The organism is Corynebacterium sp. HMSC071B10 (genome assembly GCF_001814825.1).
In the GTDB taxonomy this organism is placed as follows: Bacteria; Actinomycetota; Actinomycetes; order Mycobacteriales; family Mycobacteriaceae; genus Corynebacterium.
The window spans coordinates 63,637-112,879 of the sequence record NZ_KV818024.1; the positions used below are offsets into that span (position 1 = coordinate 63,637).

Below are 49,243 nucleotides of genomic sequence, written 5' to 3' on the forward strand. Positions count from 1 at the left end.
CAAATGTGAGAAGTATTCCACTTTCGGCCCAAAAGGGAACCGACACCCCAATTCATACGTCTAATAGGGATACCCCTTTCCGCCTGTGGCATCGCGCAAAAGGCGCTGTGCTAGCGTCGCCATTGTGACACGGGGTGCACCCAACGTGGTGCTGAGATGAGACCCGTCGAACCTGCTCTAGCTCGAACTAGCGAAGGGATGTCCCAATGACTACACTTGCCCTGCCCCGCATTCTGACCATCGCCGGCACCGACCCGACCGGCGGCGCGGGTGTCCAGGCCGATATCAAATCGATCCAGGCCGCCGGCGGTTTTTCCTACAGCGTGGTGACCTCGCTCGTCGCCCAGAACACCACCGGCGTGCAGGAGATTTTCACCCCGCCGATCGACTTTCTGCGCGCGCAGCTGCGCTCGATCACCGACGACGTAGCGATCGACGCGATCAAGATCGGCATGCTCGGCACCACCGAAATCATCGAGGTGGTGCGCGAGTTCCTCACCACACACGCGCGCGACTGCAAGGTGGTGTTGGATCCGGTGATGGTGGCGTCGTCAAGCGATAGGCTCCTCACGCGCGAGGCGGAAGAGGCGCTGCGCGAGCTCGCCTCGCTTGCCGACGTCATCACGCCCAACCTCCCCGAACTCGCCGTGCTCGCAGGCCAAGATCCGGCAGAAAACTGGGACGCCGCGATCGCGCAGGCGCAGGGGCTGGCGCGCGAGCTGGGCACGACTGTGATTGTCAAGGGCGGGCACCTTGCCGGCCCGCGCGCGGACAACGCCGTGGTCACGGCCGAGCGCGTGCACCGCGTGCCCGTGACCCGCGTGGAGACGACAAACACGCACGGCACCGGCTGCTCGTTCTCGTCGGCGCTGGCCACGCGCCTGGGCGCCGGCTTCGATACGCCCGCGGCGACCGAGTGGGCCTCGCGCTGGCTGCACGAGGCGATCGCGCACGCCGACGCGCTCGGCGTCGGGCGCGGGCACGGCCCCGTCGACCATGGGCACCTCAATCGCCGCATGCAGCGCGCCGCCGATTGCAACCCGGAGCACTTCCTGCTTATCGACGCCCCACCAACCCCACCCCTCGCTGCGCCGGCCGGCCCGCACACCCAGGCGCTGTGGGACGCCTCGGCGCCGTACCTCACCGCGATCATGGAGCTGCCGTTTATCCGCGCGCTCGGCGACGGCACGCTCGACCGCGCCGACTTCATGTTCTACCTCGAGCAGGACGCCTACTACCTGACCAAGTACGCGCGCTCGCTGCACGCGCTCGGCGGCGCGTGGGCTACGGATGCCGACGCCGCCATCGTCGACGAGCAGGAAATGCAGCGCACCTGGCTCGCTGAGCTGGACCGCGAGACGCTGCCGTCGCCGGTCACGCGCGCCTACACCGACTTCCTGCTCGCTTCGACTCTGGGCGAGCCGGCTGCGATCGGGCAGGCGGCGGTGCTGCCCTGCTACTGGCTCTACTACGAGGTCGGCGCGCGCCTGGCTGAGCGCAATCACGATGCGCACCCCTACCGCGACTGGCTGGCCACCTACGCCGGCGACGGTTTCTACGAGGCGGTGCGCGGCGCGATCGAGCGCTGCGAGGCCACGCTCGCGGACAACCCCGACTTGCTGGAGGCGGCGGTGCGCGCCTGCGCGGTCGCCTCTCGCTACGAGCTCGACTTCTTCGACCAGGCCGACCGCGCGTGGGTGGTGCGCGATGTCTAAGTCGCTCGACCTGCGCTGCTACTTCGTCACGGGCCAGCCGGTCGCCGACGTGGCGCGCGTCGCCGCTTGCGCCGCCGCGGGCGGGGCTGGCGTGGTGCAGGTGCGCAGCAAGCCGATCGCCGAGTCCGCGCTCGAGAGGCTCGCCTGCGAGGTCGCCGATGCGGTCGCCGCGGCGAACCCGCGCACGCGCGTGCTTATCGACGACAACGTCCCCCTCGCCGCCCGCCTCATGCAAACCCACCACATCCACGGCGCGCACATCGGCCAGGACGACATGGACCCGCGCGCCGCGCGCGAGCTGCTCGGCCCGGACGCGATCCTCGGACTGACCACCGGCACGCTCGCACTCGTCGAGGCGGCGAACGCGTACGCGGATGTGATCGACTACGTCGGCGCGGGCCCCTTCCGCCCGACCCCCACGAAGAACTCCGGCCGCGCGCCCCTCGGCCTTGACGGCTACCCGCCGCTGGTCGCGGCCTCGAAGGTGCCGGTCGTGGCGATCGGCGACGTGCGCGCCTCCGACGCCGCCGCACTCGCCGCCACGGGCGTGGCCGGCGTGGCGATCGTGCGCGGGTTCATGCGGGCCGAGGACCCGCGCGCAATGGCGGCAGGCATTGTCGCAGACTTCGAGGCCGCAGCGTGAGTACCTACGAACACCTCATCGTCGGCGCCGGCATCATCGGCCTGACCACCGCCTTCGAGCTCACCCGCCGCGGCGTCGACCCGCGCCAGATCGCGCTGGTGGACCCGGCCCCGGCCAGCGGCGCGACAAATGTCGCCGGCGGCATGCTCGCCCCGGCCGCGGAAGTCCAGTACCGCCAGGAGCCGCTCTACCCGCTCATGCTGGAGTCGGCGGCGCTGTACCCGTCGCTGATCGCGGACCTGCCGGGTGACGAGACCGGGTACCGCACCGAGTCGACCTTCGTCGTCGCCGCCGACCGCGCCGACGCCACCCACCTCCGCGAACTCACCGAGCACCAGCATGCCCACGGCATGACCGTCGACCGCCTCACGCTGCGCCAGGCCCGCACACAGGAGCCGGGCTTAAGCCCGCAGCTCGCCGGCGTGGTGGAGATCCCGGGCGACCACCAGGTCAACCCGCGCATGTTCGCCGCCGCCCTGCTGCGCGAGCTGCAATCGCGCGGCGTGACCCTCGTGCGCGAAAAGGCACACGCCCTGCGTTGGGAGGGTGACAGGTGCGTCGGCGTCGACAATCTGCGCGGCGACACCGTCTACGCCTGCAACGGGCTCGGCGCCAGCGCGCTCGGCCTGCCGCTGAACCTGCGCCCGGTGCGCGGCGACATGCTGCGCCTTGCCGGCCGCATGCCGGTCGGCCGCGTGGTGCGCGCCTTCGTCGAGGATCGCCCCGTCTACATCATCCCGCGCACCGACGGCACCATCGCCGTGGGCGCGACCAGCCGCGAGGACGCGCGCGAGCGGCCCGCGGTCGACGGCGTCTACACGCTGCTTCGCGACGCCATCCGCGTCGTCCCCGCACTCGAGGACTGCGAGCTTGTGGAGGCGCTCGTCGGCAATCGCCCCGGCACCCCCGACGACCTTCCCTACCTGGGCTTGCGCGGCGAGAACCTGGTGATCTCGACCGGCTACTTCCGCCACGGGATCCTGCTGGCCGCGCTCGGCGCGCGCGTTGGCGCTGACCTCGGGCTCGGTCGCGAAACGGCCGTCGATATCTCCGCGTGCGACCCCGCCCGCCACGAATCCTAAGGAGCATCATGTGCATCATCATCAACGGTAAGCCCCGCACCTTCGACACCGCGCCGACCGTGCAGGCGCTGGTCGACGAGGTCGTCGGCCACTCGAAGGGCGTCGCCGTCGCCGTCAATGGCAAGGTCGTGCCCGCAAGCCGCTGGGGCAGCTCGCTTACCGACGCCGACACCGTCGACATCCTCACCGCCGTCCAAGGAGGCTAGCCGTGCTGAAGATCGCCGACAAGGAATTCGACTCGCACCTGATCATGGGCACCGGCGGCGCGACCAGCCAGCAGCTGCTCGAGGACGCCCTGGTGGCCAGCGGCACGCAGCTGACCACCGTCGCGATGCGCCGCCACGCCGCCCGCGCGGACAGCGGCGAGAGCGTCTTCGAGATGCTCACCCGCTTGGGCATCGATCCGCTGCCGAACACCGCGGGCTGCCGCACCGCCCGCGACGCGGTGCTGACCGCGCAGCTGGCGCGCGAGGCGCTCGGCACGAACTGGGTCAAAGTCGAGGTCATCGCGGACGACCACACGCTGCTGCCGGATGTCGTCGAGCTCGTCGACGCCTGCGAGCTGCTCGTCGCCGAAGGCTTCGTCGTGCTTGCCTACACCTCGGACGACCCGGTCGTCGCGGCGCGGCTCGAGCAGGTCGGGGTGCACGCGGTGATGCCGCTCGGCTCGCCGATCGGCACCGGCCTTGGCATTTTGAACCCGCACAACATCGAGCTGATCTGCGCGCGTGCGCAGGTGCCAGTGCTTCTCGACGCCGGCGTCGGCACCGCCTCCGACGCCACCGCCGCCATGGAACTCGGCTGTGATGGCGTGCTGCTCGCCAGCGCGGTCAACCGCTGCCAGGACCCGGTCGCGATGGCGCGCGCGATGCGGCACGCGGTCGAGGCGGGTCGGCTGGCTCGGGGCGCGGGGCGGATTCCGCGGCGGACGCATGCGGAGGGGGCGTTGGCGTCGTCAAGCTTTGATGGCTTGGCGAGCTGGGCGGATGAGGTCCTATGAGCCTGCCCCATGCTGAGCTGCGGCGCACCGCGCGCCAAACACTGTTGCCGGGCTTCGGGGTGGAAGGCCAGGAGGCGCTGAACCGGGCGCGGGTGCTGGTCGTCGGCGCCGGCGGGCTCGGGTGCCCCGTGATGCAGGCGCTCGTGGCGACGGGTGTTGGCACGATCACGGTGATTGACGACGACGTGGTCGACGACACCAACATCCACCGCCAGATCCTGTTCAGCGCCGCCGACGAGGGCCGGCCGAAGGTGGAGGTGGCGGCCGAGCAGCTGCGGCGCCACCGCGCGGATGCCACGATCGTGCCGCTGCGTGCGCGCCTCGACGCTTCCAACGCGCCTGGGCTCTTCCGCGAACACGACCTGGTCATCGACGGCTCGGATACTTTCACCACGAAGTTCCTCTCCGCCGACGCCGCCGAGCTCACCGGCACGCCGTTGGTGTGGGGCTCGGTGCTGCGCTTCCACGGCGAACTCGCGCTGTGGCACTCGGGGCCGGACACGCGCGGGGTCGGGCTGCGCGACCTCTACCCCACCCACCCGGCGCCGGAGGACACGCCGGACTGCGCCACCGCGGGCGTGCTCGGGGTGACCACCTCGGTCGTCGGCGGGCTGATGGCCACGGAGGCGGTGAAGTACCTGGCGGGCATGGACGCCGAGGTGGGCGTGCTCCACGTCTACGAGGCGCTCGCCGGGACGCTCAGGCGCTTCGAGGTCGCCGCGGACCCGGAGCGGGAGCTGGTCACCGAACTCGTCGCAGAGTCCGCATCGTGCGCGCTGCCGCAGGATGGCGACAAGGCGCGACTACTCGCACGAGTCGCGGACGGCGACGCCACCGCGCTCGACGTGCGCGAGCTCGGCGAGAAAGCGATCAAGGACCTGCCGCACGCGTCCGTCCACCTGCCGGCATCGGTTTGGCGCGAGGACCCGGACACCGCGACCTCGCTCCTCGACGAGCTGCGAGGCGAGGTCGTGGTCTACTGTGCTTCTGGCAAGCGCTCGGCCGATTTCGTGGCGCGCTTCGGCGAAGCCGCCGCCGAACGCGGGATCACGCTGCACAGCCTCCCAGGCGGGCTCTAACGGCGCTGCGCGTCGGCGATCTCGGAGGTGTTCTGCGCCGTCTTGATCGCCGAGACCATGAACTCGAGCGTGACGCGCGCGCCGATCAGCCAGAACAGTGCCGCCGCCGTCCCGACAATGAGGAAGCCGATGAGTGCGAGCAGGCCGGAGCCGAAACCATTGGCAAATGCTGCCAGCGTCATGAGCAGGCCAAAGACCCAGAACAGGCCGATGAGCACAGCGGAGATCAGGTAGATCACCCGCGCGAACTTCAGGGTGATGTACTGGGAGAACGAGAAGTCGAAGAGTGCGGAGAAGAAGCCGTCGGCAGTCTGCTTGCTTTGCGCGGCATTGAAGTTCGAAGTCATGTGCGTTCCTTTACAGTCGTACTACTGGTGCACTACGAACTTATACCCGGTTTGGCACTCCCCCGCGTCTTTTCTTTACTCAGTCAGCACGCTTTCGCCTTTGGCTTCTAAGCGTTCTTCCATCTCGTGCATCTCAGCGGTTTGGACGTCGACCATCTGCTGTGCCAGGTCCACGAGAGGCTGGTAGCCGCCGTTATCGATTTGGTCTTGAGTCATGGCAACGGCACCTGCGTGGTGAAAATGCATCAGCTGGAGGAACCGGGTGTCTGCATCCTCTCCAGAAAGCGTTTTCAGCTGGTCCATCTGCCCCGGAGTGAGCATGCCATTGGCAATGTGCGGGGCGTGGTGTGCCATTAAGTCGCCTTGGTCCCATTGTTCCGCCCAGCCGACCATGGTGTCGATTTCTTCTTGTTGCCCGACCTTAATCCGCTCGGCCAAGTCCGCTGTCGCTTCGCTGATGCCGTCGGCGGCCAGGATGATCTCGCTCATGTCCACGGCTTGCTGGTGATGCGGTGTCATCATCGCAATAAAATGCAAATCTACCCCGTTGACTTCTGCGGGTTGGCTGGCCCCGGCAGTCACCGCGGTACCGTCCTTGTCGGTCTGCGGCGCATTTGTGGCGCATGAGGCCACGCTGGCCCCCAGTAGTGCAACGGTGATCAAGCCGGCGATGCGGCGCTGTAAGTGTGCCATGAATGGAGCCCTCCTAGGCCTGAAGTACATGGTGCCAAAAGTAGCACCATCGGATTTACTCTAGCGCATTTTGTGCATAAGTCGCCGCCACACAACCCGCGCCGCGGAGTGCGGCAGCGCGATAAGCTCGCGCGCGTAGTTCTTCGGCCGGGAGCGGCGCGGGGTACGCGCGGGCACCATCTCCACCGGAATGCCTAGGTGCCAGGCCCACACGCGCGTGCGGCGGACGTGGAAGTTACTGGTCACCACGATCATGCGCGGCGCATGCGGGAAGAGCGCACGGGTGCGCTCGAGGTTTTCGTTCGTCGAGGTGGCGTACGGCTCCTCTACGATCAGCTCGCGGGGCACGCCGCGGCCGGCGAGCCAGCCCGCCATCACTGCCGCCTCCCCGCGGCCGGTGACCACGATTCTGCGGCGCACGCCGCGGCGCGCGTCGGTGCGCCAGTGGATGAGCGCGGCACAGAGCCGGGCGTGCAGCATGCGCGACGGGTGGCCGTCGATAATCCGCGCGCCCAGCACCACGATGGGGCTGCTACTCACCCATCAACCGGCTGCGCAGCGCCTCGTCCTTCTTCTCGACGGCCGCCGCCATGTCCTCCTGGTAGCGCACCATCTTCTCCTGCAGCTGCGGATCAGCCGCGCCCAGGATGCGGGCGGCAAGCAGGCCGGCGTTCTTCGCGCCGCCGATGGAGACGGTGGCAACGGGCACGCCGCCCGGCATCTGCACGATCGACAGCAAAGAATCCATGCCGTCGAGCGTGTCGAGCGCGCGCGGGATACCGATGACCGGCAGCGGGGTCGCGGCCGCCACCATGCCGGGCAGGTGCGCGGCACCGCCAGCACACGCGATGATCACGCGCAGGCCCCGCTCGTGCGCCTGCTTCGCGTACGCGAGCATCTTGTCCGGGGTGCGGTGCGCGGACACGACGCCGACCTCGAAGGGAATGCCGAACTCGGCGAGGACTTCGGCGGCGGGTTTGACGGTGTCCCAGTCAGAATCGGAGCCCATAATCAGGCCGACGAGGGGTGCAGACATGAGTGCAAAAGCCTTTCTAGATCCAGCGGGCCGTAATCAGATACTTCGCGGCGTGCTCCGCGATCTTGCGGGTGGTGACCACGTCGTAGCCCGTCACGTTCACGTGACCGATCTTGCGGCCCGGGCGCCAGCCCTTGCCGTAGAGGTGGATCTTGGCCTCCGGGTAGCGCAGCATCACTTCCTTGACGCGGTTTTCCATCGACATCTCCGGGTCCTCCTCGCCGCCGAGGACGTTCACCATCACGGTGACCGGGGCGACCGTCTCGGTCTCGCCGAGCGGCCAGTCCAGTACGGCGCGCAGGTGCTGCTCGAACTGCGAGGTCAGCGAGCCATCCTGGGTCCAGTGCCCAGTGTTGTGCGGGCGCATCGCCAGCTCGTTGATGGACACGGCCGTGCCGGTTTCCGTCTTGTACTCGAACAGCTCCACCGCCATCACGCCGGTGACGTCCAGCTTGCGCGCAATCAGGCGCGCCAGCTTCTTGCACTCGCGCGCCAGCCGCGACGGCAGGTCCGGCGCAGGCGCGATCGCGACGCGGCAAATACCGTTGTCCTGGCGCGACTCCACCACCGGCCACACGCGCATCTCGCCGGAGCGGGAGCGCGCCACCATGATGGACAGCTCGCGCACGAAGTCGACCTTCTCTTCCGCGTAGAGCTCCATGCCGCGGCCCAGCAGGTCCTCGACAAGGTCGAGCAGCTCGCTCTGGGAGTCGGGGAACCAGACACCCTTGCCGTCGTAGCCGCCGCGCGTGGTTTTCAGGCAGACGCGGTGCTCGTGCTGCTCCCAAAACGTCCGCGCCGCATCCACGGAGTCGATCGCGGCGTATGCCGGCACGGGCAGGCCCAGCTCTTCGAGCTTGCGGCGCTGCGCCAACTTGTCCTGGGCGTACAGGAGTGCGCTGGGGCGGGGTTCGACGACCACGTGCTCGTCGAGAAGCTGCTCCAAGTGCGCATTCGGCACGTGCTCATGGTCGAAGGTCACTGCCGACGCCCCGCGCACCACCTCCCGCAGATCCTCCAGCTCGCGGTAATCGCCGAGGCGCACGTCGCCGTAGACCTGGGCGGCGGATGCGTCCTCGCTCCCGGCAAGCAGGCGCAGGCGCAGGCCGAGCTCGATCGCCTCGGTGTGCATCATGCGGGCGAGTTGGCCGTCGCCGACGACCACGACAATTGGCATTCCTTGTGCGTCATTCACACATCACACCTTACCCTGGTGCTATGTCCACGAACTCTCAGGCGGTTTCGCGCCACACGATTTTCCAGAACTCGCTCATGACCGCACTCCTCGACGGCATCTACGACGGCGAGCTGACCATCGGCGACATCCTGGCAAAAGGCAACTTCGGGCTCGGCACCTTCGACGGCCTCGACGGCGAGATGATCATTCTCGACGGCACCTGCTACCAGCTCACCAGCGACGGCAAAGCCCGCGTCGCAGACCTGGACCAGCGCACGCCGTTTACGGTGGTGACGAACTTCGTGCCTCGCATCACCGTCGACGCGCCGCAGGGCATGCGCCGCAGCGAGCTGTCCTCCTTCATCGACTCGCTCGAACCCAGCCGCAACTTCTTCTACGCCGTGCGCATCACCGGCACCTTCGACGAGGTGGTCACCCGCACCGTGAGCAAGCAGGAAAAGCCCTACCGCCCCATGACCGAAGCGATTAACGACGACGCCGAGCACCACTTCGAAAACGTCACCGGCATCATCGGCGGCTTCCGCACCCCGGCCTACGCAAAGGGCATCAGCGTGCCCGGCTGCCACGTGCACTTCATCGACGAGGCGCGCACCTCCGGCGGCCACGTCCTCGACTACACGGTGCGCGACGCCCGCATCGAGCTGTGCCCCGGCACCGACATGGACCTGCACCTGCCGGTCACCGCGGAGTTCCAGCAGGGCGATCTCACGCCGGAGGACCTGGACAGCCAGCTGCACGACACGGAGATCAAGGGCGCGCAGATTAATGGGTAGCGCTTCTTCACCGCTGGTGCCGGAGCCGATTGACTACGTCTTCTGGGGTTTGACGGCGCTGGCGTTTGTCCTGGCAGTCGTGGCGCTCGTGCTCATTGCACGCGACGAGCACACAATCAAATCGGGTATGGTGTCGCTTCTCGTAGTGCTACTGCTCCCGTTGTTAGGGCCGATCATGTACTTCGTGTACCGGAAGCGTTAGCGCAGCTCGCCGGCAAGCGCCTTCTGCAGCGCCTTATCGACGGCGCGCGCCTTGCCCACATCCTCAAAGACCAGCGGACGGTCGTAGCCGTAGACCGCCACCGAGATCCCACCTTTGACGCGGCGGGCGGAGTGGATCTGCTCTAAGGGGATGGAGTCGACCGCGCCGCGGCGCCCGCGGGCAAGGATGCGGCGGTCGGTGAGTATGAAGCGCCGGCGTCGAGAAGCTACCAGCGGTCCGACGAAGCGCCACAGCGCGAGCAGCGCCCACAAAAGCACGACGAGGTTGCGCAGCGCCGGGTCGATGCCTGGGGTGACGTCCATCCAGCCGATCGCGATCCAGGCCACGCCCGTGATCACGATCAGCTCCATCAAAGGGAAGGTAAGGGTGGAAAGGGGTGCGCAGACGTCGACAAGCACTTGCTCGCCGTCGTGAGTTTGAAACCGCACCTTTTTTGACACGCGACCAGGCTACTGTTTCGGGCGCAGGTGATGCACATCGCCGACGGAGTAAGCGGTGCCGTCGATGATGACTTCGCCGTGCTCGTTGATGCCGTCGACGACGCCGTGGACGTCGCGGTCGTGCAGCTCCATGCGCACGGTCTGGCCGATGGTGGAGCAGACATTGCGGTAGTCGCTCAGCAGCTGCGGGTCGCCGTCCTGCCACTGCTTCAAGCGGCGGCCCATGGCGCGGAGGATCTCGATGGTGAACTCGTCGAAGTCGACGTCGATGCCCTCGAGGTTGAGCGCGGTCGCGGTGTCGACGGGCAGCTGCTCGGGGCGGAAGTTGACGTTGATGCCAATGCCCACGACCACGTTCGGCAGCGCCAGGTTGGACAGGATGCCCGCGATCTTCTTGCCGCCGACCTGCACGTCGTTCGGCCACTTCAGGCGCGCCTGCGGGATGACGTCGGTGACCGCCACGCCCGGCGCGATGGACAGCAGGCCGTAGTGGTTGGGGTCTGCGCCTGCATCGATGACCATGCTCATGGCCAGCTGCGCGCCTTTTGGTGTGACCCACGTGCGGTTTAAGCGCCCCTTGGACGCGGTCTGCTCGTTGGCGATGAGCACCATGCCCGCTTTGCCCTCTTTGACCATGTCGGCGTTGGTGGAGCCGGTGGTCTCGACGTAGCGCACCTGTGGCCAATAGGAGGCAACGGCGTCTTGAATGCGGGCGAGGTCTGTGATTGTCATGCCGCCAAGTTTAAGCGGTGGCTACCAGGCAGGTGGCAGTGGCGTAGTCGCCGTCGTGGCTCAGCGAGAGTGACGCGACCGCCGGTGCCCCCGCAGCAGCGAGCTGTGAACTCACCGCGAGGGTGGGGCGCGCGTAGGCGTCGATAAGCACTTCGAGCTCGCGGAAGTCGATGGTCTCGAGCGCGGGCGGGCGGCCGAAGCGCGCGCTGCCCCACGCTTTGACGTACGCCTCTTTCGCGGCCCAGCGCGCGGCAAGAGAGGCGTCGCGGTCAGGCTTGGCCGCGCAGTCGCGCAGCTCGCGGTCGGTGAAGGCGCGGGCGAAGGTGGTACCGGGTGTGGCGAGCTGCGCGCGGAAGGTGGGGATGTGGACGAGATCGGTGCCGATGTGCACGCGTGGCCTCCCTTCGTAACGCAAACGTGATCAAACTCACAGCGGAGCGTTCTCCCACCTTAACGGGCGGGCGCGCGCCCCAAAACCTACCGAAGCGTAGGTTATTCATGTTTTGTATAGCTAATTATTAACACAAAAGCTTATGCTACCCCGCATGACAGTTTCAGCGAAGATGTCACACACGACACAAACCCCCGCAGAAAAGCTCGACGACCTGCGCGCCCGCCGCGCCGAAGCGCTCGCCCCCATGGGCGAGCAAGCACACGACAAGGTGCGCGACGCCGGAAGACTCACCGCCCGTGAGCGGCTCGACTACATCCTGGACGAGGGATCCTTCGTGGAAACCGACATGCTCGCCCGCCACCGCACCCACGATTTCGGCATGTACGCCAAGCGCCCGGTCACCGACGGCATCGTCACCGGCTGGGGCACCATCGACGGCCGCGAGGTCTGCATCTTCTCCCAGGACGGCACCGTCTTCGGCGGCGCGCTCGGCGAGGTCTACGGCGAGAAGATGATCAAGATCCAGAAGCTGGCCATTGCCACCGGCCGCCCGCTGATCGGCCTCTACGAGGGGGCGGGCGCGCGCATCCAGGACGGCGCGGTCTCGCTCGACTGGATCGCCCAGACCTTCTACCAGAACGTGCAGGCCAGCGGCGTGGTGCCGCAGATCTCCGTGATCCTGGGCGCCTGCGCCGGCGGCAACGCGTACTCGCCCGCGCTCACCGACTTCGTGGTGATGGTGGACAAGACCTCCAAGATGTTTGTCACCGGCCCGGACGTGATCAAGACCGTCACCGGCGAGGAGATCAGCCAGGAGGAGCTCGGCGGCGCGTGGACGCACATGGCCACCGCGGGCAACTGCCACTACGTCGCCGAAAACGACCAGGAGGCGCTTGACTGGGTCATGGACCTGGTGAGCTACCTGCCGGCGAATAGTCGGGAGAAGGTGGACACGAAGGCGTCGATAAGCAGCGAGCCCAAAGAGGCGCTGGATCAGCTCATCCCCGACTCCCCCAACACCCCATACGACGTGCGCGAGGTCATCGCCGAGCTTGCCGACGACGGCGAGTACCTCGAGATCATGGAGCAGCGCGCCGAGAACGTCGTCACCGCGTTCGGGCACATTGACGACCAGGTCGTCGGCTTTGTGGCGAACCAGCCGCAGGTCTTCGCCGGCTGCCTAGACATCGATTCTTCCGAGAAGGCCGCCCGCTTCGTGCGCACCTGCGACGCCTTCAACATCCCGATCGTCATGCTGGTGGACGTGCCCGGGTTTTTGCCCGGCGCGGGCCAGGAGTACGGCGGCATCCTGCGCCGCGGCGCGAAGCTGCTCTACGCCTACGGCGAGGCGACCGTGCCGAAGATCACCGTGACCATGCGCAAGGCCTACGGCGGCGCCTACTGCGTCATGGGCTCGAAGGGCCTGGGCGCGGACGTGAACCTCGCGTGGCCGACCGCGCAGATCGCGGTGATGGGCGCGGCCGGCGCCGTCGGCTTTATCAACCGCAAGGAGATCAAGGCCGCCCGCGAGTCCGGGATGGATGAGCAGGCGCTTAACGAGCTGATCGCCAGCTTCGAGCGCGAGTACGAGGACACCATCTTGAACCCGTACAACGCCGCCGAGCGCGGGCTCATCGACGCGGTGATCCTGCCTTCGGAGACCCGCGACGCGATCGCCGCCAACCTGCGCCTCTACCGCGACAAGACCGTCGCCCGCCCCGCCCGCAAGCACGGCAACATGCCGCTGTAAACCTCTCACCAGCCTAAAAGGACGATTCATGACGATTAATCCCATTGCCGCGCTCAATTCCGCCCGCCCCGCACTGATCTTCCAGGGCCAGGGAAGCCCCTGGCAGCGCGCTCTGCACGATGCCGCCTCGCCCACCGCGCGCGTGACACTGCGCTCGCTTCTCGACGCCGCGCTCACCCTCACCGGCCCCGTCGCCCGCCCGCTGGCGTCTGCAGTACCGGGCACGGTCGACCGTCTCGGCGCGCTCTTCGGCTCCGAGGACTCCGAGGACGGAGACGTCGCGTCGCTGCCCATGGACGCGCACCCGGCGGTCTCGGTGCCCGGCATCGTGCTCGCCCAGCTTGCGGCCGTGCAGCACCTGCGCGACCTCGGCCTGGAGGTCGAAAACGTCGATCTCGCCGGCCACTCGCAGGGCGCGCTCGGCGTGGCTGCGGTGAAGCACCCGGAGCACGCGCTCGCCTTCGCTCTCATCCTCGGCGCTGCCGCCTCGACTGCCTACGGCGCGCGCGATACGGCCCCGCGGATGCTCAGCGTGCGCGGCATCCCGGTGCCCGCGCTTTCCGACCTGCTCGACGAGAAGTACCTGTCCGTGGTCAACGGCCCGCGCCACGCAGTGCTCGCCGGCGAACCCGCCGAGCTGGCACAGGTCCGCGAGGCCATAGAACACCACGCCGAGGCGTTTAACGCCAAGCTGGAGGCAGCAGAGTTCGGTGGTTCTGAGCTGAACCCCATTTTCGACGAGCTGCCGGTGGCCTACCCCTTCCACCACGCAAGCGACGCCAACACCCGCGCCGTCGACTTGGCCGCCGAGTGGGCCGAGAAGTGCGGCCTGGATCTGGGCGAGGACTCCCCACGCGCGCTCGCGCAGGCGATCCTCGTCGACCGCCACGATTGGCCCGCCTCCGTGCGCGGCCTGCTCGAGGGCGGGACCACGCATGTCGTTTCGCTCGACTCCGCACTCAGCGGGATTACGTCAAAGCTCGTCGCCGGCTCCGGCGTGCCCGTGATCACCGCCGATAACGCGCGTGCCCGCGACGCGCTTGCCACCCCGGGCACTGAGATCCCCGAGGCGGTCTCCTACGAGAAGTTCGCCCCGCGCCTGGTGCGCCTGCCGGACGGCAAAGTCTACACCCAGACCCGCTTCTCGCAGGTCACCGGCCTGTCCCCCATCATCTTGGGCGGCATGACGCCTACCTCGGCGGACGGCGAGATCGTCGCCGCCGCCGCTAACGCCGGCTACTGGACCGAGCTAGCCGGCGGCGGCATGTACTCCGAGGAGGTGTTCAACGAGCACCGCGACACGCTCGCCGCACACCTCGCGCCGGGTCGCACCGCCCAGTTCAACACCATGTTCTTCGACCGCTTCCTGTGGAACATGCACTTCGGCCAGACCCGCATGGTGCCCAAGGCTCGTGCCGCCGGCGCACCCTTCAACGGCGTGTGCATCTCCGCAGGTATCCCCGAGATCGACGAGGCCACCGAGATCATCGACGGCTTACGTAAAGACGGCTTCCCCTACATTGCGTTCAAGCCGGGCACGCCCACCCAGGTCCGCGACGCGGTCGCGATCGCCGCGGCTAACCCGGATGTGCCGGTGATCCTCATGGTCGAGGACGGCCACGCCGGCGGCCACCACTCCTGGGTGGACCTGGACGACATGCTGGTGGACACCTACGCGCAGGTCCGCGAGCACGACAACGCGATCCTTACCGTCGGAGGTGGGGTGTACTCGCCGGAGCGCGCCGCGGAGCTGCTCACCGGCGCGTGGGCGCAGCGCTTCGACATGCCGCACATGCCTGTCGACGCCGTCTTCTTGGGCACCGTCGCGATGGCCACCAAGGAGGCAAAAGCCACCGATTCGGTGAAAGACCTGCTGGTCAACACGAAGGGGCTCAGCCCCGCGGACAACGGTGGCTGGGTGCCGCGTGGTTCGGGGCGCAACGGCGTGGCGTCGTCGCAAAGCCACTTGCTCGCCGACATCCACGACCTGGACAACTCTTTTGCCAAGGCCTCCCGCCTGATCACCAACATGCCGGCCGAGGAGTACCACGAGCGCCGCGAGGAGATCATCGCCGCACTGGCTAAGACCTCCAAGCCTTTCTTCGGCGACATCGAGGACATGACCTACGCCGAGTGGGTCGAGCGCTTCATCGAGCTGGCCCACCCGTTTGTCGACGCCTCGTGGGACGCCCGTTTTGTCTCCACGCTGCGCCGCATCGAGGCGCGCCTTGCGCCGCAGGACAGCGGCGAGATTGTCAGCCAGTTCGCCGACGGCCCGCAGGATCCGCACGAGGCGTGTGCCCGCCTCATCGAGGCCTACCCGCAGGCCCGCGAGATCCGCGTCTCTCCGCGCGATGCCGCCTGGTGGATTTCGCTGCACTACGAATATCCCAAGCCCATGCCATGGGTCCCGGCGATCGACGGCGACCTGAAAATGTGGTTTGGCAAGGACACCCTCTGGCAGGCGCAAGACCCGCGCTATACCGCCGACGAGGTCCGCATCATCCCCGGCCCGGTCGCAGTCGCCGGCATTACCCGCAAGAACGAGCCGGTCGCAGAGCTGCTCGGCCGCTTCGAGGCCGCCACGACGCAGGCGCTTCTCGACGCCGACGTCACCCCCACCGACCGCTTCGCCCGCCTCGCTGACGCCGTGAGCGTCGAGGACTACCTGCGCGCGGCCCCGACCTTGTTCTGGCACGGGCACCTCATGGACAACCCGGCCTACACCATGGACGATGCGAGCTTCGAGATCGTCCACGACTTCTACGGCTCCGACGCCTCCGATGGGGCAGGCGGGCTGGCCATCCGCATCCACACCGACTCCTACTGGGACGACCTGCCGGAGGACCAGCGCCCCTTCTACGTGCGCGACGTGACCATCCCGATCAACCTGCCCGAGGGCGTGCACACCGGTGCCTCGCCGGTCGTCGACGACGCGCGCCTGCCGAAGGCCGTCTTCGACCTGCTCGCGGGCCTGGCCGGCGTGGGCTCGGTGTCCGAGGCCGGCGACGAGATCACCGAGCTGCCGTCGATTATCGCGGGTTCTGCGGATACGGCGCACCCCTTCGGGCTTGCGCGCACCAGCTTCCACTTCCCCGCCTCCCTGCTGCAGGCACACACTGCGGTCACCGGTGCCGCCCTTGGCACCGATGTGCCCGACGGCACACCCGACGCACTGGTCGGCCCGTGCTGGCCGGCGATCTACACCGCGCTCGGCTCCGCCACGCTCACAGACGGCTACCCGGTCATCGAGGGCCTGCTCAACGCCGTGCACCTCGACCACCTCATCGCGCTTGAACCCGGCGTGGACCTGCACACGCTTGCCGACGGCCGCGAGCTCGCCGTCACCTCCTGGTGCAGCGGCATCGAGGAGTCGGTCTCCGGGCGCATCGTCACGGTTGAGCTGCTGATTGAGGACGGTGAGCGTGGCGCGGTCAAGCAAATGCACCGCTTCGCCATCCGCGGCCGCGCGACCACCTCCACCCCGCCGAGTGCCGCGCCCGAGTTCGGCGGCGTGGACGCTGCGATCGAGGCGACCCCGCGCTCGTTTGTCGACCGCGCGACCGTCACCGCCCCTGCGGACATGACGCCTTTCGCCCTGGTCTCCGGCGACTACAACCCGATCCACTCCTCCTACAACGCCTCCGGGCTCGTCGGGCTCGCAGCACCGCTGGTGCACGGCATGTGGCTGTCTGCCACCGCGCAGCACCTCGCCGGACGCCACGGGCGCGTGACCGGCTGGACCTACTCCATGTACGGCATGGTGCAGCTGAACGACGAGGTAGAGCTGACCGTCGAGCGCGTCGGCCGCGCCGGCATCCAGCCCGCGCTCGAGGTGACCTGCCGCATCGGCGGCGAGGTCGTCTCGCGCGGCCAGGCGCTGCTCGCGCAGCCGGCCACCGCCTACCTTTACCCGGGCCAGGGCATCCAGTCCGAGGGCATGGGCGCCGGCGACCGTGCGGCCAGCCCGGCCGCCCGCGAGATTTGGCGGCGCGCCGACGCGCACACCCGCGAGAACCTGGGCTTTTCCATCCAGCGCATCGTGGACGCCAACCCGACCGAGCTCACCGTGCGCGGCGAGGTGTTCAAGCACCCCGAGGGCGTGCTGCACCTCACGCAGTTCACGCAGGTCGCCCTCGCCGTCGTCGCGTACGCGCAGACCACGCGGCTTCGCGACGCCGACGCGCTGGCCACCGGCGCCATGTACGCCGGCCACTCGCTGGGCGAGTACACCGCGCTCGCCTCGCTGGGCAACATCTTCGACTTGGAATCCGTCATCGACGTGGTCTACTCCCGCGGCTCTTCCATGGGCTCGCTGGTCCCGCGCGATGCGGACGGCAACTCCGACTACGGCATGGGCGCGCTGCGCCCCAACATGATCGGGGTGTCCGATGCTGAGGTCGCCGACTACGTTGCCAAGGTGTCGGAAGACACCGGCGAGTTCCTGGAGATTGTCAACTACAACATCAAGGGCCAGCAGTATTCCGTCGCCGGCACGAAGCGCGGCCTCGCCGTCCTGGCCGAGCGCGCCAACGCTGTGCGCGAGCGTGCCTACGTGCCGGTGCCGGGCATCGACGTGCCCTTCCACTCTCGCGTACTGCGCTCGGGCGTGGCCGACTTCGCCGCCAAGCTCGACGAGCTGCTGCCCGCGCGTATCGACGTCGACGCCCTCGAGCACCGCTACGTGCCCAACCTGGTCGCGCGCCCCTTCGAGCTCACGCAGGAATTCATCGACGCCGTGCGCGCCGAAGTGCCTGCCGACGACCGCGCCTCCCAGGACGCACTCGCCAGCCTCGACCCGGCCACCATGGACCGCTCCGACGTCGCTCGCGTCCTGCTGATCCAGCTTTTGGCCTGGCAGTTCGCCTCCCCGGTGCGCTGGATTGAGACCCAGGATCTCATCTTCGCCCGCGTCGAGCAGGCGATCGAGGTGGGCCTGGCGTCCGCGCCGACCCTGACCAACCTGGCCAAGCGCGAGATGGCCGTGACCGGCCACCACATCCCGGTGGTCAACGCCGAGGCAAACTGGGAGCAGGTCACGCTGAGCGACACCGTCGCCGCGCCAGAGCCGGAGGTGACGGAAGAGGAGACCACCGAGGCAGAAGCACCGGCCGAGTCCGTGCCTGCCGAACCGGCACCAGCCGCACCTGCGGCTCCCGCCGCGGCACCAGCAGCCGCCCCTGCCCAGCCCGCTTCCGACCTGCCGTTTAGCGCCGCAGACGCGATCAACGTGCTCTTCGCCTTCCAGAACAAGATCCGCCCCGAGCAGATCACGGACGCAGACACCATCGAGGAGCTCACCGGCGGCGTGTCCTCGCGCCGCAACCAGCTGCTCATGGACATGTCCGCGGAGCTCGGCGTGCCCGCCATCGACGGCGCCGCCGAAGCCGACGTGGTCACCCTGCGCGAGCGCGTGAACACCGCCGCGCCCAGCTACGCCCCCTTCGGCTCCGTGCTCTCCGAGGCGATCGGCGCGCGCCTGCGCCAGGTCCTCGGCGCCGCAAGCCTGGCACCCTCGCACGTCGCCGACTACGTCACCGGCACCTGGGCGCTGCCCGCAAGCTGGGTCCCGCACGTCGAGGCCGCCGTCCTGCTCGGCACCCGCGAGGAGGACTCGGTCCGCGGTGGCACTCTTGCCACCCTGCCGCAGGCCAGCTCGAAGGCCGAGGTCGCCACGCTTCTCGACGCCGCCGTCGAACTCGTCGCGGCCAACCACAACCAGGAAGTCGCCAAGGCATCCGCCGCAGCGTCCTCCGGTGGCGGGGTCGTCGACTCCGCAGCACTCGATGCCTACCGCGAGGAGGTCTCCGACACGCTCGTTGCCACCGCGCGCACCCTGCTGGACAAGCTCGGCGTGGAGTCCACGGCTGCAGACACCTCCGCCGACGCCGAGGCAGCCGCCGAGGCCCGCGACGTGCTTGACACTATCGAGGCCGAGCTCGGCACGAACTGGGTTGCGCAGGTCTCCCCTGTCTTCGACGCCCGCCGCGCAATCCTTTTCGACGACCGCTGGGCCCAGGCCCGCGAGGACCTCGCCCGCATCGCCACCGGCGACACCGGCGCAGATTCCGATGCAGCCCGCTTTGCGCCCGCACGCTTCACCGGCACCGGCCAGACGATCGCCGACCAGGCACGCTGGTACGCCGCGCACACCGAAGGCGCACCGCGCAAGGTCCTGGAGGACATCGCGGCCAACGCGCTCGAGACCCCGGAGCTTGAGTACGCAGGCGACGTCGCGCTTGTCACCGGTGCCGCGCCCGGCTCCATCGCCACCGCCCTGGTCGAGCGCCTGCTCGAGGGAGGCGCGACCGTCATCATGACGGCCTCGCGGATCACCCAGTCCCGCAAGGAGTTCGCCCGCGAACTCTTCCGCGACCACGGCACCCCGGGTGCCGCGCTCTGGCTGGTCCCGGCGAACCTGTCGTCCTACCGCGACGTCGATGCGCTCATCGACTGGATCGGTACCGCACAACGCGAGACCGTGGGCAACGAGGTCAAGCTGATCAAGCCCGCACTCGTGCCAACGCTCGCCTTCCCCTTTGCCGCGCCGGGTGTCTCCGGCTCGCTGGCCGAGGTCGGCGGCAACACCGAGACCCAGGCAAGGCTGCTGCTCTGGTCGCTGGAGCGCACCATCGCCGGCCTGGCCCGCCTCGCCCAAGACGCGGACGTGCCCACCCGCGCGCACATCGTGCTTCCGGGCTCGCCCAACCGCGGCACCTTCGGTGGCGACGGTGCCTACGGCGAGGTCAAGGCCGCGCTCGACGCGATCGTGAACAAGTGGCACGCCGAGACCGGCTGGCCCGAAGGCGTGACGCTGGCCCAGGCGCGCATCGGCTGGGTTGCGGGCACGCACCTGATGGGCGGCAATGACGTGCTCATCCCCGCCGCCCGCGAAGCCGGCATCCACGTCTGGGACCCGGAGGAGATCTCCTCGCAGCTCATGGGCCTGGCAAGTACCGAGTCGCGTGAGAAGGCGCAGGAGCACCCGCTGGACCTGGATCTGACCGGTGGGCTTGCCGACTCGGGTGTGTCCATCGCGGAGCTCGCCCGCGAGGCGAACATCGACACCACCCCGGCGCAGGAAGCCACCACCGAATCCGACGCCCCGCGCATCAAGGCACTGCCGAACGTGGCCAACCCGGCCCAGCCGGACGGCTCGGCGATCGGCCAGCTCGGCGAGGTCACTTGCCCGCTGGACGACATGATCGTCATCGCCGGTATCGGCGAGGTCTCCTCCTGGGGCTCCGGCCGCACGCGCACGGAGGCCGAGTACGGCATCCAGCGCGACGGCACGGTCGAGCTCACCGCCGCCGGCGTGCTCGAGCTCGCCTGGATGACGGGCCTTGTCCACTGGGCCGAGGACCCCACCCCGGGCTGGTACGACGCCGACGGCCAGGAAGTGGCCGAGGAGGATATCGCGGACCGCTTCCGCGACGAGGTCATCGCGCGCGCCGGTGTGCGCCGCCTGAGCGACAAGTACTTCCTCACCGACGGCGGCTCCATCGATCTCACCGAGGTCTTCTTAGACCGCGACGTCACCTTCAGCGTCGCCAACGAAGCCGAGGCACGTGAGTTCGCCGAGGCCGACCCGGATAAGACCCGCATCACCTGCACCGACGGCGAGTGGCAGGTCACCCGCCTGGCTGGTGCCACCGCACAGCTGCCGCGCAAAGCTACGCTTTCTCGCTCCGTCGCCGGCCAGATGCCGGAGGGCTTCGACCCCGCCAAGTGGGGCATCCCCGCCCAGATGGTGGACAACATGGACCGCATCGCGGTGTGGAACCTGGTCACCGCTGTCGACGCGTTCATCTCCGCAGGCTTCACCCCCGCTGAGCTGCTACGCGCGATCCACCCGGCGGATGTCGCGTCCACCCAGGGCACCGGCATCGGCGGCATGGAGTCCCTGCACCAGGTCTTCGTCTCTCGCTTCATTGGCGAGGAGCGCCAGTCCGACATCTTGCAGGAGGCCCTGCCGAACGTGGTGGCCGCGCATGTGATGCAGTCGCTGGTGGGCGGCTACGGATCCATGATCCACCCGGTCGCCGCCTGCGCTACCGCCGCGGTATCCGTGGAGGAGGCCGTGGACAAGATCACACTCGGCAAGGCCGACTTTGTCGTCGCCGGCGGCATCGACGATGTCCAGGTCGAATCGCTCCAGGGCTTCGGCGACATGAACGCCACCGCCGAGACCGCGAAGATGACCGCGCAGGGCATCGACGACCGCTTCATCTCTCGCGCGAACGACCGCCGTCGCGGCGGCTTCCTCGAAGGCGAGGGCGGCGGCACCCTGCTGGTGGTGCGCGGCTCGCTCGCCGCCGAGCTGGGCCTGCCGGTGCATGCGGTGGTGGCCTATGCCGATTCCTTCGGCGATGGCGCGCACACCTCCATCCCGGCACCAGGTCTGGGCGTGCTCGCCGCGGCTCGCGGTGGCGAAAGCTCCCGCCTGACCCGCAGTATTACCTCGCTTGGGCTTTCGCTTGACGACGTCAACGTCGTCTCCAAGCACGACACCTCCACCAACGCCAACGACCCGAACGAGTCCGAGCTGCACTCCCTGCTCTGGCCCGCAGCCGGCCGCGACCCGCACGCGCCGATGTACGTCATCTCGCAGAAGTCGCTCACCGGTCACGCCAAGGCGGGCGCAGCCCTGTTCCAGATCGGCGGGCTGATCGAGGTCTTACGCACCGGCCGCCTGCCGCAGAATGCGTCGCTGGACTGCGTCGATCCGCTGATTGCGCCGAAGGCCACCAACCTGGTCTGGCTGCGTGACACCCTCGACCTTGGCGAGGGCGCAGTGAAAGCAGCGGCGCTGACCTCGCTGGGCTTCGGCCACGTCGGCGCGCTCGTCGTACTCGCCCACCCAGGTGTGTTCGAGGCGGCACTCGCTGCCGAGGGGCGCGACGTCGAGGCCTGGCGCGCACGCGCCACCGCGCGCCTGCGCGCCGGTGCCGGCCACCTGGAGGCAGGCATGGTCGGACGCGCAGCCCTGTTCGAGCAGGTGCACAACCGCCGCTTCGCCGAGGGCCACACTCACGACAGTGAGATCGCTCTCCTGCTGGACGCGGACGCCCGCCTGGGCGAAGACGGGGTGTACCCGGTCGCGCCGTAATCCCACCGGCGGTGCGTGCCGCCGGTAACACCACCCAGTCGTGCAGGGGATATACCTGCTGCAGACGTCAACGGGGTGGGCCACTTCCCCGGCCCACCCCGTTGGTGTTTGTTGACGCTAGCGCGCTACAAGTTCTCCTGCGGATGGCTCGTAGACGTAACTGACGATGTCGCCAGAAATGATCAGCTCGATCGCTTGGTTAATCGCGGTCAGCGGGACAACGAACCACTCGGTAGAGGCGACACTGCCGCCGACTTCGTTGATGATCGCGGCATCTAACCGCACGGCGGCGAACACGCGGTGCAGGAGGTGTTCCAGAGCGGAAGGACGCAGGTTGTACGCACGGTAGGACGCGACGATCTCTACCGGTGCCATGAGGTAGGTCGGGCTCTTCTCCGCGCCCTGGATACGCTTTTCCACCGGGCCGCGGGAAAAACCGATCTTGTACAGATTGTCCAGGCTGGCAATGTCTGGGTTGTCGCTTAAGGAACGCAGCACGTAAATATAGCCGGTTTCTTCGTCGGCGTCCCCGATCTCGGTGGCGTCCATGGTTGCCCGCGTGACTGCCTGCCCACCGGTTTCGTACAACCTGTTGGCGAGGGACTCGCGGTACATGGATGACTCAGTGCCGTTTTCAAAGATCACTCGCAGGCGAGGCTTTTCTTCCCCGTGGGAAGTGTCAGGCTCGCGCACCTCCGCAACAAAGCAGAGCAGGCCGTTGACAAGGAAGAACCGTCCCTCCCGAATCGTGTGCTCCCCGGCGAACTTGGTCAACGCCCAGGAGCCATCAGCAAGTCCTGCATGCTTCACTTTGAAGTGCTCGGCGAACGCGGCGAAGTCCTCGGACTTCACACGGGTCGCGCGCTGCCCCTCATCGGCAGGGCTCTTGCGCGCGGGAAGCGAAGAGGTGTCGTAGAGATCCGGTATGTCATCCACCAGTCCGAGCGTGTCGGTGGCGAGAAGATCATCGAGTGACGACGGCGCCTTCACGGCTTCAAGAAGACCGTGCTCATCGTGGTCTTTGAGCGCTTCCATCTTTTCGCTGCTCGCGCGGATTCCCACGAGTCGTGCGCCGAGTTTCCGCTCCGAAATATCCATCGTGTTCGGATCCGGTTCGCGCCCATTCGCGGCGTAGAACTCGCAGACCTCGCGGAACGCCTTAGTCAGACGGTCAACATCGGTCACCGGCTTTGGCTTCTCCGGCATGTCGAGCAGACCTTCGGTGTCTTGCGCCATCAGCGCATCAAGCTGCTTCAGTGCTGCAGGGTTTACTGGCTCTGTACTCATGCGTTCTCGCCTTCCTTTTGGGCCTTCGCCTGCTCAGCCTTGCGATCTGCCACAGCTTTGCGCAGGACGAGGAGCGCATCTGCAAGCTGTCGCTCCTCCATGTCCTCGGAGCGGTGGTCTGGCTCGCGACCGTTTGCCTGCACCCACGCTTGCACCTTCGGGTGCAGCGAGAGCGCTTCCTCTAACGACATGTCGATTCTGGTGGTGTAGATCGAATCCTGGATGAGCTGCAGCACCGATGGAGTCACGGTCTTAGACAGGATCTCAAACGCGCGCTGGAAGGGGTTGATCTTGTCGATCAGGTTGATGTTGAGCTCATCGATGTTGACGAACTGGCTCGCCATCTTGATAAAGCGCTGATCCCCTACCTCGCGCACTTCACCAGTTTTGATAACCGAGTCGACCACGACACGCTGGCGGACTTCCTCGACTTCGGTTTCTGTCAGCTCTGGGTATTGTTCCCGGATAATCTTGGGAATGAGCACCTTGTTCGTAGTTTCTGGATCAACGCTTCCCACCGCAGCACGCGCGAAGGTGTCGTCCTGCAGGATCTTCGCCTTCAAATCGTTCAAATCCGTGTCCACGATCTGACGGACGCGATCCGTCGACGGCTCCTTAAGCCCCTTGATGCGCAGCACACCGGACTCATCTCCCCCATCGTCATGACCTTTCGGCTTGAAATCGAAGTTCTGCGCCAGCACCTGCTCCATCAACAGGGAGGCCGTAATCGCTTTCAGCATGTTGTTGACCGAGACGGTGACCTCGCTCTGCGCGGCATCGGGCTCGGCGAGCAGGTTCGTAAACTGCGCGTGTTCTTTGCCCTCTGCATCGCGGGTCACGCGGCCAATGATCTGGATGATTTCCGTCAGCGACGCCCGGTACCCCACCGTGAGCGCGTGCTCCGCATACGGCCAGTCAAAACCTTCCTTGGCCATCCCCAGCGCAATGATGATGTCCACCGCATCGCGGTCGTGTGATGCGGTTTCCGTGAGGTACAGCAGTGTGCGCGCACGAGCTTTCTGATCTGTGTCATCCACGAGGTCCGCCACCCGGAGGATCTCCCCGTTGTCGTGGCGGCGCATGAGGATGATCCCGGTGTCCTCCTCCACCCCGACGTGCTCACCAATAATGTCCAGGATCAAGCCGACTTCTTCGATCTTGTCCTTCGTGGACTCGCCCGAGTTCACGTTCGGGATGTGCAGAATCGTCTTCTTGTCCAGATCAAGCACCTCACCGACAGATTCGGTGTAACGCCCCTGGTAAAAGTGGTGCCCAATGCCCAAGGACTTCAGGTGCTTATACCCGTTGAGCTGGTCGTAGTAGTTGAAGGTCACCGGGGTGAACTTCGCCTCATCACCCGGCAGCAGCACCGGCACCGAGTCACCACGGAAATAAGAGCCTGTCATTGCCACGATGTGCGCATCAGAGCCGTTCATCACTTCGCGCAGCAGACTACCAAGCCGGCTGTTCTCCAGGTCGGCGGAGACGTGGTGGAACTCATCGATAGCAAGTACCGTGCCGTTGAAATCCTCCGGCGAGAGTTTCTCAAATGCAAAGCGCAAGGTCGCATGAGTGCAGACCAGGATCGCGTCGTCACCCTTCAAAAACCGGATAAACTCATCAACCTTGCTCGACGCACTCCCTGGGTTGCAGAGGTTGTTCTTTTCCTTGATCTCCCAATCGGCGAAGAACCCATACTTCTTCAACTCCGTCGGAGCGAATGACCCGCCGATAGAGCGTTCCGGCACTGCAACGATGACTTTCTTGCGGTCCTGGTTATACAGCTTGTCCAGGCCGACGAACATCAGCGCACGTGACTTACCCGAAGCCGGCGGTGCCTTAATCAACAGGTACTCAGCGTCACGCTTTTCGTACACGCGGCGTTGCATTTCACGCATACCAAGTGCATCCGTGCTTACTGAGGTTCCCGCCTGCGCGTACTCCACGCTGACCAGGTTTTCCCGCGAGTGCTTGCCCATCTGTTTGCTCCTAGTTCTTCCGCTTTCGCGTCTTCTTCTTCGGTTTGGCCGCTTCTTCTGCGGCAATCATCTCCTCATACATAGCAAACAGGTCGGACAAGCGATCCTCATCAGTTTCGTACGCACGTTTGGAGTACAGCGAGTCGACGTACTCGTCGATCTCCCGGTGGGCTTGGCGTAGGTTGTCCGGCATCAGCTCCGGGTCATACAACTGGGCAAGTGTTTTATCGCAGTGATACTCGCGCACATCCAAAACCCGCAGAGCAAGCTCCGTCAGACGCTGCTTCTGCCGCTCGGATAACTCCGGTACTGGGAAGTTGTTGTAGACGATGGTGTTGGAATACCGGTAGTCCGTCTTCATCTTCCCACCAACGGCCCGGGTCCACGCCACGTGCATTTTAGATGTCAGTAACGCGAACAGCCAAGGTTCTGCATCGTAGATCGCAAAGGCAGCGTCTGAAATGACAGTGTCGGGGCTGAGGTAGCCAATCGGGATATAGTCCCGCCGCTCCGAAGAAACACGAGGAACAATGATCGAGTCGGTTGGTTTGTATGCTAGCTGCTTAAACCTAAAAGGTCGTTTGGCAAAATCCACCGTGCTTTGTGCTTTACTATTGCTCCGGAAAGACGCAACCGAAGTTAGACGGTTCTTAATTTTGGGTATATGGCTAGCTCGTTCTTTCTCGCTCTCGTCAATCCACAAACAGTAGCGTTCCGTGCCTTTGATGTAGTCAGAGGCCCCGACATACTTCTTAATAAAGTGTTTTGCTTCAGGCGAACTTTCGAGGAGTTCGTCTTTTTCAGCTGGCGACAATAAAAGGTGCCCACCATCGGTCGGCTTCGAGCCAAACAACATGTCCGGGAACCCTGCTGCGAGCGGCCTAGAGCGGCGATAAATGATTAGGTCAGGAGCATCAACTAGGTACGCATTGATATTTTCGGCATCATTGCGCAGTCCTTCGGAGAATATCCATTTGCGCTTTGAACTCATATTTCGCAATGAGACGACGCAAACAGTAACTCCAGCATTATACTTAGCATTATTTTCCCATTTAAACGAGGTATACGCATAACCAATTTCGATGCCGCCGATCAGTATCTTCGGGAACAGAAGTGCTACATGATCTCCCTGCACGATCGAATTTGTAGAGACAAATGACAATTCTGCATTCGAGTCTCGTATGTACCGTGCCCCGACCACAAACCAAAGTGAGATGTAGTCTAAGTTTTTCGAGTATTTCTCCCCTTGGAACACGAAAGCTAAATCATCTTTCTGCTCAGCCGTTTGCATGCTTGACCCGACGTATGGCGGATTACCGATCAAATAGATCTCATCAGTTCCGTTGTTCGGGCACACCTCGTTCCAGTCAATACGGGTGGCGTTGTCGCACCGGATCTGACCGGTTTCTTTCAGCGGGATCAAGGGGATCGAGATGCCAAACTGCTCACGGAACTCGCGGTTCATCTGGTGCTTGGCAATCCACATCGAAAGGATCGCCACCTCGACAGCAAAGTCATCGATCTCGATGCCGTAGAAGTTCTCAATGTTGATGCGCGACTCATTGAACAGCACATCGTTAGCACCGAGCTCTGTCTGCCGCTGCAGGATCGCGTGCTCCAGTCTGCGCAGCTCCTTGTACGCGATAATGAGGAAGTTGCCGGAACCACAGGCGGGGTCAAAAACCTTGATGCGTGCAATCCGGTCGAGCAGCTTTTCTAGTTTCTTGGAGCTGTCATAAGCGGCGTCGAATTCCTCTTTGAGCTCGTCCATGAACAACGGCTCAATGGTCTTGAGGATGTTGGGCACCGAGGTGTAGTGCTGGCCCAGGTTCGAGCGCTTGCCCGGAGTAACGATCGCCTGGAACATAGAACCAAAGATGTCCGGGTTGATGTCCAACCAGATCTGCTTGCCCAATTCGATGAGCAACTCGCGAGCTTTCGGCGAGAAACGAGGAACAGTCAGGTGCGCGTCAGATCGAAAAAGACGACCGTTGACGTACGGGAAGTCTGCGAGGTGCCCCGGCTTCTTCGCGGGATCGGACTCGTCCAGTGCAGCGAAAAGATCGCGGATGAAATCGGCGGTGTCGGAGCCGTCGTCAAGCGTGTGCGAGCCCACCGCATTGGTAAACTGATTCTCTTCAAAGATGCCCGTGTCCTCGGCGAAGTAGCAGAACAGCAGGCGAGTAAAGAAGACATTTAGCCCGTGGCGGTGCTCCGAGTCTTTCATGAGGCCTGGGTTGGCGGAGGCGAGCTCGTCGAAAAGCTTGCCCATTTTTTCAGCGGCCTTGACGTCGGCGTGCGATTCTGCGGTGTACTGAGCCTTCTCCATTCCGGCCCACGGAAGGAAGAACGTGAAATGCTGGTCAATCTCGCGCAGCGGAAATGCCCGGTTTTCTGCGGTCTTGAGGTCATAGGCAATCATGTCCTCGTAGTCGGTCACAATGACAAAGCGGGTGGCGAACTTCACCACCGTCGGCGAAACACGCAGACGCTCGAGTTCTGCGAGGAGATCCCCCTCTGTCTCGCGGACGTAGATGATGTTCTTCTGCGCGATCTCGTGTTCCGGGTCATCCGCGATATTCAGCGAACCATTGCGCAGGCGCGTGACATTGCCCTTGGAGCGGCCGTATGCAAGTAGGAGGTCGAAGATGAACTCGCGGTCATACTCTTCTTGCCCAGCTAAAGGCTTGATTCGTTCCTCGATCGCTTTCAGATTCAGTCTTGCCACTGTCCGCTTCTCTCTTGGTTGGATCCATGCGACCGGCTGGGCCGGTGTACCCCACAGGAGTCTACAAGGAAACCCATGCTCCTTGGCATGAGCTTTTAAAATAACCGGATTACGGTTATGTAATACATCTCAAATTCCGCCAAGAAGTTCTTTTCCCAGAACAATCACACGCCTCAGGCGTCCTTAATCTAAAGTTTGATGGTGTGCGCCCATTTACATAAAGGAGGAAAAGTGCACCCCATCATCGACTCCCTCTTGAGCGGGTTCTGTAAGCAGTTCGAGATTACACGCCTCCCGGAGGACGAACGCTTCGAGCACTTTGTCACTTACTCAATATTGACTCCACGACAAATCCGCCAAGGCACCTACACAGATGCCTTGACCGGCAAAGGTGAGGAAGGAATTGACGCAATTGCAATCATCCTCAACGGCATTCTCATTACAGAGCCGGAACAGATTGAGGACATCGCAAACAGAGAAAACGAACTGCGCGCCGAGTACGTATTCATTCAAGCGAAGCGGGCGGAGAAGTTCGACGGTGGAGATACGCTCAAATTCACAAGAGCAGTCCGGGAATTTTTCTCAGAAGGAACCGACATAGGTACTTGCGAACGCGTTGCAACTTGTCGGGATATTCATTCAAAATTACTATCGTACGCAGCAAACTTTGCCGAGAATCCGTCCATCTCCGCGTATTTCGTAACGACAGGGCGTAATGATCCGCAAGAAATGAAAGATCATAACTCGACAAAGTATATGAAGGAACTCAAGAGGGATTTAAGCCGTCTACAGCTGTTTTCCTCAATCAAGCCCAGGCTTTACGGCACCAATGAACTAGCCGAAAGCTATAGATCTGCGACAACAGCAGTAGAGGTCACTATCGACTTCAGTGAGCGGGTGACTCTGCCATCGATCGATGGTATCCAGCAAGCTTACCTAGGTTTATTGCCGTTATCTCAGCTCCTAAAGCTGATCATCGACGAAAACCAGGGCAGTCTGCGCTCATACATATTTGACGATAATGTCCGCGACTATCAGGGCGATGACACAGTTGCGAATAGTGGCATGAAAGAAACTCTTACCTCCAAGCACCGCAAGCAATTCACTGTCATGAATAATGGCATCACCATAGTTGCTCGGGACCTAACTGTAATCGGCAATCAGTTAACGTTGCGCGACTTCCAGATAGTAAATGGTGCTCAAACCTCCAATGTGATTTTCAATAACCGAGCTTCCCTCAGTGGCGAAGATATCCTGATCCCGACAAAACTAATTCAATCGAACGACGAGGAGCTAATCACTCGGGTTGTCCTGGCCACAAATAGCCAAACTGAAGTGACCACGACCCAACTTAACGCGCGAGCGAAAGCCGAACGAAACATCGAGAAGTTCTTCGCAGCCAAAAACCCGCCTCGCAATCTACTTTACGAGCGAAGGAAAGGTCAGTACGACCGAGATACGAGCATCGTGAAAGCTCGGGTCATAGACAGGACAGCCTTGGTGAGAGCTACCGCATCTACTTTTGGCAATGAAGCTCACACCGCGACGGGATACCAGCAACAACTACTTAAAAGGCTTAGGGAAACCAAGGATTCTGAGAAACGCCGATACCTGGGCGACGATGATGAGCCCATTCTCTACTACGCAGCCGCTTCGGCATACTACAAACTGGATCTGCTGCTTAAGACAAGCAAGTTAGAAGCGTATCTCAAGCCGGCACGTTGGCACCTTCTGAATATTGCTAGAAAAATTGCTGTCGCTGGTGAGTTCGATGACCCTACGGATAGAAAAATTCGAAAGCGGCTTTCACCGTTTTTGGACACGATCTGGGATGATCACAAGTGCGAAGCTCTGTTCAAAGAGGCCATTGAAGTTCTAGAATCCACGAACTTGCAATTGGAGCGCGAAGTACTGAGAAGCACCGCTTCCGCAAATCTGATTGAACAGGCAATCCAATCACATTTGGAACAACGAGAGAAAGAGAAGTAGTTGAGCCTCGTATTCTCCTTCCAAGAAGGAATAACGAGCACAAACTAGCAGTAAGGACTATGGCTTAATCGAAAGATGACTCCGGCCTCAGCGCAGGGTGCGACTGCCAAACTCATTATGAAGCGCCACCACGAGGGCAAAGGGCGCGTGGAGATCACACCGAAGATCCGTTACCTCGCGAGCTACGAGGACTAATTCGGGGTCTCTTCTGTGCTCCAAACCGTTGCCAGTTCGGCTGCCTGAACGCACATTTCCCATGGCTACACCTGATAACCACGCGTAGAATCGAGGTCACACGGACCGAAAGGATTTGGCATGAAATCAGTTCGTTACTACGGCAAAGAAGACCTACGAATCGACGACATTGCAGAGCCCGAGGTACGCCCCGGCACAGTCAAAATCGCTCCCGCCTACACAGGTATCTGCGGCTCGGATGTCCACCTCTACTTCGACGGGCCCATGCCCCCTGCCCCATCCGAGGATGCGCCGCATCCTGTCTCCGGCGAAACGCTACCTGTGGTGATGGGGCACGAGTTTTCCGGTGTCGTTGAAGAGGTTGGCTCTGGTGTCACCGGGATCAACGTCGGTGACCACGTTGTTGTTGAGCCTTTCATGGTCGATGGCACCTGCCTCTCCTGCAATCGCGGCGATTACCACCTGTGCGACCAGATGGGGTTCATCGGTATTTCCGGCCGCGGCGGCGGCCTGGCGGAGCACATCGTTGTGGAAGAGCGTTGGGTACACCCCACCGGCAGCATTCCCCTCGACCAGGCCGCGCTCATCGAGCCGCTTGCAGTCGCACACCACGGCATCGCCCATGCCGGCTACGCCAACACCGACCACGAGGGAGAGTGGGCGCTCGTCGGCGGCGCTGGCCCTATCGGCCTGCTCACTGGCGCAGTCCTCAAGGCGTATGGGATGAAGGTCATCATTTCGGAGCCATCTGGCGCACGTCGTGACAAGGCGCTCGAAGCTGGAGTTGCAGACCACGTGGTCAACCCGCTCGAGGAGGACCTGCACGAGAAGGTTACTGAGCTCACTGACGGCGAGTTGGTCTCCGTGTCTTTCGACGCGGCTGGTGTCCCCCAAGGGCTCCACGACCTTATTCATGCAACACGTCCTGCGGGCCGGATTGAGGTCCTGGCCCTTCACATGCACCCCTACTCCATGGACATCATGGGGGATCTCACGATGAAGGAACGCGTCATGGGTTCTTCCATCGGCTACTGCAACGATCATCCCACGGTGATCAAGCTTGTACAGGATGGAAAGGTCGATCTTGCCCCGCTCATCACGTCCAAGATCAAGGCGGAGAACGTTGTCGAGGACGGGTTCAACGCGCTGCGGAACCCGCAGGAAGTCAAGATTCTAGTTTCGATGAACTAGCGCTTGGCTACAGGCCCCGGACAACTGCTGTTCGGGGCCTTCTTCTGCACCACATGGCGTCGAAAAGCATGCACTTGGACGAGTGCGTACCTCCCGTTTGTTCCGGGGTCCGGCTCGCACACTCGCTTGGAAATCACCCCGAAGATCCGCTACCTCGCCAACTACGATTCCTAGGTTTTCCTTTGCCACATCACACCGGCGTAGCCTGGCAGACATGAATACGATGCAGAAAGCACTCATCCCTATCCTCGGCGGCGCGGGCGTACTCCACTTTGTAAAGCCCGAGCCCTTCGACGGCATCGTTCCCGAGCAGCTTCCGGGCAGCGCGCGGACCTACACCTACGTCTCCGGCGTGGCCGAACTCGCCACCGCAGCCCTGCTGGCAAACACGAAAACCCGCGCGACCGGTGGTTCCGTCGCCGCAGCGCTCCTGCTCGCCGTGTGGCCGGCCAACTTCAATATGGCGTGGCAGTGGCGCAACAAGCCCTGGTATTTGCAGGCGGGTGCCATCGCGCGTCTCCCGCTGCAGATCCCGATGATCCGCGCGGCGTGGGACCTCCATAAGCAGGGCGCGAAATAACACGTGCCAGTTCGCTGCTAGTTCCCCTCGTCTGCTTGGTGAGCCAGCATAAATTCGACGACGGCATCGATCACGCGGCCATCCTCGTCACCACAGACGTAGGCACGAGCCAGGAGGTCATGGAATTGCGCCTCTACGGTCCCGCTCCCCTCCCGATCGTGCGGGACCACCAACACGATGTCGTCAGGCAGGAGCGCGTTCGCAGCCAAAATCGCGGTCCGCTTGTTACCGTCCTCGAACGGCTGAGCCCTGGCCAATACGACGAAAAGCCGTGCTGCGTCAGCGAGCGTCGGGCTTGGTCCGGTCACGGTGTCGTCGATAAGCAATTGCAGCGCGTCCATATCCAAAGCCGGGGGCATATGGTCGCCGTGGACCGTGCGCACACCAATGCGCTGCTCCTCGCGGCGCAGCTCACCCGGATGTAAGGCCGCCGAGCGCGTCATTGCGGCATTAATCTCACAGACATGCGTCGCTGCGATTGTCTCGCGGCCACGTTTTATCCGCAACGCCACTCGCGCAGCAGCCTGCAAATCTTGTAACAGCTGCAGGTCGGCACGCGAGGAAATCCCGTCGGTTGTGCCGTTTTCCAAAAAAGCCGCGGTCGCGAGCCGCCCTGACCGCAAATTTTCAAATACTTTGCCAGCAGAGTAAATGACTGCGACAAGCTTGTCCGTACGCAACATGCCTCATAGGATAGCGCCTCGCGACCGATTCCGCCTATATGTTCGACGATTCCTCTGCCGATGTTCGGCTGCCCAATTACTGTGGGCCACATGACAGCTACGCCCCACCCGCCCACATCCCCGTACGCCACCGCGCTGCTCGCGGCCGTCGATACTGCGCAAGCCGGCGACCCCCTCACCCCGGTCACGGTGCTGTGCCCCACGCCCGCCTTCGACGATGTGGTCGCCGCCGTCGCCACCGGCGGCCCGCGCCTCGGGGTGGACGTGGTCACGCTCGACATGCTGCTTTCCCGCGCCGCCCGCGACCTGGCGCCGCGCACGCTCTTGCAGCGCAGCGACGTCGCCGCCTTCGTTGCCGCAGCGCTTGCCGAGGGTGCGACGCCAACGCCCTTCCACGAAGCGCAGCTGCACACTTCCGCGGCCACGCACGAGGCGCTGACGGATGCCCTGTTTGCACTCCTCAACAGCCCCGCAGAATGGCGCACGCAGCACGGTAACGCTCGCCTTCCCGAAACTGTGGCGCAGCTCGCCGAGCGTGCCGAAGCGCACTTTCACGACACCCACTTCACCTTCCCGGACGCAGTAGAAGCGGCCGCCGCCTCCCACCGTGGGGCGCTTGTCACCGTGGGCGCGTGTGCCCACGACGCGCGCACCGAGTGGGCGCTTGCCCAGTTCCCGCAAGCCACGCCGGTGGAACTGCCGAAACTGCGAGAGCACACCGAGCGCGTCTCGCTAATCTCCGAGCCGGACGAGGCGGCTTACGTCACCGGTCGCATCCTCGACGCCGTGGCCAGCGGCACTCCACTGCACGCCATCGCGGTGGCCTACTGCGAGGACGCAGAGCTGCCCTTCCTCACCCACGCGCTCGATGCGGCGGGCATCCCCTACCACGCGCCCGCGCGCGAGGTGTGGGCGCAGCACAACGTGTTTCGCGCGCTGCGCGCTCTGCTCACGCTGCGCCCCGAGGAGATGCACCGCCACCAGCTCGTGGAACTGCTCTCCACCGGGGAGGTTAACAACTCCCCCGGCCTACGCGCCTTTGACGCCGGTTCGCGCGACCGCCTCGGCACCGCGCTGACCGGCCGCGATTGGGACGCGGTCCTTGCCACGGCCGCGCGCCAGGCCGAGGACGCTACCCCGGATCGGGAGCGTGTCCCCGAGCGCAGCATCACCGCCGCCCGCTGGGTTGTAGACCTGCGCGAGGTGCTCACCCCACTCTGGGAAACGAAGAGCTGGGAGACGTTCGCCGACGCGTTCCGAGGCGTGGCAGGCGCGGTACTCTCCGACCAGTCCCAGCTGGCCGCCTTCCTCGACCCGCTGTGCGAGCAGCTCGCCGCCCAGCAGGGCACGCCCAATCGCGAGCGCGCGCTCGAGATCGCCAGCGCCTTTGCCGCCCGCCCGGCGCGCGCCACCACCACCGGCGTGCTCACGGTCGGCCCGCTGGAAAGCCTGGACGGTCGCAACCTCCAGCTCGCCTTCATCACCGGCACCACCGACGCGGCCCTGCCCGGCACGCTGACTCCGAGTGCGACGCTGACGCAGGCGCAGCAGCAGACCACTCCGGAACAGTTTCTGGCTAGGCGGGGCCGTACGCTTGCGGCGGCGCTTGAGGCGTCGAGAAGCATTGTGCTCACGCGGGCCCGATCCGGCATTAGCGGCGGCGGGCTGACCGAGCCCTCGACCTGGCTGGAGCAGGAAGAAACACGCATCGGCGCGCTGCACCCAGCACTTGCAAGTGGTGAGCGCACACCGATCAGTCACGCGGAGCTGGCGCTGGCGAACGCGCTGGCAGGTACCCCGAGCGAGCGGGCGGCGCGCTACGCGCAGATCATGCGGGCGCGGCAAGCTGGCGAGGCCGGCGAGTTCACCGGTTTTGTCGGCTCCGATGTTGGCCTGCGCACGCTGACAAGACCGATCTCCAGCTCCGCGCTGGAGGGCTTTACTAGGTCTCCGCTGGCGTTTTTCATCGAGCGTGTCACCGGCAACTGGGTCCTGGCTGACGACGCGGCGGAGATGGAAGTCGCCGCCGCAGATACCGGCACCATCCTGCACGCCGTGTTCGAGCGCTGGACCAACGAGGTGTGGCTGGACAACCCCGCTCGCCCCGCGCGCTACGCCGACCTGGACTGGGACGGTACGGCCCGCGCCGCGCTCGAGCGCATCCTCGACGAGGAGCTTGCCGCGCGCCGCACCGACCAGGTCAACCCGCTGGTGTGGGAAACTTTCGCCGAGCAGGCGCTTGTCGACGTGCTGACCTGGCTGAAAGCCGAACAAGGCGAAGCCGAGGACGGGTGGACCCCGCTTGCGACCGAGTTCGCCTTCGGCAACACCGAGGACGAACCCGCCGCGTCGCTTCCGCTGCCCGAGCTCGGCGTCGAGCTTCCCATCAAGGGCTACGCCGACCGCGTGGACTACAAGGTAGAAGATGGCGCCGTCACCCTGCGCGTGACCGACTACAAGTCGGGCAAGGGCAAGACGACGGATTCGTACGTGGACCAAAAGACGCCGACCGGGCAGGTCAAAGATGGCGCGCCGCACTACTACTTCCAGCTCGCCCTGTACGGCTACATCGTGCGCACTCTCGCCGCCACCGGAGATCCGACCGAGCTTTTCCCCGGCGGGCCCGGCCTGTGGCCCGGGGACATCGCCGCAGTGCAGGCGCGCTACTGGTTCTTCCGCGACCCGAAGGATTCGCACGTGAATATCACCGTGGACGACAACGCGGTCGCGACGCTGCAAACCAACCTGAGCAACGTCTACCGCCACATCCAGCGCGGCGCGTTCCCGCCGCACGCCATCCCGGAGCGCTGGGCCAGCGACGAACGCCTGCGCCTCGGCGTGGCCAACTACAACGCGCTGACCGCAATCCTGCCACCGCTGGACTTCGACCAGCCGCTGACCACCGAGCACACAGAACCCACCGAGCCCGCCGACGCTTAGCCCGCGAGAGGAACACCAAAAATGACTACCGCACAGTTTGCCGACCGCCTCGCCGAGGACGAAGCCAACCGCGAATTCATCCAGAACCAGGTCGGCCTATCCTGCTTCGTCGAGGCGGGTGCCGGCTCCGGCAAGACCGTTATGCTCATCCAGCGCCTGCTCACGCTCATCATCGAGCACGGCGTGCGCATCGACGAGATCGCCGCCATCACCTTCAACGAAGCCGCCGCCGCGGAGCTGACCGCCCGCCTGCGCCGCGCACTCATCCAAGTCTGCGACACTGGCGAGTACACGCTCGGCAACGGAGCGCCCCGCACCTTCGCCGACGCTGTGCTGGCGAAAACCCGCGCCGCCCAAGCGCTCGAGGGACTGCCCGGCGCGGCGCTCGGCACGCTGCACTCCTTCTGCCTGCGCGTGCTCAAGCAGTACCCGCTCGAGGCGGGCCTGCCGCCCAAGGTCGATGCCGTCGACGACCTCGCCGCCTACTTCTCCCCCGCCCAGCACAGCGAGGCGATCATTGAGACCATCACCGCGCTGTTCGAGGGCAACGAGGAGGCCGCAGCAGCCATCAACGCCCTGCCGACGGACATCACCGCAGACGAATTCCTCACCCAACTGCAGTATCTCCTCGGCGAGAGCGTGACCTTCCAGCACATACAGGAACTGGCTGAGTGGATGGATGCGCACTGGGGCGAGCTCGACGCCACCATCGCCGCGCCCGCCTTCGAGGCCCCATCGGAAGACGAGCTCCGCGCCAGCCTGCGCAAAGAGCTGCGCCTGATTCGCGACCGGGTGCATACCGCCGGTGTCTCCGAAAAGCTCCTCACGTTTTTCGACGACCGCCTCGCCGACCTCGACGCAGCAGACTCTCTTGCCGAGCTCAGCCTGCCTACGCCACGCACGCTCGGCGGCAACGGCGCGGAAGCCAAGGAAGCCAGAGCGGAATACAAGACCTTCCGCGAGCGACTCGGTGCGCTTGGGCTCTGCGCCGGGTACGCGGCGACGTCGACAATCGCCCCCGTGCTCGCAGCGCTTGTGCGCGAAGCCGCCGACGCCCGCCGCCGCACCGGCGTGCTCGAGTTCCACGACATGATCTACCTGACGCAAAAACTCGTAGACAACGACGAGGTGCGCGCGAAGCTGCACGAGCAATACCGCGTCATCTTCGTCGACGAGTTCCAGGACACCGACCCCGCGCAGCTCGACATCGTCACCGCGATCGCCCGCGGTCCACACGACACCCCGCAGCCCGGCCGCCTGTTCATGGTCGGCGACCCGAAGCAGTCGATCTACAAGTTCCGCAACGCCGACATCGACACCTACGTCGCCGCTCGCACCAGCGCCGCCGCCCGCGACGCCGACCACGGTGTCAAGCAGCTCTCGCGCAACTTCCGCTCCTCGCAAGCCGTCGTCGCCGCCGTCAACGAGCTCTACGGGCAGCTTTTCGACGCCCACGCGGCCTCCACCGACGGCCCCGCCCAAGCCCACTACGTGCCCATGCTCCCCCAGGACGCAACCGACGGCCGCGAAGGCGCGTTCATCGTCCTGCAGGATGCGGACGCGGAAGACCTCACACCCACCGAACTGCGCGAGCGCGAGGCCGCGGACGTCGTCGCGCTCATCCGCGCGGCGGTTGCAGGGGTGGACCCGCGCTTCGTCCACCACAGCGGCACGCGCGCAGGTGGGCCCATGCGCTACTCCGACATCGCCATCGTCGTGCCCACGCACAACGATGCGCTGCGCCTAATGCAGGTGCTTGATAGCGCCGCCATCCCCTGGGTCTCCGAAGGCTCCGGTGCCCTGTTCGCTACCCCGGAACTCAACGACCTGTTCACCGTGCTGCGCGCGATCGCCGACCCGGCCGACGACTTCACCCGCGTCGCCGCCCTGCGCACCGCGCTAGTGGGGTGCTCGGACGCGGAGATCGCGCGCTGGGCGCAGCAGGATCCGACCGCAACGCGCGTTGTGGAGGCCGAGGCACAACTGCGACGACTCACCGGGGAGGCGCTGCGCGTCGACGCGGCAAGCATGGTGCGCAACGTCGTTTCCGAATTCGGGCTCGCGGAGGCCTACGCCGCCAGCGGCCACCTCGACCACCTCCCGCGCGTGGAGACGCTGCTCGCGCTGGCCGAACGCTTCTCCGCCGCCACCGGGCTGGGCCTGCGCGAATTTGTGCGCTGGTCCGATGCCCAGGCTGAGACCAACCAGGGTGTGACCGAGCCGCTCCTCGACACCGGCACCGACGCGGTCCGCTTCATGACGATCCACAAGTCCAAGGGCCGCGAGTTTCCCATGGTCATCGCCGCCGGCATGTCCGGGCACACCACGGGCAGCCGCGCCGTCCGGGCTTTCTCCCGCGAAAACCGCACCGCGCAGTTCAAACTCAGAGACGCCCAGACCCCCGACTACCTGACGGCCAAGGCCTTCGACGACGAAGCCGACGCCAACGAGCTGACCCGCCTGCTCTACGTCGCCATGACGCGTGCCAAGTCCGTCCTGGCGATCCCGCTGCAGCTGAAGAAGAATAAGCCCCGGAAGAAGGGCGGGCCGCGTGACTACGCCAAGGCGCAGCGTGGCGCGAAGCTCGCCGCGGTCATCGACGACTCCACCCAGTACGCCCCGATCACCCGCGAGGAGCTGCCCGGCTTTGACCCCACCGCAGCGCCCGCGACACCAGACGCGGAACCCGGTGCGCCGGCCGCTAAGCGCTTCAACGCCAACGCCGAAGCGCTTGCCGCGGCGACCGGTTTTACCCAGCGCATGGGGGTGACCGCCATCGCGCACGCCGCGGACCAGGCCAACGACACCCCACGGCACACGCGCCTGACCGGCACCCGCCTGCGCGCATCCCTCGACGAGCAGGTAGCACGCGCAGGCTACCCGGCGCGCCAGATCGCTACCGGGCTGTTCCGCGATAACGCGGGAACCGAGTTCGGCTCCGCCGTCCACGACGTGATGGAGCATCTGCCCGCCGGCGGCGAGCTCGAGGAGATCGCGGCGACCGTCGCCTCGCTCTACGAACTGCCGGACGGGGCGGCGAAGGAGGTGGCGCGCGTCGCTGACTGCTTCGCGCAGTCCGCCCCGTACGCGCGCAGTCTTGAAACGGAGTCGCACCGGGAGGTCCCCGTCATCGGCTCTGTCGGCGACACCGCGGTCAACGGCTACATCGACCTGCTCTACGCCGACGGCGACGCTTGGGTCATCGCCGACTGGAAAACCGACGTCACCGCAACCCCGGAGACGGTGACCAGCTACTTTGTGCAGCTAGACATCTACGCCACGTTCCTCGAGGAAGCGCTTGGTCAAAAAGTCACCCGCCTCGAGCTCATCTTCGCAGGTGCGGAAGGACCGCAGGTCGTGGTGCACGAGCGGAACGAGTAGCAACGCCCCGAAACACCCGTGCCCGATCGGACGATAGGCTCTGTGGTTTCATCTTTGTTGCATGACAGATAGGGGCATAGACTGAGGGCTTATGGGCGAAAAGACTGCTAAACCCGATTTGAAGACCACTGCGGGCCGCATCCAAGACCTGCGCAACCGTCTCGACGAGGCGCGCACGCCTGCGGCCGAGCACGCGGAGGCGCCGACTGAGGGCGCGATGACGGCTCGCGCGCGCGTGGAGAAGCTGCTCGATGAAGGTTCCTTTGTAGAGACTGACGCGCTGGCCCGCCACCGCGTCGAGGCCTACAAGATGGATCGCACCAAGCCCGCCACCGATGGCGTCATCACGGGCTATGGGCTTATCGACGGCCGCCGGGTCTGCATCTTCAGCCAAGACCCCGACATCTTCGACGGTGCCATCGGCGAAGTTTACGCTGAGAAGATGTTGAAGCTTTATGACCTGGCAACCAAGACTGGTGTGCCGATCATCGGCATCTACGACTCTGCCGGCCCACGCTGGCAGGAGGGTATTGTCACCGCGCACATGCAGGCCAAGCTGCTGCGCGCGGCCACCCAGGCCTCCGGGCTGGTGCCGCAAATCGCCCTGATCGCCGGCGAGGTGGCAACGCTTGCAGCCACCACGGTGCCGCTTGCCGACGTCACCGTGATGGTCGAGGGCGCGAGCCTGCACCTGGCGGACACCGACATCGTCGGCCAGGTCTCCGGCACCCCAACCACGGCCGAGGCGCTCGGCGGCGTGGGCGTCCATTCCGCGGAAACGGGCCTGGCGCAAGTCACGGCAGCCGACACGGCGGACGCGCTCGACGCGGTCCAGCGCATCGTGGGCTACCTGCCGCTGAACAACCAGGCCGCCTCCCCGCTCGGCGGGAACGCCGCCACCTCCGAGACGGACCTGGACGCGATCATCCCCGACGACGACGCGCAACCCTACGAGGTCGCCGACATCATCGCCGCAGTCACCGACGGCGACTTCTTCGAGCTTTCCGCCGCCCACGCCGGCAACGTACTGACCGGCTTTGCACACGTCAACGGCCGCGCGGTCGGCATCGTCGCCACCCAGCCGAGCGTGCTCGCCGGCTGCCTGACCGCGGCGGGCGCGCGCAAGGCCGCCCGTTTCATCCGCACCTGCGACGCGTTCAACCTGCCGCTGATCCAGTTCGTGGACTCCCCCGGCTTCGTCCCCTCCGAGGACGAGGAGCGCGCGGGTGCGGCCGCCGGTGCTGCCGCCCTCGCCTACGCGTTCGCCGAGGCCCAGGTCGGCACCATCACCGTGATCACCCGCAAGGCGCTCGGCACCGCCTACACCGTCCTCGGCTCCAAGGGCCTGGGCGCTGACCTAGTGTTCGCGTGGCCGACCGCGCAGATCGCGCTTGCCGACGCCCCCACCGCCGCCACCCGCCTCGACGTCGACCCAGACGCCTACGCCGCGGAGAACATCAACCCGTACGTGGCCACCGAGCGCGGCCTGGTCGACGCGGTCATCCCGCCGTCGGAAACCCGCCACCACGTGCTCGAAGGCCTGCGCCTTTTGGAGCGCAAGGTGGTCTACCCGGTGCAGAAGAAGCACGGTAACATTCCGCTGTAGCAACATACTTTTGCTACACTAAGTGCTTTCTCGCCGAAAGGATTACTATGACTGCACCAACTGCAACCCTGTTCACCGTCACCAAGGGCAACCCGACCGAGGAGGAGCTCGCCGCCCTGTCCTCGGTGCTTGCCGACATGCAGGCCGCCGCGAAGGCGAAGCTGCAGCCCGCTGACCGCAACCGCTGGGGTGCGCCCGCCCTTCCGCAGCACCAGAACGTGGTGTTCAACCCGCACGCCTTCGCCAACGTCACCTACTTCTAATTCATGCGCCTCGTCCTCGCCTCCCAATCGCCCTCACGCCGCATGCTGCTCGAGCAAGGCGGCATCACCCCCGTCCTCCGACCCGCCCATATCGACGAGGACGCCATCATCGCAGAGCTCGGCGAGGCCGAACCGCGCATCGTCGTCGAAAAGCTCGCACAGGCGAAGGCCGCTACCGTCGCAGACGACTTCCCCTCCGACGTCGTCGTCGGCTGCGACTCCATGCTGCTTCTCGACGGCCAACTCCTCGGCAAGCCCCACACCCGTGAGCGCACCATCGCGCGTTGGAAAGCCCAGCGAGGCCAAGAAGCGCACCTGCTCACCGGCCACGCCGTGGCGTATAAGGGCGAGTGGGTCGTCGACACGGTGGCCACCGCGATCCGCTTCGGCGACGTCTCGGACGCCGACATCGCCGCCTACGCCGCCTCCGGCCAACCGCTCGAGTGCGCAGGCGCGTTCACTCTCGAGGCGCTCGGCAGCTGGTTCATCGACTCCATCGACGGCGACCCCACCAGCGTCATCGGCCTCTCCATGCCGCTTTTGCGCCGCTGCCTCTACCGCTTCGGCCTCAACGCCTCCGACTTCTGGGACTAGTACCCGCGAGCGGCAAGGAACTCGTCGAGCACCGCAAGCCCTTCGGGGTTCGCGTCCACGCACATGCGTAGCCAACCACCGATCGTGTTTTTCGGGTTGCGCACGCTCGAAGGCTCGCTCAGGTCGAGCGCGCCCGTGCCGAACAACGCCTCGTAGATCGGCCGACGCTGTGCATCATCCGTCCCCATGTCAATAGCCAGCTTGATGGGCACGTCCCCACTACGGTTGCGGAAATTCACGTCCGCGCCGCCGTCGATAAGCCTTTGCACTAGCGCCGCGTCGCCCTCCCCGAGGTCGCGATGCCGACCAAGCAGGATCGTCAGCGCGTTCTGCCCGTATTCCTCGCGCGACGCGTCAGCGCCACGGCCCAACATGTCGTTGCAGATCTTCGCGCGCGCCTCCGGGTCACCGTTGGTCAGTGCTGCGAACAGCATGTCGGTTACGTCGTTTTTCGCGGGATCGAAGACCTCGCAGAACTCTTCGTGACTGCCCTTCTTTGCAACATACAGCGGGCTTGCCATGAGGACTCCTTCGCGTCGGGTTGCGCACTACTGTAAAGCCTCTGGTGCGTGGGCGCTCGTCGAAAAGCGCAAACTGCTAGCCTGGCGCCATGGAAATCAACGACATGCTCGCACCACCGCCCCTGCACCTGCCCGAAGACCCCGCGCACGGCAAGGACCTCTTAGACCGCGAGACCGCGCTCGCGCACCCGGACTCGCCTGCGGTATGGGCCGCCCGCGCCGAAGCGGAGCTCGACAGCGGCGACGTGCTCGTCGCGTACGCGTACGCGCGCACCGGCTACCACCGCTCGCTCGACCGCCTGCGCGCCAACGGCTGGAAGGGCTGGGGCCCGGTCCCCGCCTCCCACGAGCCGAATGTGCCGGTGCTCAAGGCCATCGCGATGCTGGCACTTGCTTCCAAGGCGATTGGTGACGATGCCGAGTACGACCGCTGCCGCCAAATGCTTTCCGACGCCGACCCGGCCAGCGTCGACGAACTGCTCTAAAGACCCATGCAACGCTTCGTTCCCGCCACTGTCCTCACGGCACTGCTCCCGCTTGCCGCCTGCAGCACCGAGCCAGCCGACCCGCCCACCGTGACGGTCACGCAGACCACCGTGGTGGAGGAGGACGTCGGCCCGGAGAGTGCAGCGCCGCCGACCCAGCAAGCGCAGCCTGACAATGCGGACACTTGCGCGCAGCTGCCGAAGGACCCCCGCGAGGCCTACCCTTCCGGCACAGCACCCGGGCGCATGCCCGCCGACGACGGCAGCGACTACAACTACTGGATCGATGACATCGACAACGCCTACGACCCCTGCGCGCCGCTGAGCTGGATCGTCTTCCGCGGCTCGCTTGGCGACGAGCACAGCCACGCCGGCACCGCAGCCTCAATCGCCGACGGGCTGGCGCTCTATATCAACGGCGAACCGGCCAGAGAGGTGAAACTCTTCGGCCGGATCGACAACATCACACCACTCGAAAACGGCGGCGCCACCTTCGAGTGGTCGGAGCGAGGCCAGTACACCGCCGACGGCTACGTCAACCACTACTCCGCAGAACTCCAGGTCATCGACGGCGCGGTAACAGCCGTTGCCGGTGACACCGCGAAGTTCCACGAGTGGTGGGACTACCCCGTCAGCTACCTACTGGGCACGTACGACTAACCGCGCTTACGCAAGCTTCGCCTCGATGCGGCTGATGGCTTCCTTGGCCACCAGCTCCTGGATGCCCATGTCCAGCTCCGAGGTGAAGCCGACACACGAGCAGTTGATCTCGCCGAGCACGTATGTGTCCTCGCCGGTCTCGTCGTCGTCGGCAAGCATGAAGTCCGCGGTCCAGATCAGCGGGATGTTGTCGCCGCCGAGCTTCTCCGCAATCACCGGGCGGGCCTCGGCGAACATGTCGATGAGCTCCTGCCACTCCTCCGGCTTGTTGTAGGTGTACTTCGCGCCGGAGAACAGGGTCGCGGAGAACGCGTCGCCGCCCTCGGCCGGCTTCTTGTGCACCACGAACACGGGGTGCGGGCCGACGAGCAGGATGCGGATTTCGCCCTCGGTGATGCGCGGCATAAACCGCATATCTACGAGCATGCCGTTGTCGCCCACGATGTACTGGTCGCAGAAGTCCATGAATTCGCCCAGCTGGCGGACCTCGGTGTGGTTGTCCACGGCCTCGGTGCAGCGCAGCTTGGTGTCCAGCGGCAGCGCGGTGCCCGGCTCGACGCTGGCGGCGGCCTCCTCGTCGTCGAGGCGCACACGCCAGATGCCGGAGCCGGTGGAGCCGCGGTTCTGCTTGAGCACGCGCTCGCCGTAGGACAGCGACGTCGGGAACGTCTTGTGGAAGGTCTCCACGTCGTAGTAGGCGGCGGTGTCGGCGGGCACCAGGTCGGTGTCGTTGAGCTTGACCAGGGCGTCCTTGGCACCGTAGGCCATCATCTCGCCCGGGGTCGACATGCCGACCAGGCCAGCGACCGACAGGCTGGTCAGAAGCTGGAAGTAGCCCTGCTCACCGCCCGGGATGTTGCCGGGGTTGACGCGCGAGATGTAGCCGTCGAAGTTCTCGCTGACGTACGCGTAGATGTCGTCGCTCCACTCGGGGCGGTAGTAGACCACCTCGGCGTGCCAGCCGGCATCCTTGATGGCGTTGACGATGGGCATGGTGTCTTTGCGGTGGCCGTCAAAGTACTTGTCGGATCCGCCTTCAACCTCGAAGACAACAATTGCTTTGTGCACGGGGTGGCCCTTTCTCTCTTGGTCCGGCTATGTTCCGGTGCCAATCAGCTCTTACCCATCAAATTTTAAGGCCAATGCCACGTTTTCTCTCCACGAGCGCGCCCCAAGTGGGCAAGTTCACACCCGCCGCCCTCCCCCTGCGCTGAGCCGTGCGCAAAGCACCCCCGCGCGGCGATTTTGCCTCGCAGGGAGCGCAAATTCTGTAGGGTTGGGGCGGAGAAAACCGGCGTGGGAGCGTCGATAAGCATGCAGATGAAGGGGAGCAACCATGGCCATTGAGCTCGACGACCACCCGAAGTTTAAAGACTTCGCGCACCCGGAGAAGTTCGTCTCCGCAGCGTGGCTGTCCGCGCGCCTGGGCAAGCCGGGGCTGCGCGTGGTGGAAAGCGACGAGGACGCCTACCTCTACGACATCGGGCACATCCCGGGCGCGGTGCGCATCGACTGGCACCGCGACCTCAACGACCCCGTCACCCGCGACTTCATCGACGGCAAGGCTTTCGCCAAGCTGATGAGCGAGCGCGGCATCTCCCGCGACGACACGGTCGTGGTCTACGGGGACAAGTCTAACTGGTGGGCCGCCTACACCGCCTGGGTCTTCGAGCTGTTCGGCCACCCGGACGTGCGCCTGCTCGACGGCGGCCGCGACGCGTGGATGGGCGAGGAGCGCGACACTTCGTTCGCCGTGCCCGAGTACCCGGCCACCGAGTACCCGGTGGTGGAGCGCCAGGACAAGCCGTACCGCACCTTCGCTACCGATCTGTTGCAGCACACGCCCACCCAGCTTATCGACGCCCGCCAGCCCGGCCAGTACGACGGCACCGACGGCAACGCCTCCGACCGCGCCCCCGGCAAGTCGCCCTCCACGCTGCGCCACGGCCACATCCCGGGCGCGGTGAACGTGACCTGGGGCCGCTCCCTGTTCCCCAACGCGCTGTTCAAGGACCTGCCTGACATCGCCGCGATCTACGAGGACTTCGACCCGGACGCCGAAACGGTGGTGTACTGCCAGCTGGGCGAAAGCTCCGCACACACCTGGTACGTGCTCAACCACATCCTGGGCTTTAGCAACATCTCGCTCTACGACGGCTCGTGGGCCGAGTGGGGCAACATGGTGCGCGTGCCCGTTGAGCAGGGCTCGGGCGCCTAGCCCGCTTTTCGACGTCGCGTTGGCCGCCCAGCCTCCGCGACGTTTTTTCATGCGAGTTGTAACATGGGGCGTCGAGAACCGATATAGTTTGGCATCACTAATCGCTTGCAAGAAAGACGGGATGTTTTCGTGCCTACTTCAAACGACGCTTCTACCGCAGACGCCACGAACCTGAGCCACGCGCTTTCGAAGGTGCTGGTGGCCAACCGCGGCGAGATTGCCGTCCGAGTCATCCGCGCGGCGAAAGACGCAGGTATTGCCTCTGTCGCCGTGTACGCGGAGCCGGACAAGGATGCCCCCTTCGTCGGGCTGGCCGACGAGGCCTTCGCCCTCGGCGGTGCGACCGCGGCGGAGTCTTACCTGGACATGGACAAGCTTCTCGACGCCGCGGCGAAGTCCGGCGCCGACGCCATCCACCCCGGCTACGGTTTCTTGTCCGAGAACGCCGAGTTCGCCCAGCGCGTCATCGACGCGGGCCTGACCTGGATCGGCCCCTCGCCTTCAGCCATCGCAGCGCTCGGCGACAAGGTCACTGCGCGCCACATCGCCGAGGCTGCCGACGCCCCGATGGCGCCGGGCACCAAGGACCCGGTTGCAGATGCCGAAGAGGTCCTCGCGTTTGCCGACGAGCACGGCCTGCCGGTGGCCATCAAAGCAGCCTTCGGCGGCGGCGGGCGCGGCATGAAGGTCGCCTACACCCGCGAGGAGATCCCGGAGCTGTTCGAGTCCGCCACCCGCGAGGCCACCGCCGCATTTGGCCGTGGCGAGTGCTTCGTCGAGCGCTACCTGGACAAGGCCCGCCACGTGGAGGCCCAGGTACTCGCTGACCAGCACGGCAACGTCGTCGTGATGGGCACGCGCGACTGCTCCCTGCAGCGCCGCTTCCAGAAGCTGGTCGAGGAGGCCCCGGCCCCGTTTTTGACCGACGAGCAGCGCGAACGCATCCACTCCTCGGCGAAGGCGATCTGCCGCGAGGCCGGCTACTACGGTGCCGGCACCGTGGAGTACCTCGTCGGCTCCGACGGGCTCATCTCGTTTTTGGAGGTCAACACGCGCCTGCAGGTCGAGCACCCCGTCACCGAGGCCACCACCGGCGTGGACCTGGTGCGCGAACAGTTCCGCATCGCCCGCGGCGAGGAGCTCCGCTTTGACGCCGACCCCGCCCCACACGGCCACGCCATCGAGTTCCGCATCAACGGCGAGGACGCCGCGGCGAACTTCATGCCGGCGCCGGGCACCATCGCCGAGTACGCCGAGCCGGCCGGCCCGGGCGTGCGCGTCGACTCCGGTGTGCGCGCCGGCTCGGTCATCGGCGGCCAGTTCGACTCCATGCTGGCCAAGCTGATCGTCCACGGCGAGACCCGCGAGGAGGCGCTGCAGCGCGCCCGCCGCGCGCTCGACGAGTACGTGGTCAAGGGTCTGCCCACCGTCATCCCCTTCCACCGCGTGATCGTGGACGACCCGGCGTTTGTCGGCGACGGCGACTCCTTCGGCGTCTACACCCGCTGGATCGAGGAGGAGTGGGTCAACGAGCTGCCCGCCGCCGACGCGGATACCGAGACCGAGACGGACACCGACAACTCCCGCACCTTCGCCGTGGAAATCAACGGCCGCCGCATCGAGGTGGCTCTGCCCTCCTCCCTGCTGCTCGGCGGGGCGCAGCGCAAGCGCCCGAAGAAGCGCCGCTCCAGCGGCTCGAAGGCTGCCGTCTCGGGCGATGCCGTCGCTGCGCCGATGCAGGGCACCGTGATCAAGTGCAACGTTTCCGAAGGCGACACCGTCGAAGAGGGCGACGTCCTCGTGGTGCTCGAGGCCATGAAGATGGAAAACCCCGTCAAAGCGCACAAGGCCGGCACCGTCACCGGCCTGGCCGCCGAGGAGGGCGCCCAGGTGAACAAGGCCGCCGTGCTGATGGAGCTGAAGTAGCTAGCGCGGCAGCAGGCCGTCGATGCGCCACTGCGCCACGGTCTGCAAAATCTGGCCGAGCACCGGCGCCGAGGCGGCGAGCACGCCGACGATGATAATCGCGATGACCGGCAGCGTACCCTCATCCATATTGCTGCTGGCCTCGATGCGGCGTGCGGACCCCGCCGCCGCGCCGGACAGCGCGTCGTCCGGCAGCTCCGCGCGGTGGTCGTTGACCTGTGGGGCGCGGAAGTAGTCGGCGATCAGCCGGATTTCCTCGCCTTCGGTCACCTCGTCGCCGTTTGCCGGTACGGACGCGCGCGAGAGCTGGTGCTCGCTGCCGCTCGTCGTACGAATAACGCTGATTCCCGAGTAGACCCCGAGGAACCCGCGCCGCGGCGACCACACTGGCCCGCCGGAGTCGCCGTGCTGCCCGCTGACCCCGTCGAAGTAGAGATTGTTGTCGATGCTGCCGGCGAACGTCCCGCACTGCACCTGCCGCGAGGCCACCCCAAAGGTGCAGACTTGCTCGCCTTTCGCCATCTCGCTTAGCGACGCCACCGTGTCCCCACTCCGACCATTCACCCCCACCCGCACGCCCGGATCCCAGCGGATCGCGGCCCAGTCGTTGCCGGTACCTTTGCCCCACTTTGATGAGGGGTAAAACGTGCCCACCTCGCCCGTGGTCGACCCGTCCGCGCGCTTGAGCCGCACCCGCTCACCGGTGAGCCCGCAGTGTGCTGCGGTGTAGCTGATGTTCTCGGCGCGGTCGTTGTAGGCGATCGCGCAGCTTGAGGCGTCCGCCACGACGATCTGCGAGCCCTGCTGCACCACTTCTGCCGCTCCCGCAACCGGCGGGGCGGCAAGGGCGGCAGCTGCGGCGAGGACGGCGGCGCGACGGGCAACGGTATGCATGGGCCAAATAGTACAACCTATCGCCTTGCTATTGTGGGGCGCATGGAATTCCACTTCCGCAGAGCCAAAGAAGCCGACCGCACCTACCTCCAACGTCTCAATTTCCTCACCGAGGTCTTCGGTGACGAGACGGCCCCGATGCACCCGCAGGAACGCGAGGGCATCGTCGCCGGCGTGCACGAGTACATCTACGGCTGGGACCCGGATTCTGACGGCGGCATCATCGTCAGCGACGAATTCCACACCCCGGCCGGCGGCATCTGGTTCCGCTACTGGGCTTCGCCGGATGAGGGGCACGCGAACCTCGGCCCGGACATCCCGGAGCTCGCCATCGCCGTGGAGGGCCGCTACGCCGGGCACCGGCTCGGCGCGCTCCTGCTGGAGCAGGCCGTACTTCTGGGCCAGGAGCAGGGTGCCGAGCGCCTCGCCCTGTGGGTCGACCCGGACAATCCGCGGGCCCGCCACCGCTACGAGCAGTTCGGCTTCGACGACGTCAAGGGCAAAGCCAACGTCATGGCGCTCAATCTTTAAGTTGCGAGGTGCCCGGGGCTGCATTAGGTTGTGGCCCTATGGGGGATCAACAACAATTACGGGCCTTTTTGGCCTTCAAAGCAGGGGGAATCGCCACACTACGGCTTGTCTACGAGGCGGGCCTGGATGCGGATACGCTCATTGGGATGGGCGCGGCCGACGACTACGCAGACACACTCGTGCGCCTTGCCCGCCGGTTTTTCCGGCCCACCAGCCACTCCCGCTTCCAGCTTGAGGCCCGCGCCGCGGCCGAGGCCAACCGCCACTGCATCGAAACCCTAGAGCTGATCGAACGCACCGCACGCCGGATCACGAATCCGACGAAGCGTTGGGAGTACACCGCGCAGCTGTGCGCCACCGAGGGGGATACCACCACCA

Annotated in this window: 38 protein-coding genes, 1 pseudogene and 1 riboswitch; of the genes and pseudogenes, 24 read left to right on the plus strand and 15 right to left on the minus strand. The window is 65.4% G+C overall.

The genetic code is table 11. The annotated features are described in order from the left end of the window. Nucleotides 1-120 precede the first annotated feature (120 nt). A riboswitch (TPP riboswitch) is annotated at nucleotides 121-216 on the plus strand. From HMPREF2990_RS10675 to HMPREF2990_RS10700, 6 genes are all read left to right on the plus strand, one after another. Continuing rightward, nucleotides 207-1,715: a bifunctional hydroxymethylpyrimidine kinase/phosphomethylpyrimidine kinase gene (locus tag HMPREF2990_RS10675; RefSeq protein ID WP_070764602.1), complete on the plus strand. Its 1,509-nt coding sequence runs from the start codon at nucleotides 207-209 to the stop codon at nucleotides 1,713-1,715. It overlaps the preceding riboswitch by 10 nt. After that, nucleotides 1,708-2,358, plus strand: a complete 651-nt coding sequence (locus tag HMPREF2990_RS10680) for a thiamine phosphate synthase (RefSeq protein ID WP_070764603.1) — start codon at nucleotides 1,708-1,710, stop codon at nucleotides 2,356-2,358. Before HMPREF2990_RS10675 ends, HMPREF2990_RS10680 begins: the two co-directional genes overlap by 8 nt. Then, nucleotides 2,355-3,440 (plus strand): glycine oxidase ThiO, encoded by a 1,086-nt coding sequence (gene thiO / locus HMPREF2990_RS10685; protein ID WP_070764604.1) that lies wholly within the window; start codon nucleotides 2,355-2,357, stop codon nucleotides 3,438-3,440. Before HMPREF2990_RS10680 ends, thiO begins: the two co-directional genes overlap by 4 nt. An 8-nt stretch (nucleotides 3,441-3,448) precedes the next feature. Further along, nucleotides 3,449-3,646: a sulfur carrier protein ThiS gene (gene thiS / locus HMPREF2990_RS10690; RefSeq protein ID WP_070764605.1), complete on the plus strand. Its 198-nt coding sequence runs from the start codon at nucleotides 3,449-3,451 to the stop codon at nucleotides 3,644-3,646. Between the two features lie 2 nt (nucleotides 3,647-3,648). Next, complete coding sequence (locus HMPREF2990_RS10695; RefSeq protein WP_070764606.1) at nucleotides 3,649-4,440, plus strand: thiazole synthase; 792 nt, start codon at nucleotides 3,649-3,651, stop codon at nucleotides 4,438-4,440. Then, a complete protein-coding gene (locus HMPREF2990_RS10700; protein ID WP_070764607.1) occupies nucleotides 4,437-5,519 on the plus strand; it encodes a ThiF family adenylyltransferase in 1,083 nt (360 codons plus the stop codon). Before HMPREF2990_RS10695 ends, HMPREF2990_RS10700 begins: the two co-directional genes overlap by 4 nt. Here the strand turns inward: HMPREF2990_RS10700 and HMPREF2990_RS10705 are convergent. The 5 genes from HMPREF2990_RS10705 to HMPREF2990_RS10725 form a co-directional block, all read right to left on the minus strand. Beyond that, nucleotides 5,516-5,866: a DUF4282 domain-containing protein gene (locus tag HMPREF2990_RS10705; RefSeq protein ID WP_070764608.1), complete on the minus strand. Its 351-nt coding sequence runs from the start codon at nucleotides 5,864-5,866 to the stop codon at nucleotides 5,516-5,518. The two genes, HMPREF2990_RS10700 and HMPREF2990_RS10705, sit on opposite strands and share 4 nt — an antisense overlap. 75 nt (nucleotides 5,867-5,941) lie before the next feature. Further along, nucleotides 5,942-6,559, minus strand: a complete 618-nt coding sequence (locus HMPREF2990_RS10710) for a DUF305 domain-containing protein (RefSeq protein ID WP_070764609.1) — start codon at nucleotides 6,557-6,559, stop codon at nucleotides 5,942-5,944. A 60-nt stretch (nucleotides 6,560-6,619) separates the two neighbouring features. Beyond that, on the minus strand, nucleotides 6,620-7,099 hold the full coding sequence (locus HMPREF2990_RS10715; RefSeq protein ID WP_070764610.1) for a YdcF family protein: 480 nt from the start codon (nucleotides 7,097-7,099) through the stop codon (nucleotides 6,620-6,622). Further along, nucleotides 7,092-7,595 carry a 5-(carboxyamino)imidazole ribonucleotide mutase gene (gene purE / locus HMPREF2990_RS10720; protein WP_070764611.1) on the minus strand — a complete coding sequence of 168 codons (504 nt, stop codon included), beginning with the start codon at nucleotides 7,593-7,595 and terminating at the stop codon, nucleotides 7,092-7,094. The genes HMPREF2990_RS10715 and purE overlap by 8 nt, the downstream gene beginning before the upstream one ends. Nucleotides 7,596-7,611: 16 nt before the next feature. After that, on the minus strand, nucleotides 7,612-8,772 hold the full coding sequence (locus HMPREF2990_RS10725; RefSeq protein ID WP_070764612.1) for a 5-(carboxyamino)imidazole ribonucleotide synthase: 1,161 nt from the start codon (nucleotides 8,770-8,772) through the stop codon (nucleotides 7,612-7,614). A 41-nt stretch (nucleotides 8,773-8,813) separates the two neighbouring features. Here HMPREF2990_RS10725 and budA point away from each other — a divergent pair, with 41 nt between their 5' ends. Beyond that, complete coding sequence (gene budA, locus HMPREF2990_RS10730) at nucleotides 8,814-9,566, plus strand: acetolactate decarboxylase (RefSeq protein ID WP_070764613.1); 753 nt, start codon at nucleotides 8,814-8,816, stop codon at nucleotides 9,564-9,566. Beyond that, nucleotides 9,559-9,768 (plus strand): PLDc N-terminal domain-containing protein, encoded by a 210-nt coding sequence (locus HMPREF2990_RS10735; protein WP_070764614.1) that lies wholly within the window; start codon nucleotides 9,559-9,561, stop codon nucleotides 9,766-9,768. The genes budA and HMPREF2990_RS10735 overlap by 8 nt, the downstream gene beginning before the upstream one ends. Here HMPREF2990_RS10735 and HMPREF2990_RS10740 read toward each other — a convergent pair. From HMPREF2990_RS10740 to HMPREF2990_RS10750, 3 genes are read right to left on the minus strand one after another with little or no spacing between them, the layout of a single operon-like run. Further along, nucleotides 9,765-10,229, minus strand: coding sequence for a hypothetical protein (locus HMPREF2990_RS10740; protein ID WP_371576080.1), 465 nt, complete (start codon nucleotides 10,227-10,229; stop codon nucleotides 9,765-9,767). The genes HMPREF2990_RS10735 and HMPREF2990_RS10740 overlap by 4 nt on opposite strands. 9 nt (nucleotides 10,230-10,238) lie before the next feature. Beyond that, nucleotides 10,239-10,961 carry a biotin--[acetyl-CoA-carboxylase] ligase gene (locus tag HMPREF2990_RS10745; RefSeq protein ID WP_070764615.1) on the minus strand — a complete coding sequence of 241 codons (723 nt, stop codon included), beginning with the start codon at nucleotides 10,959-10,961 and terminating at the stop codon, nucleotides 10,239-10,241. Nucleotides 10,962-10,971: 10 nt separating this feature from the next. Continuing rightward, nucleotides 10,972-11,352 carry a holo-ACP synthase AcpS gene (locus tag HMPREF2990_RS10750; protein ID WP_070764616.1) on the minus strand — a complete coding sequence of 127 codons (381 nt, stop codon included), beginning with the start codon at nucleotides 11,350-11,352 and terminating at the stop codon, nucleotides 10,972-10,974. 142 nt (nucleotides 11,353-11,494) lie between these two features. On the opposite strand from HMPREF2990_RS10750, the gene HMPREF2990_RS10755 reads away from it, so the two are divergent. After that, nucleotides 11,495-13,105, plus strand: coding sequence for an acyl-CoA carboxylase subunit beta (locus tag HMPREF2990_RS10755; protein ID WP_371576084.1), 1,611 nt, complete (start codon nucleotides 11,495-11,497; stop codon nucleotides 13,103-13,105). 28 nt (nucleotides 13,106-13,133) lie between these two features. Next, a complete protein-coding gene (locus HMPREF2990_RS10760; RefSeq protein ID WP_070764618.1) occupies nucleotides 13,134-22,214 on the plus strand; it encodes a type I polyketide synthase in 9,081 nt (3,026 codons plus the stop codon). A gap of 117 nt (nucleotides 22,215-22,331) precedes the next feature. Here the strand turns inward: HMPREF2990_RS10760 and HMPREF2990_RS10765 are convergent, their stop codons facing one another. The 3 genes from HMPREF2990_RS10765 to HMPREF2990_RS10775 are packed head-to-tail and all read right to left on the minus strand — an operon-like array spanning nucleotide 22,332 to nucleotide 28,208. Next, nucleotides 22,332-23,501: a GIY-YIG nuclease family protein gene (locus tag HMPREF2990_RS10765; RefSeq protein WP_070764619.1), complete on the minus strand. Its 1,170-nt coding sequence runs from the start codon at nucleotides 23,499-23,501 to the stop codon at nucleotides 22,332-22,334. Then, nucleotides 23,498-25,480: a DEAD/DEAH box helicase gene (locus HMPREF2990_RS10770; protein WP_070764620.1), complete on the minus strand. Its 1,983-nt coding sequence runs from the start codon at nucleotides 25,478-25,480 to the stop codon at nucleotides 23,498-23,500. The genes HMPREF2990_RS10765 and HMPREF2990_RS10770 overlap by 4 nt, the downstream gene beginning before the upstream one ends. 10 nt (nucleotides 25,481-25,490) lie before the next feature. Next, nucleotides 25,491-28,208, minus strand: coding sequence for a DNA methyltransferase (locus tag HMPREF2990_RS10775; protein ID WP_070764621.1), 2,718 nt, complete (start codon nucleotides 28,206-28,208; stop codon nucleotides 25,491-25,493). 231 nt (nucleotides 28,209-28,439) lie between these two features. Between HMPREF2990_RS10775 and HMPREF2990_RS10780 the strand changes: the two genes are divergently transcribed. The 3 genes from HMPREF2990_RS10780 (at nucleotide 28,440) to HMPREF2990_RS10790 (ending at nucleotide 32,163) form a co-directional block, all read left to right on the plus strand. Beyond that, entirely contained in the window at nucleotides 28,440-30,197 is a 1,758-nt protein-coding gene (locus HMPREF2990_RS10780; RefSeq protein ID WP_070764622.1) for an AIPR family protein, read from the plus strand. 315 nt (nucleotides 30,198-30,512) lie between these two features. Next, nucleotides 30,513-31,583 (plus strand): 2,3-butanediol dehydrogenase, encoded by a 1,071-nt coding sequence (locus HMPREF2990_RS10785; RefSeq protein ID WP_070764623.1) that lies wholly within the window; start codon nucleotides 30,513-30,515, stop codon nucleotides 31,581-31,583. Between the two features lie 214 nt (nucleotides 31,584-31,797). Beyond that, entirely contained in the window at nucleotides 31,798-32,163 is a 366-nt protein-coding gene (locus tag HMPREF2990_RS10790) for a DoxX family protein (RefSeq protein WP_070764624.1), read from the plus strand. A gap of 17 nt (nucleotides 32,164-32,180) precedes the next feature. Here the strand turns inward: HMPREF2990_RS10790 and HMPREF2990_RS10795 are convergent, their stop codons facing one another. Beyond that, nucleotides 32,181-32,846, minus strand: coding sequence for a Fic family protein (locus tag HMPREF2990_RS10795; RefSeq protein WP_070764625.1), 666 nt, complete (start codon nucleotides 32,844-32,846; stop codon nucleotides 32,181-32,183). Nucleotides 32,847-32,936: 90 nt separating this feature from the next. Here HMPREF2990_RS10795 and HMPREF2990_RS10800 point away from each other — a divergent pair, with 90 nt between their 5' ends. The 5 genes from HMPREF2990_RS10800 (at nucleotide 32,937) to HMPREF2990_RS10820 (ending at nucleotide 41,630) form a co-directional block, all read left to right on the plus strand. Then, complete coding sequence (locus HMPREF2990_RS10800) at nucleotides 32,937-35,786, plus strand: PD-(D/E)XK nuclease family protein (protein WP_168167145.1); 2,850 nt, start codon at nucleotides 32,937-32,939, stop codon at nucleotides 35,784-35,786. A gap of 21 nt (nucleotides 35,787-35,807) precedes the next feature. Beyond that, nucleotides 35,808-39,167: a UvrD-helicase domain-containing protein gene (locus HMPREF2990_RS10805; RefSeq protein WP_070764627.1), complete on the plus strand. Its 3,360-nt coding sequence runs from the start codon at nucleotides 35,808-35,810 to the stop codon at nucleotides 39,165-39,167. Between the two features lie 91 nt (nucleotides 39,168-39,258). Beyond that, nucleotides 39,259-40,773 carry an acyl-CoA carboxylase subunit beta gene (locus HMPREF2990_RS10810; RefSeq protein ID WP_070764628.1) on the plus strand — a complete coding sequence of 505 codons (1,515 nt, stop codon included), beginning with the start codon at nucleotides 39,259-39,261 and terminating at the stop codon, nucleotides 40,771-40,773. A 47-nt stretch (nucleotides 40,774-40,820) separates the two neighbouring features. After that, nucleotides 40,821-41,036, plus strand: coding sequence for an acyl-CoA carboxylase subunit epsilon (locus HMPREF2990_RS10815; RefSeq protein ID WP_070764629.1), 216 nt, complete (start codon nucleotides 40,821-40,823; stop codon nucleotides 41,034-41,036). 3 nt (nucleotides 41,037-41,039) lie between these two features. Then, nucleotides 41,040-41,630, plus strand: coding sequence for a Maf family protein (locus tag HMPREF2990_RS10820; RefSeq protein WP_070764630.1), 591 nt, complete (start codon nucleotides 41,040-41,042; stop codon nucleotides 41,628-41,630). Here the strand turns inward: HMPREF2990_RS10820 and HMPREF2990_RS10825 are convergent. Beyond that, on the minus strand, nucleotides 41,627-42,151 hold the full coding sequence (locus HMPREF2990_RS10825) for an ankyrin repeat domain-containing protein (protein ID WP_070764631.1): 525 nt from the start codon (nucleotides 42,149-42,151) through the stop codon (nucleotides 41,627-41,629). The genes HMPREF2990_RS10820 and HMPREF2990_RS10825 overlap by 4 nt on opposite strands. Nucleotides 42,152-42,240: 89 nt before the next feature. Here HMPREF2990_RS10825 and HMPREF2990_RS10830 point away from each other — a divergent pair, with 89 nt between their 5' ends. Together HMPREF2990_RS10830 and HMPREF2990_RS10835 are read left to right on the plus strand one after the other, a co-directional pair. After that, nucleotides 42,241-42,636 (plus strand): DUF3151 domain-containing protein, encoded by a 396-nt coding sequence (locus HMPREF2990_RS10830; RefSeq protein ID WP_070764632.1) that lies wholly within the window; start codon nucleotides 42,241-42,243, stop codon nucleotides 42,634-42,636. Between the two features lie 6 nt (nucleotides 42,637-42,642). After that, entirely contained in the window at nucleotides 42,643-43,296 is a 654-nt protein-coding gene (locus tag HMPREF2990_RS10835) for a hypothetical protein (protein WP_070764633.1), read from the plus strand. A 6-nt stretch (nucleotides 43,297-43,302) separates the two neighbouring features. On the opposite strand, the gene HMPREF2990_RS10840 is transcribed toward HMPREF2990_RS10835, so the two are convergent. Further along, nucleotides 43,303-44,364: a Cj0069 family protein gene (locus tag HMPREF2990_RS10840; protein ID WP_038588696.1), complete on the minus strand. Its 1,062-nt coding sequence runs from the start codon at nucleotides 44,362-44,364 to the stop codon at nucleotides 43,303-43,305. Between the two features lie 268 nt (nucleotides 44,365-44,632). Here HMPREF2990_RS10840 and HMPREF2990_RS10845 point away from each other — a divergent pair, with 268 nt between their 5' ends. Continuing rightward, nucleotides 44,633-45,514, plus strand: coding sequence for a sulfurtransferase (locus HMPREF2990_RS10845; RefSeq protein WP_070764634.1), 882 nt, complete (start codon nucleotides 44,633-44,635; stop codon nucleotides 45,512-45,514). Nucleotides 45,515-45,643: 129 nt separating this feature from the next. Next, the gene (locus tag HMPREF2990_RS10850) at nucleotides 45,644-47,440 is read left to right on the plus strand and encodes an acetyl/propionyl/methylcrotonyl-CoA carboxylase subunit alpha (RefSeq protein ID WP_246817534.1); all 1,797 of its coding nucleotides are present in this window, start codon (nucleotides 45,644-45,646) and stop codon (nucleotides 47,438-47,440) included. Here the strand turns inward: HMPREF2990_RS10850 and HMPREF2990_RS10855 are convergent, their stop codons facing one another. Then, nucleotides 47,441-48,334 (minus strand): trypsin-like serine protease, encoded by an 894-nt coding sequence (locus tag HMPREF2990_RS10855; RefSeq protein WP_070764635.1) that lies wholly within the window; start codon nucleotides 48,332-48,334, stop codon nucleotides 47,441-47,443. It lies immediately after the preceding gene. A gap of 42 nt (nucleotides 48,335-48,376) precedes the next feature. Here HMPREF2990_RS10855 and HMPREF2990_RS10860 point away from each other — a divergent pair, with 42 nt between their 5' ends. Next, nucleotides 48,377-48,865, plus strand: a complete 489-nt coding sequence (locus tag HMPREF2990_RS10860; protein WP_038588686.1) for a GNAT family N-acetyltransferase — start codon at nucleotides 48,377-48,379, stop codon at nucleotides 48,863-48,865. A 38-nt stretch (nucleotides 48,866-48,903) separates the two neighbouring features. Further along, nucleotides 48,904-49,243 (plus strand): annotated as a pseudogene (locus HMPREF2990_RS13045) (hypothetical protein); the annotation flags it as partial.

Excerpts from the sequence above, each read along its gene's own strand:
- HMPREF2990_RS10700 (WP_070764607.1), top strand. The coding sequence starts at position 4,437 with ATGAGCCTGCCCCATGCTGAGCTGCGGCGCACCGCGCGCCAAACACTG.
- HMPREF2990_RS10760 (WP_070764618.1), top strand. The coding sequence starts at position 13,134 with ATGACGATTAATCCCATTGCCGCGCTCAATTCCGCCCGCCCCGCACTG.
- HMPREF2990_RS10845 (WP_070764634.1), top strand. The coding sequence starts at position 44,633 with ATGGCCATTGAGCTCGACGACCACCCGAAGTTTAAAGACTTCGCGCAC.
- HMPREF2990_RS10735 (WP_070764614.1), top strand. The coding sequence starts at position 9,559 with ATGGGTAGCGCTTCTTCACCGCTGGTGCCGGAGCCGATTGACTACGTC.
- HMPREF2990_RS10805 (WP_070764627.1), top strand. The coding sequence starts at position 35,808 with ATGACTACCGCACAGTTTGCCGACCGCCTCGCCGAGGACGAAGCCAAC.
- HMPREF2990_RS10825 (WP_070764631.1), bottom strand. The coding sequence starts at position 42,151 with ATGGCAAGCCCGCTGTATGTTGCAAAGAAGGGCAGTCACGAAGAGTTC.
- HMPREF2990_RS10815 (WP_070764629.1), top strand. The coding sequence starts at position 40,821 with ATGACTGCACCAACTGCAACCCTGTTCACCGTCACCAAGGGCAACCCG.
- HMPREF2990_RS10710 (WP_070764609.1), bottom strand. The coding sequence starts at position 6,559 with ATGGCACACTTACAGCGCCGCATCGCCGGCTTGATCACCGTTGCACTA.
- HMPREF2990_RS10755 (WP_371576084.1), top strand. The coding sequence starts at position 11,495 with ATGCTACCCCGCATGACAGTTTCAGCGAAGATGTCACACACGACACAA.
- HMPREF2990_RS10765 (WP_070764619.1), bottom strand. The coding sequence starts at position 23,501 with ATGAGTACAGAGCCAGTAAACCCTGCAGCACTGAAGCAGCTTGATGCG.
- HMPREF2990_RS10745 (WP_070764615.1), bottom strand. The coding sequence starts at position 10,961 with ATGACAATCACAGACCTCGCCCGCATTCAAGACGCCGTTGCCTCCTAT.
- HMPREF2990_RS10835 (WP_070764633.1), top strand. The coding sequence starts at position 42,643 with ATGCAACGCTTCGTTCCCGCCACTGTCCTCACGGCACTGCTCCCGCTT.
- HMPREF2990_RS10675 (WP_070764602.1), top strand. The coding sequence starts at position 207 with ATGACTACACTTGCCCTGCCCCGCATTCTGACCATCGCCGGCACCGAC.
- HMPREF2990_RS10820 (WP_070764630.1), top strand. The coding sequence starts at position 41,040 with ATGCGCCTCGTCCTCGCCTCCCAATCGCCCTCACGCCGCATGCTGCTC.
- HMPREF2990_RS10785 (WP_070764623.1), top strand. The coding sequence starts at position 30,513 with ATGAAATCAGTTCGTTACTACGGCAAAGAAGACCTACGAATCGACGAC.
- HMPREF2990_RS10705 (WP_070764608.1), bottom strand. The coding sequence starts at position 5,866 with ATGACTTCGAACTTCAATGCCGCGCAAAGCAAGCAGACTGCCGACGGC.
- HMPREF2990_RS10830 (WP_070764632.1), top strand. The coding sequence starts at position 42,241 with ATGGAAATCAACGACATGCTCGCACCACCGCCCCTGCACCTGCCCGAA.
- HMPREF2990_RS10725 (WP_070764612.1), bottom strand. The coding sequence starts at position 8,772 with ATGCCAATTGTCGTGGTCGTCGGCGACGGCCAACTCGCCCGCATGATG.
- HMPREF2990_RS10800 (WP_168167145.1), top strand. The coding sequence starts at position 32,937 with ATGACAGCTACGCCCCACCCGCCCACATCCCCGTACGCCACCGCGCTG.
- HMPREF2990_RS10855 (WP_070764635.1), bottom strand. The coding sequence starts at position 48,334 with ATGCATACCGTTGCCCGTCGCGCCGCCGTCCTCGCCGCAGCTGCCGCC.
- thiS (WP_070764605.1), top strand. The coding sequence starts at position 3,449 with ATGTGCATCATCATCAACGGTAAGCCCCGCACCTTCGACACCGCGCCG.
- HMPREF2990_RS10795 (WP_070764625.1), bottom strand. The coding sequence starts at position 32,846 with ATGTTGCGTACGGACAAGCTTGTCGCAGTCATTTACTCTGCTGGCAAA.
- purE (WP_070764611.1), bottom strand. The coding sequence starts at position 7,595 with ATGTCTGCACCCCTCGTCGGCCTGATTATGGGCTCCGATTCTGACTGG.
- HMPREF2990_RS10860 (WP_038588686.1), top strand. The coding sequence starts at position 48,377 with ATGGAATTCCACTTCCGCAGAGCCAAAGAAGCCGACCGCACCTACCTC.
- HMPREF2990_RS10680 (WP_070764603.1), top strand. The coding sequence starts at position 1,708 with ATGTCTAAGTCGCTCGACCTGCGCTGCTACTTCGTCACGGGCCAGCCG.
- HMPREF2990_RS10770 (WP_070764620.1), bottom strand. The coding sequence starts at position 25,480 with ATGGGCAAGCACTCGCGGGAAAACCTGGTCAGCGTGGAGTACGCGCAG.
- budA (WP_070764613.1), top strand. The coding sequence starts at position 8,814 with ATGTCCACGAACTCTCAGGCGGTTTCGCGCCACACGATTTTCCAGAAC.
- HMPREF2990_RS10810 (WP_070764628.1), top strand. The coding sequence starts at position 39,259 with ATGGGCGAAAAGACTGCTAAACCCGATTTGAAGACCACTGCGGGCCGC.
- HMPREF2990_RS10790 (WP_070764624.1), top strand. The coding sequence starts at position 31,798 with ATGAATACGATGCAGAAAGCACTCATCCCTATCCTCGGCGGCGCGGGC.